At 57.1% G+C, this 57,671-nt stretch carries 55 protein-coding genes and 4 tRNA genes (2 of these 59 cut by a window edge); 45 read left to right on the top strand and 14 right to left on the bottom strand.

The window, feature by feature from the left end; genetic code table 11:
* Positions 1–1,315, bottom strand: partial view of a geranylgeranyl reductase family protein gene (locus tag U1140_RS03120; protein ID WP_369846000.1) — the 5' portion only. 92 nt of this gene lie to the left of the window's left edge; 1,315 of the gene's 1,407 nt are visible here — the first part of the coding sequence; the start codon lies at positions 1,313–1,315; its stop codon lies beyond the left edge, outside the window.
* A 110-nt stretch (positions 1,316–1,425) separates the two neighbouring features.
* On the opposite strand from U1140_RS03120, the gene U1140_RS03115 reads away from it, so the two are divergent.
* Positions 1,426–2,442 carry a polyprenyl synthetase family protein gene (locus U1140_RS03115; RefSeq protein ID WP_369845999.1) on the top strand — a complete coding sequence of 339 codons (1,017 nt, stop codon included), beginning with the start codon at positions 1,426–1,428 and terminating at the stop codon, positions 2,440–2,442.
* Between the two features lie 118 nt (positions 2,443–2,560).
* Positions 2,561–2,642 (top strand) — tRNA-Tyr (locus U1140_RS03110).
* Between the two features lie 241 nt (positions 2,643–2,883).
* Here U1140_RS03110 and U1140_RS03105 read toward each other — a convergent pair.
* Positions 2,884–3,960 (bottom strand): LysR family transcriptional regulator, encoded by a 1,077-nt coding sequence (locus tag U1140_RS03105; RefSeq protein WP_284594941.1) that lies wholly within the window; start codon positions 3,958–3,960, stop codon positions 2,884–2,886.
* Here U1140_RS03105 and U1140_RS03100 point away from each other — a divergent pair.
* From U1140_RS03100 to U1140_RS03010, 19 genes are all read left to right on the top strand, one after another.
* A complete protein-coding gene (locus tag U1140_RS03100; RefSeq protein WP_369845998.1) occupies positions 3,959–4,945 on the top strand; it encodes a TDT family transporter in 987 nt (328 codons plus the stop codon). The genes U1140_RS03105 and U1140_RS03100 overlap by 2 nt on opposite strands.
* A gap of 325 nt (positions 4,946–5,270) precedes the next feature.
* Positions 5,271–5,343: transfer RNA gene (locus U1140_RS03095), tRNA-Thr, on the top strand.
* Positions 5,344–5,386: 43 nt separating this feature from the next.
* Positions 5,387–5,458: transfer RNA gene (locus U1140_RS03090), tRNA-Met, on the top strand.
* A 120-nt stretch (positions 5,459–5,578) separates the two neighbouring features.
* Positions 5,579–5,654, top strand: a tRNA-Trp gene (locus U1140_RS03085).
* Positions 5,655–5,738: 84 nt separating this feature from the next.
* Complete coding sequence (gene secE, locus U1140_RS03080) at positions 5,739–6,071, top strand: preprotein translocase subunit SecE (RefSeq protein ID WP_369845997.1); 333 nt, start codon at positions 5,739–5,741, stop codon at positions 6,069–6,071.
* A gap of 117 nt (positions 6,072–6,188) precedes the next feature.
* Positions 6,189–7,217 carry a transcription termination/antitermination protein NusG gene (gene nusG / locus U1140_RS03075; RefSeq protein WP_369845996.1) on the top strand — a complete coding sequence of 343 codons (1,029 nt, stop codon included), beginning with the start codon at positions 6,189–6,191 and terminating at the stop codon, positions 7,215–7,217.
* Positions 7,218–7,493: 276 nt separating this feature from the next.
* Entirely contained in the window at positions 7,494–7,943 is a 450-nt protein-coding gene (gene rplK / locus U1140_RS03070) for a 50S ribosomal protein L11 (protein ID WP_369845995.1), read from the top strand.
* An 85-nt stretch (positions 7,944–8,028) separates the two neighbouring features.
* Entirely contained in the window at positions 8,029–8,739 is a 711-nt protein-coding gene (gene rplA, locus U1140_RS03065) for a 50S ribosomal protein L1 (protein WP_306516156.1), read from the top strand.
* 263 nt (positions 8,740–9,002) lie between these two features.
* Positions 9,003–9,494, top strand: a complete 492-nt coding sequence (locus U1140_RS03060) for a YbaN family protein (protein WP_369845994.1) — start codon at positions 9,003–9,005, stop codon at positions 9,492–9,494.
* A 66-nt stretch (positions 9,495–9,560) separates the two neighbouring features.
* Positions 9,561–11,141, top strand: coding sequence for a phytoene desaturase family protein (locus U1140_RS03055; RefSeq protein ID WP_369845993.1), 1,581 nt, complete (start codon positions 9,561–9,563; stop codon positions 11,139–11,141).
* 290 nt (positions 11,142–11,431) lie between these two features.
* Positions 11,432–11,953 (top strand): 50S ribosomal protein L10, encoded by a 522-nt coding sequence (rplJ, locus tag U1140_RS03050; protein WP_239211948.1) that lies wholly within the window; start codon positions 11,432–11,434, stop codon positions 11,951–11,953.
* A 132-nt stretch (positions 11,954–12,085) separates the two neighbouring features.
* Positions 12,086–12,472 carry a 50S ribosomal protein L7/L12 gene (gene rplL, locus U1140_RS03045; RefSeq protein ID WP_049148393.1) on the top strand — a complete coding sequence of 129 codons (387 nt, stop codon included), beginning with the start codon at positions 12,086–12,088 and terminating at the stop codon, positions 12,470–12,472.
* A 507-nt stretch (positions 12,473–12,979) separates the two neighbouring features.
* Entirely contained in the window at positions 12,980–13,522 is a 543-nt protein-coding gene (locus U1140_RS03040; protein ID WP_369845992.1) for a flavodoxin, read from the top strand.
* A 93-nt stretch (positions 13,523–13,615) separates the two neighbouring features.
* A complete protein-coding gene (pgfA, locus tag U1140_RS03035) occupies positions 13,616–14,620 on the top strand; it encodes a cell envelope lipid trafficking protein PgfA (RefSeq protein ID WP_369845991.1) in 1,005 nt (334 codons plus the stop codon).
* Between the two features lie 252 nt (positions 14,621–14,872).
* Positions 14,873–18,367: a DNA-directed RNA polymerase subunit beta gene (gene rpoB / locus U1140_RS03030; protein ID WP_369845990.1), complete on the top strand. Its 3,495-nt coding sequence runs from the start codon at positions 14,873–14,875 to the stop codon at positions 18,365–18,367.
* An 83-nt stretch (positions 18,368–18,450) separates the two neighbouring features.
* Positions 18,451–22,446 (top strand): DNA-directed RNA polymerase subunit beta', encoded by a 3,996-nt coding sequence (locus U1140_RS03025; RefSeq protein ID WP_369845989.1) that lies wholly within the window; start codon positions 18,451–18,453, stop codon positions 22,444–22,446.
* 325 nt (positions 22,447–22,771) lie between these two features.
* On the top strand, positions 22,772–23,410 hold the full coding sequence (locus U1140_RS03020) for an ECF transporter S component (protein WP_369845988.1): 639 nt from the start codon (positions 22,772–22,774) through the stop codon (positions 23,408–23,410).
* A gap of 11 nt (positions 23,411–23,421) precedes the next feature.
* Positions 23,422–24,843 carry an ABC transporter ATP-binding protein gene (locus U1140_RS03015; RefSeq protein WP_369845987.1) on the top strand — a complete coding sequence of 474 codons (1,422 nt, stop codon included), beginning with the start codon at positions 23,422–23,424 and terminating at the stop codon, positions 24,841–24,843.
* 37 nt (positions 24,844–24,880) lie between these two features.
* The gene (locus U1140_RS03010) at positions 24,881–25,651 is read left to right on the top strand and encodes an energy-coupling factor transporter transmembrane component T family protein (protein ID WP_369846050.1); all 771 of its coding nucleotides are present in this window, start codon (positions 24,881–24,883) and stop codon (positions 25,649–25,651) included.
* Here U1140_RS03010 and U1140_RS03005 read toward each other — a convergent pair.
* Positions 25,648–27,174, bottom strand: coding sequence for a polysaccharide deacetylase family protein (locus U1140_RS03005; RefSeq protein WP_369845986.1), 1,527 nt, complete (start codon positions 27,172–27,174; stop codon positions 25,648–25,650). The two genes, U1140_RS03010 and U1140_RS03005, sit on opposite strands and share 4 nt — an antisense overlap.
* 397 nt (positions 27,175–27,571) lie before the next feature.
* Here U1140_RS03005 and rpsL point away from each other — a divergent pair, with 397 nt between their 5' ends.
* The 5 genes from rpsL to U1140_RS02980 all read left to right on the top strand — a co-directional run bounded on the left by rpsL (position 27,572) and on the right by U1140_RS02980 (position 33,870).
* On the top strand, positions 27,572–27,940 hold the full coding sequence (rpsL, locus tag U1140_RS03000) for a 30S ribosomal protein S12 (RefSeq protein ID WP_018121319.1): 369 nt from the start codon (positions 27,572–27,574) through the stop codon (positions 27,938–27,940).
* A gap of 6 nt (positions 27,941–27,946) precedes the next feature.
* Positions 27,947–28,414, top strand: coding sequence for a 30S ribosomal protein S7 (gene rpsG / locus U1140_RS02995; RefSeq protein ID WP_369845985.1), 468 nt, complete (start codon positions 27,947–27,949; stop codon positions 28,412–28,414).
* A gap of 222 nt (positions 28,415–28,636) precedes the next feature.
* A complete protein-coding gene (gene fusA, locus U1140_RS02990; RefSeq protein ID WP_369845984.1) occupies positions 28,637–30,769 on the top strand; it encodes an elongation factor G in 2,133 nt (710 codons plus the stop codon).
* A 432-nt stretch (positions 30,770–31,201) separates the two neighbouring features.
* Entirely contained in the window at positions 31,202–32,392 is a 1,191-nt protein-coding gene (gene tuf, locus U1140_RS02985) for an elongation factor Tu (protein WP_369845983.1), read from the top strand.
* A 311-nt stretch (positions 32,393–32,703) separates the two neighbouring features.
* Positions 32,704–33,870, top strand: coding sequence for an LppP/LprE family lipoprotein (locus U1140_RS02980; RefSeq protein WP_369845982.1), 1,167 nt, complete (start codon positions 32,704–32,706; stop codon positions 33,868–33,870).
* Between the two features lie 16 nt (positions 33,871–33,886).
* Here the strand turns inward: U1140_RS02980 and U1140_RS02975 are convergent, their stop codons facing one another.
* From U1140_RS02975 to U1140_RS02945, 7 genes are all read right to left on the bottom strand, one after another.
* Entirely contained in the window at positions 33,887–35,173 is a 1,287-nt protein-coding gene (locus U1140_RS02975) for a cation:proton antiporter (RefSeq protein WP_369845981.1), read from the bottom strand.
* Between the two features lie 235 nt (positions 35,174–35,408).
* Entirely contained in the window at positions 35,409–35,972 is a 564-nt protein-coding gene (gene amaP, locus U1140_RS02970) for an alkaline shock response membrane anchor protein AmaP (protein ID WP_369845980.1), read from the bottom strand.
* On the bottom strand, positions 35,969–36,526 hold the full coding sequence (locus tag U1140_RS02965) for a DUF6286 domain-containing protein (protein WP_369845979.1): 558 nt from the start codon (positions 36,524–36,526) through the stop codon (positions 35,969–35,971). The genes amaP and U1140_RS02965 overlap by 4 nt, the downstream gene beginning before the upstream one ends.
* A complete protein-coding gene (locus tag U1140_RS02960) occupies positions 36,519–37,946 on the bottom strand; it encodes an Asp23/Gls24 family envelope stress response protein (protein ID WP_369845978.1) in 1,428 nt (475 codons plus the stop codon). The genes U1140_RS02965 and U1140_RS02960 overlap by 8 nt, the downstream gene beginning before the upstream one ends.
* A complete protein-coding gene (locus U1140_RS02955; protein WP_306516028.1) occupies positions 37,946–38,134 on the bottom strand; it encodes a hypothetical protein in 189 nt (62 codons plus the stop codon). Before U1140_RS02955 ends, U1140_RS02960 begins: the two co-directional genes overlap by 1 nt.
* Before the next feature lie 20 nt (positions 38,135–38,154).
* A complete protein-coding gene (locus tag U1140_RS02950; protein WP_369845977.1) occupies positions 38,155–38,496 on the bottom strand; it encodes an Asp23/Gls24 family envelope stress response protein in 342 nt (113 codons plus the stop codon).
* A gap of 2 nt (positions 38,497–38,498) precedes the next feature.
* Positions 38,499–38,975: an Asp23/Gls24 family envelope stress response protein gene (locus U1140_RS02945; RefSeq protein WP_369845976.1), complete on the bottom strand. Its 477-nt coding sequence runs from the start codon at positions 38,973–38,975 to the stop codon at positions 38,499–38,501.
* Between the two features lie 738 nt (positions 38,976–39,713).
* On the opposite strand from U1140_RS02945, the gene rpsJ reads away from it, so the two are divergent.
* From rpsJ to U1140_RS02885, 12 genes are all read left to right on the top strand, one after another.
* Positions 39,714–40,019, top strand: coding sequence for a 30S ribosomal protein S10 (gene rpsJ, locus U1140_RS02940; RefSeq protein WP_018121308.1), 306 nt, complete (start codon positions 39,714–39,716; stop codon positions 40,017–40,019).
* Positions 40,020–40,073: 54 nt separating this feature from the next.
* A complete protein-coding gene (gene rplC / locus U1140_RS02935; RefSeq protein ID WP_306516025.1) occupies positions 40,074–40,724 on the top strand; it encodes a 50S ribosomal protein L3 in 651 nt (216 codons plus the stop codon).
* A gap of 2 nt (positions 40,725–40,726) precedes the next feature.
* Positions 40,727–41,386: a 50S ribosomal protein L4 gene (gene rplD, locus U1140_RS02930; RefSeq protein ID WP_369845975.1), complete on the top strand. Its 660-nt coding sequence runs from the start codon at positions 40,727–40,729 to the stop codon at positions 41,384–41,386.
* 1 nt (position 41,387) lies between these two features.
* Positions 41,388–41,690, top strand: a complete 303-nt coding sequence (gene rplW / locus U1140_RS02925) for a 50S ribosomal protein L23 (protein WP_369845974.1) — start codon at positions 41,388–41,390, stop codon at positions 41,688–41,690.
* A gap of 24 nt (positions 41,691–41,714) precedes the next feature.
* A complete protein-coding gene (gene rplB, locus U1140_RS02920; RefSeq protein ID WP_369845973.1) occupies positions 41,715–42,551 on the top strand; it encodes a 50S ribosomal protein L2 in 837 nt (278 codons plus the stop codon).
* Positions 42,552–42,567: 16 nt separating this feature from the next.
* Positions 42,568–42,843: a 30S ribosomal protein S19 gene (gene rpsS / locus U1140_RS02915; protein ID WP_018121303.1), complete on the top strand. Its 276-nt coding sequence runs from the start codon at positions 42,568–42,570 to the stop codon at positions 42,841–42,843.
* A gap of 3 nt (positions 42,844–42,846) precedes the next feature.
* On the top strand, positions 42,847–43,209 hold the full coding sequence (gene rplV, locus U1140_RS02910; RefSeq protein WP_306516020.1) for a 50S ribosomal protein L22: 363 nt from the start codon (positions 42,847–42,849) through the stop codon (positions 43,207–43,209).
* Positions 43,210–43,947: a 30S ribosomal protein S3 gene (gene rpsC, locus U1140_RS02905; protein ID WP_306516019.1), complete on the top strand. Its 738-nt coding sequence runs from the start codon at positions 43,210–43,212 to the stop codon at positions 43,945–43,947. It begins immediately after the preceding gene.
* A 3-nt stretch (positions 43,948–43,950) separates the two neighbouring features.
* The gene (rplP, locus tag U1140_RS02900) at positions 43,951–44,367 is read left to right on the top strand and encodes a 50S ribosomal protein L16 (RefSeq protein ID WP_064834701.1); all 417 of its coding nucleotides are present in this window, start codon (positions 43,951–43,953) and stop codon (positions 44,365–44,367) included.
* A complete protein-coding gene (rpmC, locus tag U1140_RS02895; protein WP_021353222.1) occupies positions 44,367–44,597 on the top strand; it encodes a 50S ribosomal protein L29 in 231 nt (76 codons plus the stop codon). The genes rplP and rpmC overlap by 1 nt, the downstream gene beginning before the upstream one ends.
* 2 nt (positions 44,598–44,599) lie before the next feature.
* Positions 44,600–44,908 (top strand): 30S ribosomal protein S17, encoded by a 309-nt coding sequence (gene rpsQ / locus U1140_RS02890; RefSeq protein ID WP_021353223.1) that lies wholly within the window; start codon positions 44,600–44,602, stop codon positions 44,906–44,908.
* 200 nt (positions 44,909–45,108) lie between these two features.
* Positions 45,109–46,074 carry an iron-siderophore ABC transporter substrate-binding protein gene (locus U1140_RS02885; protein ID WP_369845972.1) on the top strand — a complete coding sequence of 322 codons (966 nt, stop codon included), beginning with the start codon at positions 45,109–45,111 and terminating at the stop codon, positions 46,072–46,074.
* 7 nt (positions 46,075–46,081) lie between these two features.
* Here the strand turns inward: U1140_RS02885 and U1140_RS02880 are convergent, their stop codons facing one another.
* From U1140_RS02880 to U1140_RS02870, 3 genes are all read right to left on the bottom strand, one after another.
* Positions 46,082–46,882, bottom strand: a complete 801-nt coding sequence (locus tag U1140_RS02880) for an ABC transporter ATP-binding protein (protein ID WP_369845971.1) — start codon at positions 46,880–46,882, stop codon at positions 46,082–46,084.
* A gap of 113 nt (positions 46,883–46,995) precedes the next feature.
* Positions 46,996–48,090: a FecCD family ABC transporter permease gene (locus tag U1140_RS02875; RefSeq protein ID WP_369845970.1), complete on the bottom strand. Its 1,095-nt coding sequence runs from the start codon at positions 48,088–48,090 to the stop codon at positions 46,996–46,998.
* A complete protein-coding gene (locus U1140_RS02870) occupies positions 48,087–49,109 on the bottom strand; it encodes a FecCD family ABC transporter permease (RefSeq protein WP_369845969.1) in 1,023 nt (340 codons plus the stop codon). The genes U1140_RS02875 and U1140_RS02870 overlap by 4 nt, the downstream gene beginning before the upstream one ends.
* A gap of 232 nt (positions 49,110–49,341) precedes the next feature.
* Between U1140_RS02870 and U1140_RS02865 the strand changes: the two genes are divergently transcribed.
* The 6 genes from U1140_RS02865 (at position 49,342) to rplE (ending at position 56,771) form a co-directional block, all read left to right on the top strand.
* On the top strand, positions 49,342–51,969 hold the full coding sequence (locus U1140_RS02865) for a glutamate--cysteine ligase (protein WP_369845968.1): 2,628 nt from the start codon (positions 49,342–49,344) through the stop codon (positions 51,967–51,969).
* A 26-nt stretch (positions 51,970–51,995) separates the two neighbouring features.
* Complete coding sequence (locus U1140_RS02860; RefSeq protein ID WP_369845967.1) at positions 51,996–53,918, top strand: S9 family peptidase; 1,923 nt, start codon at positions 51,996–51,998, stop codon at positions 53,916–53,918.
* Between the two features lie 15 nt (positions 53,919–53,933).
* Complete coding sequence (locus U1140_RS02855; RefSeq protein WP_369845966.1) at positions 53,934–55,193, top strand: amidohydrolase; 1,260 nt, start codon at positions 53,934–53,936, stop codon at positions 55,191–55,193.
* A gap of 333 nt (positions 55,194–55,526) precedes the next feature.
* Complete coding sequence (rplN, locus tag U1140_RS02850) at positions 55,527–55,898, top strand: 50S ribosomal protein L14 (RefSeq protein WP_018121291.1); 372 nt, start codon at positions 55,527–55,529, stop codon at positions 55,896–55,898.
* The gene (gene rplX, locus U1140_RS02845; protein ID WP_018121290.1) at positions 55,899–56,213 is read left to right on the top strand and encodes a 50S ribosomal protein L24; all 315 of its coding nucleotides are present in this window, start codon (positions 55,899–55,901) and stop codon (positions 56,211–56,213) included.
* A 3-nt stretch (positions 56,214–56,216) separates the two neighbouring features.
* The gene (gene rplE / locus U1140_RS02840; RefSeq protein WP_369845965.1) at positions 56,217–56,771 is read left to right on the top strand and encodes a 50S ribosomal protein L5; all 555 of its coding nucleotides are present in this window, start codon (positions 56,217–56,219) and stop codon (positions 56,769–56,771) included.
* 69 nt (positions 56,772–56,840) lie between these two features.
* On the opposite strand, the gene U1140_RS02835 is transcribed toward rplE, so the two are convergent.
* Entirely contained in the window at positions 56,841–57,041 is a 201-nt protein-coding gene (locus tag U1140_RS02835; protein WP_369845964.1) for a hypothetical protein, read from the bottom strand.
* A gap of 256 nt (positions 57,042–57,297) precedes the next feature.
* Between U1140_RS02835 and U1140_RS02830 the strand changes: the two genes are divergently transcribed.
* On the top strand, positions 57,298–57,671 hold the 5' portion of the coding sequence (locus U1140_RS02830) for a hypothetical protein (protein ID WP_369845963.1). Its footprint extends 124 nt past the window's final position; the window shows 374 of its 498 coding nt (coding positions 1–374); the start codon lies at positions 57,298–57,300; the stop codon falls past the right edge of the window.

The raw sequence follows: 57,671 nt of genomic DNA, 5'->3' as shown, positions 1-57,671 counted from the left end.
CTTCGTCGGTAACTAAGTTGCCCATCAACCGAGCAGCCGCTGGCATTAAATAGCGCGCCGCCGGGCCCCGCAACCCTAACGGGCCGAACACAGGCAAAAACTGCGGATAGGTCAAAAGCCGGGCCGCAGTGCGTGCCCACATGAACGCCTCACCGAAATGCGCCCGCAGAACTTCCGGCCACACCAAGGTGAGGTCCAGGCCTGTGAGCTGGTTTTTTCCTTCTAGGTCGCGACCTGCAGCAGATACGGGGTGAGCGCCCGCGCCACCGGGGCCTGCCCCCAACAGCCCGACTGCCAGTTCTGCGGTTTCCAACCCGTAGTCGATCCCCTCACCGTTGAGCGGATTCACGCATGCCGCCGCGTCGCCGATCAGCATCCAGTTTTTCCCAGCTACGTTCGACACGGCCCCACCCATCGGCAACAACGCCGAGGCGATGTCCTGCGGTTTCCCCAACTTCCAGGCTGTCTGCTGCTGCGAGGCATAAAATTCCAGCAGCTTTTTCGTGTTGATCGCCGCCGGCCGTTTGCTTGTCGAAAGCGCCCCGCATCCCAGGTTCACCGTCCCGTCGCCAAGCGGGAAAATCCACCCGTACCCAGGCTGCACGGTCCCGGCTTCGTCGATCAGCTCCACGTGCGAGTGCATCCACGGTTCAGCAGAATATGGCGAGCTGCAATACGACCGCGCGGCAATGCCGTAGACCTCGCTGCGGTGCCATTCGCGCCCTAGCTTCTTGCCAAACGTCGAACGCACCCCGTCGGCCACGATCGTCCACCGCGGCCGCAGCGTCACCTCGCTTGCCGACGGCCGCTGGTCGTTTGTTGGCTGTTGGCTGCCCAATGGTGCCGACTGCTGGCCACCGACCCGCCGCACGGTGATGTTTGTGATCGAATTGTTCTTGACGACGACATCAGCGCCCGAATACCCGGTCCATACCCGTGCGCCTGCTGCCGCGGCCTGCTGCAGCAGGTAGTGGTCAAGATCGCGCCGTGGCCAGGCCGTGCCCGTAGCTCCGAAATGTCCGTCTGGCCATGCGGCGGTCACTGATCCGCCAAAGCCGTGCAGCTGCAAGCCCCGGTTGCGGTAGCCCGGGTTCACCCCATCTAGAATCCCAAGCTCGCGCAGCTTCGCCATCGCACGCGGGGTAAGTCCGTCGCCGCAGGTTTTATCGCGGGGGAATGTTGCTTGGTCCACCACGATGACGTCCCATCCGGCGCGCGCGGCATAAATCGCAGCTGCAGCTCCGGATGGGCCACCGCCGATGACCGCAACATCGCAGGTCACATCGTTGGACGGGATTTCGTCGGCAAGCATCATGGCAATTATTGTTGCACGAGCCCGCCCCCGGAAGTGTTTTGCCCTGTTATGTCGACTACTGTTAGGACGGGAAATATGGGAACGAATGAGCGCAAGGATAAACCTCGGATATGACCACTGGCCGACACCAGTCAACTGGTTACACCCCCGCTGTGGATTTGGGGGATGAACAGCTCAATTCGCGCATCGCTGCCGGGATGGAAACGGTCGAAGACCTGCTGCGTTCGGAGCTTTCGCGCGGTGAGGATTTCATCACGGATAAGGTTTTGCACCTGACTAAGGCTGGAGGCAAGCGCTTCCGTCCGATGATGGCGCTGCTGGCGGCGGAATATGGTCCGCGCCCCGAGGCGGAAAATGTTTACAAAGCCGCTGGTGTCGTGGAGATTGTGCACTTGGCGACGCTGTATCACGACGACGTGATGGACGAAGCAGACCAGCGCCGCGGTGTGGAATCGGCGAACTCGCGGTGGAATAACTCGGTGGCGATTTTGTCCGGCGATATTTTGCTGGCGCATTCTTCGCGCATCATGTCCCAAATGGATAGCCTGACGGTTCGCCACTTCGGTGAGACTTTCCAGGAGTTGGTGACCGGGCAAATGCGCGAGACGCTCGGCGCCGGTGAATCGAACCCGGTAGAGCACTACCAGAAGGTGATTCAAGAAAAGACTGCGGTCTTGATTGCTTCTGCTGGTTACTTGGGCTCCTATCACGCGGGGGCGGATGAGCCGACGCAGCGTTCGTTGCAGACTATCGGTGGGGCGATCGGCATGATTTTCCAGATCGTCGACGATATTATCGACCTCTTCTCAGATCCGAAAGACTCAGGCAAGATTCCGGGTACCGATTTGCGCGAGGGCGTGTTCACGCTTCCGGTTCTGTATGCGTTAGAGGAAGATAGCGCAGCTGGCAGCGACTTGCGCTCGCTGCTGACTGGACCGCTGGAGGCTGAGGATGATGTGCAGCGTGCTATTGCACTGATTCGGGAGACGGAAGGACGTGCGAAAGCACTTGCCGACGTCCAAGCCCATTTGGATGTTGTGGACCGTGAGTTGGACAAGCTGCCGGATATTGCAGCGACGCGGGCCCTGCGCTTGCTTGCGGAATACACCATGCGCCGGGTGGGCTAGCTGGGTGCTTGCCGGCAATCGTGGCTGTTTTTTGGCTGTCGAAACCCTGCTTGTAGTGCTGATTTGTAGGTTTATTGGGGGTTTATAGTAGGCTAGGAAACCGCACCAAATGGTGCTTGCCAGGTTGCCCGAGCGGCCAAAGGGAGCGGACTGTAAATCCGCCGGCATTGCCTTCAGAAGTTCGAATCTTCTACCTGGCACAGTTCGAAACCCCACGCGAATTATCGCGTGGGGTTCTTTGCATGCGGGGGTCTGGGGTTAAGTAGGGGTTAAGTAGCAAAAAATGTGTCTGATCGGCGTGTCGCCAATTCCCTAGATCTGGCCTTTCCGGATACCGAATGAGTGTATGTATTCAACATCGATACCCTGGTCGTAGAAGGCTGGCTGACCAGATTACTGGCCAGTGGTGGAACTGGATGCATCCTAAGGCATAACTTGATTTCAGGTCGCATTTCTGTCCGTATAGTCCACAAGGAAGCGTAAAAACAGCCGTGCTGGGTCGGAGAGTCGGTTCTTCGAGCTCCACACCACCCGCAGCGGACGGTCGAAATTGACTCCAACCACCGGAACCTCGAGGTATTCCCCGGTGGCTAACTGCGATGATACCGCGCGTCTCGCGATCACCCCTGGTGCTCCTAGAGTGCCTATCCCGGTACGTTGTGCTCCTAGCGATCCAAACTCTCCTATCGGTGGGGCGAGACCTTCCAGAGCGTCTTCTACGACTTCTCGAGTGCCGCTTCCCTGCTCGCGCAGCACCAAAGGTGTGGATTGCAACTCCTCTTTCGTTATCGGAGCCGTCCCTGTCACTGGTATGGATGCTGAAGGCATATCCAGGTCATTGTGATTGTTTGATTTTGCCCAGGGGTGATGCGCGGGTGCAGCAACGATTAGCTCATCGTGCCCTATCACTCGCTGGTGTAGTTCATGGGCCACCCAGTTACCCTCAACTAGAGCTAGTTCCGCATCTCCCTGGATCACGTGACGTTGGGCCTCCCGACTGTTGAGCTGACGCATGTGCAGATGAGTCTGCGGGTGACGGCGTTGGAAGGCCGCTGCCCACCGGGGGTAGTCTATTTCCGCCACAGTATGAGAAACTACCAGCTTAAGACCCTCGGTTACAGCGTTGTTGGTGGCTGCTTTCAGACCATGCGCGCAATCGTTGAGTGCCCTTTCTAAGCCCTCAAGCACACGGATCACTTGGTGTCCCACTTTTGTCGTGGAACTGCCCGCGGCGCCACGCCAAAAAATACGTGTATTTAGGTGTTTTTCCAATTTGGCGACGCGTGTGCTGACCGTCTGTTGGGAAACATTGAGATATTTCGCAGCCTGATTCATTCCTCCGTGTCGGGCTACAGCGAGGACGACGTCAACCGTGAGGGCATCGGGAACGTAGCTTCGTCGAACGGAAGAGAACCGAGAGTCATCGCCATCTCGTGCGGGGTACATGCTTTCATTGTAACCCTGTACGGATTTTGTGCCCTCCCGTAAACGTTCATCAGTACATAGCCTGAAGCGCATGCTTAAAATTGAGAATAAAATGGAACTTCCGCCACTCGGACCTGGCTGGGCCGGAGCAGTAATGGGACTAGGGATCTCCTCGTCCCTCATTGAGACTCATCTCAGCCCCGTTGTGGGGCATCTCCCCGCGAAGATCATGATTGTTGCCGCAACTCTTCTCGCTCTGGCGCTCTCGATAGGCTTCATCAGGCACCGCAATCCGGGCTTTCGCCCCAATAACATGCCCGCGTGGGGCATGGTCTCTATGGGGATTTTAGCTTTAGGCAGCGCCTACTCGCTTATTTTTAATGCCTGGATGATTCATATTTTGTGTTGGGCAGCCGGAACGATCCTTGGTGTGATTACCTGCCTAAGGTATCTGCAGTTCCTTATTTTTGACCGTTCCGTCGCTCCTGCTTTTACCTTGGGGTTGCCCCTGGTTGCACCGATGGTTTCCGCAACCTCCTCGGCTCAGTTGGTGCCGCACGCGGGGGAGTGGGGGTCGCTGGTGCACGGCATTGGCGTAATGTGCTTTGCATTGGCATTGGCTACGGGAGTGCCGACATTCGCCTTCGTTTATTTGCGTACATTCCCCAATCTTCCCACCAGCTTTGCCGCCACTGCCTGGATTCCGCTGGGCCTTGTCGGCCAGTCCACAGCGAGTGCGCAGTTGATTGCCGGTGAGCAGTGGCACTTCCGGGCAATGATCTATGGAGTTGTGATGCTTAGTCTCGGGATTCCGTTGGCTGCTTATGCCATTGTCAAGCATTGGGGAGCAGTTCTTGGCGGCAGCCCAATGTCGTATAACCCCACGTGGTGGGCCAGCACTTTTCCGGTCGGCACCTGTTGTCTCGGTACGCATACCTTGTCGACGCAACCCGCAGCATTGGAGTGGGGTATGGGATGGATTGATATCGTCAGTGTCGGCCTGCTTGTTCTTCTTTTGCTCCACGTTACGTGGGCATCTTATGGGGCCGTCAGGATTACTGTGTTTAGCCGAGGATGATCCGGAAAGAATCTCGGTACTTCAGCAATGCTGGTCTCGACGTCGGTTAAAATTTGGTCACCTTTCAGCCCCCCCCCGCGCAACGTCGTAGGTTTCTAGTTCTGATACTGCCTGCAGTTGACCATAAGGCGGCCTATTGTCTGCGATCGTCACAAAACAATTACCTTTCGGTAATCGTAAATTGTTCAGTGGGGGGTATTATGCCGAAAAATCTATCCCAACCTGGTGATTTGTGTACTTGCATTCAATTGAGTTAGGCTGTGTGAGGCTTCAACGGAGCGCAACAAAGTAGATCGAAAGACTGCACAGTTGGTTTCGAGGCTGCGCCCCCTTAGCTCAGTCGGTAGAGCGTTTCCATGGTAAGGAAAAGGTCGACGGTTCGATTCCGTCAGGGGGCTCTGTTGCTGTTTAGGGTCGAACACCTTAAACGTTGCAACACCAGGCGGTGTAGCTCAGTGGTAGAGCATACGACTCATAATCGTTGTGTCGCGGGTTCAATTCCCGCCATCGCTACTGGGATTTTTCCCATAACCTCAAGCCTTGCACTGACCGGATTGCGGTCTGCTAAGGTGAAGGATGCTGTAAAGCTCGTTGCACCTTCGGGTGTAGCAGATCTGCTAAACAGCAACCTCTAGGGGCGTGGCGCAATTGGTAGCGCAACGGTCTCCAAAACCGTAGGTTGCAGGTTCGAGTCCTGTCGCCCCTGCCATAATTTTCATGAGGTCATTCACTGAGGCCATTCCAAGGCCGTTCGAGGGTATTGACCACTCGAGGACACTGAGGAGTCATTGACGTGAGTGAAGAGAACAACGCTGCCGGAGGTCCAGCTCGTCCAGTCGGTAAGCGTCAACGCTCCGGCGCCTCCACTACTTCTAGTGCTACCTACGAAGCTAAACGCGTCGTCAAGGTTGACAATTCCTCAGTTCGCGACGATAAGCCTGGCGGCGGCCCAGCCCGTTTCGTTCCGGAAGTTGTTTCGGAAATGGGTAAGGTCGTTTGGCCTACCGCAAAGCAGATGGTGCAGTACACCATTGTCGTTTTTGCGTTCCTCTTTGTTTTGACCGCACTCGTCTGGAGTATCGACACAGTCGCCAGCATGGGAGTTGAAGCCGTCCTTACCCCTTAGGTATAATCGCTTCATATCAGGTTGTGATCCCGCTTGTCCCTCGATGGATAAGCGGGATAATTTATGAGCGCAACCAGTCCACAACACCATTCACCCCAGGTACAAGGGAGCGCTACAGTGAGCGAAGATACCCAGAACAACGAAGATCAGCAGAACAGCAGCGACGTATTCGACGACGTCACCCCAGAGGTTGCCAAGGCCAGCGAAGCTGCCGAGCTGGCCGCAGAAGAAGACCGTGAATCGCTTGGCGACGGCTACGATGCCGACTCCACCGATTTCGCCAAAGATCACGAGGAAGCACTCAAAGCCGTGGGCGCCGACGAACCACAGTTGCCAGAAGAATCTGCTAGCGACGACGGGCAACAGTCGGGCGATACCGCGGCCACAGAAGACGGCACCGCGGCCGGTTCTGCAGCTAAGGCTGGTGCTGATGCAACTGGATCCGAGAATGCCGTCGACAATTCCGTTGACAATTCCGCCGAGGCAAACGAAGAGCTCGACGAGGATGCCGCTTACCGTCGCCGTCTGCGCGAATTCACCAGGGAACTGAAAAAGCAGCCTGGCCAGTGGTACATCATTCAGTGCTACTCCGGCTACGAGAACAAGGTGAAAACGAACCTGGATATGCGTATCCAGACTCTCGAGGTGGAAGACTCCATTTTCGACGTTGTTGTCCCGATCGAAAACGTCGTGGAGAGCAAAGACGGCAAGAAGAAGATCGTGAAAAAGAAGCTTCTTCCTGGCTACGTGCTGGTACGCATGGACATCAATGACCGCGCATGGTCGGTTGTTCGCGACACCCCTGGCGTGACGTCGTTCGTCGGTAACGAAGGTAACGCCACCGTCGTCAAGACCCGCGAGGTTGCCAAGTTCTTGCTGCCAAAGACCACCGAAGCGCGCGAAGAAAAGCCAGCGCAGGCAGAGCAAGAGCAGGTTGCTGCCCCACAGAAGCCTGCTGGCTCCGGTATCAATCACGACTACGAGGTAGGCGAGGCCGTCACCATTCTCTCTGGCGCTCTGGCGTCGGTTTCTGCGACGATTTCCGAGATCGATCCGGAAACCGGCAAGATGCAGGCTTTGGTTTCGATCTTCGGTCGTGAAACCCCAGTTGAACTCACTGCGGATCAGGTCGAGCGCATCATGTAGCTTGCGTGGCTGTCGGCGCGAACCTGAAGGCCTGCGTGAGTTTTGGGCAAGTGCCCGCAGTACAGTATGCTAGATCTTCGTGTGTGCGCAGCCGAGGGCACTTTTGTGTGACGCTATACCGTCCATAGTGTGGGGCTATGCAGCCCGCAATCCTTGTCTGTAGAGCACGCACCCAAGAACTACACATCCCCGGTTGCCGGTGAAGACCGGAATCCGGACAGCTGCACCGTTATTCATCGTGGCGGTGCACTGGCACCACGGAATTGAGGTAAAACGATGGCTCCAAAGAAGAAAAAGAAGCCAGCAGGCTTTATTAAGCTGCAGATCCAGGCTGGTCAGGCGAACCCTGCACCACCAGTCGGTCCTGCCCTGGGTGCCCACCAGGTCAACATCATGGAGTTCTGCAAGGCTTACAACGCTGCCACTGAAGACAAGCGCGGCGAAGTAATCCCGGTAGAAATCACTGTCTACGAAGACCGTTCCTTCGACTTCAAGCTGAAGACCCCACCTGCTGCCAAGCTGCTGCTCAAAGCCGCTGGCGTGCAGAAGGGCTCCGGCGTTCCACACATCGAGAAGGTCGGCACCGTTACCTGGGAACAGTGCAAGGAAATCGGCAAGACCAAGTTCGAAGACCTCAACGCTCGTGACGAGGAAAACGCTGCCCGCATCATCGCTGGTACCGCTCGTTCCATGGGTCTGAACGTCGACGGACACCCAGACGCTTAAGTCTGCACCGGCCACATTCCACCGTGGCAGAGCCAGCTCCGGCTCGCTGACCACGACAATCCCAACCTCATAAGGAATTGAGAAAATGAGCACCAAGTCTAAAGCTTTCAAAGAAGCAGCAACCAAGATCTCCCGCGAGCACCTTTACCGCCCACTAGAGGCAGTAAAGCTGGCCAAGGACACTTCCTCGAAGAACTTCGACGCCACCATCGACGTCGCTATGCGCTTGGGCGTTGACCCACGCAAGGCTGACCAGCTGGTTCGCGGCACCGTCTCTCTGCCAAACGGCACTGGTAAAGACGTTCGCGTTGCTGTTTTCGCTGCCGGCGAAAAGGCCACTGAAGCTGAGCAGGCTGGCGCCGACATCGTTGGCGTTGACGAACTGATCTCCCAGGTCACCGAAGGCAAGATCGATTTCGACGTCGCTATTGCTACCCCTGACCAGATGGCAAAGATCGGCCGTATCGCTCGCGTTCTGGGTCCACGTGGCCTGATGCCAAACCCAAAGACCGGTACTGTTACCAACGACGTCACCAAGGCCATCAAGGAAGTTAAGGGCGGTAAGATCTCCTTCCGCGTCGACAAGGCTTCCAACCTGCACGCTCTGATCGGTAAGGCATCCTTCACCGAGCAGGCTCTGGCTGAGAACTACGGCGCACTGTTGGATGAGGTCCTGCGTCTGAAGCCATCGGCTGCCAAGGGTGTTTACCTGAAGAAGATCACCGTTTCTTCCACCACGGGCCCAGGCGTTCCTGTTGACCCATCGGTACAGAAGAACTACACCGTAGAGGCCTAAGCAGAAAACTATCATTTCTACGGGCATAAGGCCGTTGGCCTGTGATCGTCGGAATGAGCATTTCTTTCACCCACCTTCACTCCCCGATATTCGGGGTAGCGGAGGTGGGTTTTTCGCGTACGCGTAGTGCTAGCGACAGCACTCTAGAATTTCCGGAATTGTCCGCGCTCTAACTAATTCTGCTTTGTCCGCGCGCTATCGAACTGTGTTTTATTAGGCTTGCCTGGATAAAGCCCCCGGACGTGCGTATCCTTGGTGGTGCTATGCGGTATCTATATTTGGCCTTGGGCCTGCTGTGCATAGGGCTCGGCGTGTTCGGCGCGGTGGTACCTTTGGTCCCAGCAACCCCGTTTGCGTTGCTGTCGTTTTTCTTTTTCACCCGTAGCTCGCGACGCTTGGAATACTATATTCTGCACCGCTCACCGCTGCGTAGCTACATTATTGATTTCTACTCTGGATCCTTAAGCCGCCGTCGGCGGATCTATATCATCGCCACCGCGTGGGCATCAATGGCGCTATCGACGTTACTGGTGGGCAAACTGTGGTTCGCTCTTATGATGGTGTGTATCGCGATTATCGCTGCCACCGTGATCTGGCGACGGGAACCCAAACCAGAAAAGGTCACCCGCTTTTGGCGTCGCTACGAAGAATCTGCGCGTTATTACTCGGCCCGCTCTGGCTCGTCGAGCTCTCGCTGCAGTCACGAATCCGAGAACGTAGAGGCCACGACCAAGACGGAACCGCGCAACGCCTAGGTTCCCAGATAGGGCGGGGACTAGACTTGACGGGGCCCAAACTTGACGGAGGCCTAGACTTATTACATGACCTCCGGTCCCGATCAGTTTCCGCGTGCACATGATTTTCCGTATGGCTTTTCGACAGCGCAGAAAGCGCTAGGTGGGGAGTCGACGCAGGCCTCCTCCGCGAATTTTCCCGAGCCGCGTCGCGTTGCGATCATCGGTGCGGGCCCGAATGGCCTGACCGCCGCCGCGATATTGGCCCAAGCGGGCTGCAGGGTGGAAATTTTTGAAGCGGCCGACGACATAGGGGGATCGGCACGCACTCATGCTGTTTTCGGACCGGGTAGTGCTGTCGATTTTGGTGCTGCTGCTCATCCATTTGGCGTTGTCAGCCCAGCATTTCGGCAGCTTGGCCTGGAGAACTACGGCTTGGAGTGGAAACACCCGGATTATCCGATGGCACATCCGCTTGTCGACGCTCCGGCGGCCATCCTGCACCGGGATCTTGCGACTACTGCTGCGCAATTTTCGGCCCACGATCGGCGCATGTGGCATCACCTGCACGCACCGCTAGCCAATGACGTCGACAAGCTCATCACTTCGGTGTTGCCGGTGAAGATGCGCCATCCGCTCGCGTTGGCACGGCTGGGCGTGCGTGGTGCATGGTCGGCGCGGGCGTTGAGCTCGCGCTTGCTTGCCGACGAATCAGCTCGCGCCTTGCTGGTTGGTTCGTCCCTGCACGCAATTCGTCCGCCTAGTCAGCCGGGCACCGCTGCGTTCGGTTTGTTGTTTAATACCCTGGGAATGACAAGCGGCTGGCCTGTTGTTGCAGGTGGAACCGGCCAGCTGTGCCAAGCGCTTGCGCGTGTGATTAAACAGCATGGTGGGCAGATTCATACTGGTAACACGATCTCAGACCTTTCGGTATTTGCAAACTTTCACGCCGTGATCAGCACCCAAACGCCACGGCAACTGCTGGCCTGGAAGGGGTTGCGGTTGTTCACGATGCGTGTGCGAGGTCTGCGGCGCTGGAAATACGGCACCGCGGTGCACAAGATCGACTATTTGCTTGACGGCCCAGTGAGGTGGGATGACCCGCGGGTCGCGGGTGCCGGGACCGTGCATGTTGGCGGATTAGTGGAAGAAATGCACCGTGCAGAAAAGCAAGCGGCGGCAGGGAAATTGCCTTCGCGCCCGTTCGTGATGGTCTGTCAGCAGCAGGCAGCAGATGACAAGCGATACGTCTATAGCAATGGCGCGGGTGTTGGTCCCGAACGCCATATTCTGTGGACGTATGCCCATGTCCCGCACGGTTATCAGGAAAAATACCCAGGAGAAGTCGCGGGTGCTGTGGAAGCGCAGATTGAACGTTTTGCACCGGGGTTTTCTGGGCAAATAATCGAGCGAAAACAGACCGCTCCGGCAGAGTTGGAGGCGGCAAATGCCAACCTCGTCGGCGGTGATATTGCTGGTGGTGCGATGAGCTTGGGGCAAATGCTGCGGCAACGCCACACTGTAGGCGCGCTGACGGCAAACCCAGCGGCGCCGGTGCTGCTGGCCAGCGGGGCAGTGTTGCCAGGGGCCGGGGTACACGGAATGGCAGGCTGGCGTGCAGCACAAACGCTTTTAAGAAAATTTGGCGGGAATCAAAATGCATGGTAGTGTTCCCCGTGAAGTTTGAACGGCTATATTGCCGTGCTCAAGTTTCACCGAAGACCGTCGGTTATCCGCTGCGCGGATCGAAGGTCAAAGCGCATCATAAGGTGTGGCTGAGACGACCTACGCAGGAGACACTTGTGCATCCCAACCTGGAAGGTTGTGTGCGCCCTGTGCTCTTGCACGGGGCTTTTTTGTTGTCGAAGTGCTAACCCGAAAGGGGATGGCAAAGACCGAGGACAGGGAAGTCTCGTGGTGACACCACTAGGATGTATCGAAAGGAGGCGTGAGTAACCATGGCAAACCCGAAGAATACTGCGGAGCTTGCAAAGCTGAAGAACAAGTTGGCCGAGGCTGATTCGGTTGTTCTGACCGAATACCGCGGTCTGACCGTTCCGCAGATTTCCGAGCTGCGTGACCAGCTGGGTTTCGATGTTGAATACTCCGTCGCCAAGAACACCCTTCTGAAGATTGCCGCTAACGACGCGGGAATCACTGACCTTGACGAATACTTCCAGGGCCCAACCGCTATCGCCTTCATCAAGGGCGAGGCTGTTGATGCCGCGAAGGTATTCAAGAAGTTCGGCTCCGAGCACGACGCACTCGTCGTCAAGGCCGGCTACATGGACGGCGGCGCACTGAACGCCGACCAAGTCAAGGCACTGGCTGACCTGGACAGCCGCGAGACCACTCTCGCGAAGCTGGCAGGCGCTATGAAGGGCAACTTGGCAAAGGCTGCAGCCGTGTTCAACGCACCTGCAACCAAGATGGCTCGCCTCGGCGCTGCTCTCGAAGAGAAGAAGCAGAACGAAGGCTAAAAACCACCAGGGGCTGGCCGTCGCACTTGCATAACAAATTGTGTTTGCCGACGACGCGCCGGAACCAACGACACATTGTGCACTGTTAAGCGCTAACGCGCAGAACACGCAACTATAGAAAGGAAGCCTGACATGGCTAAGCTCTCCAAGGACGAGCTCATTGAAGCGTTCAAGGAAATGACCCTGATCGAACTTTCCGACTTCGTTAAGGAATTCGAGGAAGTATTCGACGTTGAAGCTGCTGCTCCAGTAGCTGCCGCTGCTGCTCCAGCCGCTGGTGCTGGCGAGGGTGCCGCTGAAGAGAAGGACGAGTTCGACGTTGTCCTGACCGATGCTGGCGCTAAGAAGATCGGCGTTATTAAGGCTGTCCGCGAAATCGTTTCCGGCCTGGGCCTGAAGGAAGCCAAGGAACTCGTAGAGTCCGCTCCAAAGGCTATCATCGAGGGCGCTTCCAAGGACGACGCCGAGGCTGCAAAGACCAAGCTGGAAGAAGCAGGCGCTTCTGTCGAGCTGAAGTAGTCTTTACTACCTCACGCATTCCTCATTCCGTCGCGAGCCGGTAAAAGCTCGCACCATACGCTAACCCGCGGGTGTACCATTTCGGTGCCCCGCGGGTTTCGTTATGCGCAGGTTATGTGCGGGTTATGCGACAAACAAGGTTTGCTCTTGAGCTCGGTGTTGGGTTGGACCTGAGCGCGCTGCTGCGTGCGGTGTTGAGGCTGGCCCTCAGCTTGGTGCAGCACATGGCACAGAGCCTGGCGCAAAGCCCAAGCAGAGCCTGGTGCCGGGAAGCTCGCGTGAAGTATTGCGTGGAGAATTGCGTGACGAACAATCGGATTTATCACAATCCTACTTTCGAACGATATGTTCGCGTCCTAAGGAGTAATTTGGGGTTTATGGATGACGCTCATTGTGGCGCCCACTGTGAAGGCCCAGTGGCGCTCACTGTGAAAGCCCAGTGGCGCCCCCTGCAGCGCATCGTTGGCAGCTAATTTTCTTTGCAACCCCTAGGCCGAAAGGACTCCCATGACTAACCCCACGACCAGCACCCTGCTCGTATTTTTCTCCCGCACAGGCGAAAATCTTTGGAATGACGGCACCCGGGTCCTGGAGGTTGGCAACACCCACCGCCTCGCCAAGATGATCGCCGAACGCATCGACTGTGATAGCTACGAAATCACACCCGCCGAGGCTTATTCCGACGACTTCTCTACGGTCGATGCCGTTTCCGCTAAAGAATTGCGTAATGACGCCCGTCCAGCAATCGCCGGTGAGCTGCCGGACGTCGCCAAGTATGATCGCATTCTTGTCGGGTCTCCGGTGTGGCACGCTGAGCTGCCGATGATCATGCGGACCTTCTTCGAAGCCACCGACGGTCTGGCGGGCAAGGAGGTCTACCCATTCGTGACGTTCACCGGCGGATCGGGTGCGGCATTTTCCGTTGTGGAAGCTGCCTGCCCACAAGCCACTGTGCACCAGGGCTTGGGTGTACGCGGTGAAGACGTTGCAGACTCTGCCGAAGACGTCGACGCCTGGGTTGCGGTCGAATATCGCGGCGAAGATATCTAAGTCGTCGGCTGCTACGCACCGGACGGTCGGCGAACCTCCACGGCTGGCAGGAGGTCCCAGCCCTGGAAATGATGATGCGGTAAACTGCGATACATGCTGCCTGCCTCACGCGTTTTGTCTGCCATTGCGATCGGCATTGGTTTAGCGCTGCTGGTGGGCGCCGGGTTGGCCCCGCGTTATTTGCACATTGATTCGCGGCTCCCGTTGGATGTTGAGCACACTACATTCCGGCTTGTCGACGAAGAAACTGGTTACCAGCACCAACTGCACTGGGATCTCCTCGAACCAGCGGATGCGGAATCGGTGTCGGTCCGGGTGGGATCGTCGACTTTGCGGGAATCCGGGTCGGGCGAGCCTGCTGAGCTTGTCGACGCCGAGGTCTGGGCTTTTGATCTCGATCGCATCTCGGGGCAGGCGTTGAGTACTGCGCAGTTATCGCACACTTTGGTTACCCCCGCCGCGCATGTTGATATCGCCGGGCAATGGCTGAAATTCCCAGTCGATGCAGAAAAAACGAATTATGAAGTCTTTGATCCCACCCTGCGCGAATCAGCTCCCGCGGCGTTTCAGGAAGTCGTGACAGTCGACGGCGTCGAGTTGTACCGCTATCGGCAGGTGATTGAGCCGGTTAACGTCGCGACGAAATATGCGGACCAGCGCAACACCAAGCGTGAGGAAGTGCTTGCGCCAGAAGACCCAGCCCCAGAAGACCCAGCCCCAGAAGATCCAGCGGCAGAACCTGCCGAAGAAGACCAGTCTCCAGAACAACCCGCGATGGTTCCCGGGCGGCAGCTCTACCTGCACCACGCAGCTACCCGTGACTTTTTCGTGCACCCGCGCACCGGCATGATCGTAGACCTACACGAAAACATTGATGACTACTACGCCACCGGCGAAGGCGAGCGTGTGGAAGATGCCGTGGTATACCAGGCGCAATTGGCCGCAGAAGACGTCGACAAGCTCATCGTGCAAGCGGAATCGTTTGCCAATGCGGACACGGTGAACACGATTCGCTATATTGTGTTGGCAGTGGGGGCAGTGATCACGCTTGTGGCGCTGATTGGGGTGTTTGGCGGTTTCCGTCGGCGCAGCCATTAACGCTTGAGCGTTCTCAGAGCCATAGGGCAGGACTTTACAAAATAAGCAAATTGCAATAAACTGCTACGTTGCGCTGGATCCTGAGGGCAGGTGTGTATTTGAGCCTTGTTAATTTTCGTGAAAACGTTCACTTGACAAGGTGATTTTATGCTATCTGATCACGGGAATCCACAGCAATAAAAGATGCTAAAAAATACCAGCGGTTGTGGGGCAGTCACATGCCAGAGTGGCTGAATCTCGCTTCCGCGTGAGGTGCTGGAAGGACCCATCTTGGCAGTCTCCCGCCAGACCAGTTCAGTGGCTAATATTCCCGGAGCCCCGCAACGGTACTCGTTCGCGAAGATTGACGAACCGATCGCCGTCCCGGGGCTTTTAGACCTACAACGAGACTCTTATGATTGGCTCATTGGTACGCCGGAATGGCGTGAACGCGAACAAGAACGTCGCGGTGCCGATGCGCAGATTACCTCGGGGCTCGAGGATATCCTGAATGAGCTTTCGCCGATCGAGGATTACTCCGGCAACATGTCTCTTTCGTTGTCTGAACCACGTTTCGAGCCGGTGAAAAACACCGTCGACGAGGCGAAAGAAAAAGACATTAACTACTCCGCACCACTGTATGTGACTGCGGAATTCATTAATTCCGATACCCAGGAGATCAAGTCCCAGACTGTCTTCATTGGCGATTTCCCAATGATGACGGAAAAGGGCACGTTCATTGTGAACGGCACCGAGCGCGTGATTGTTTCCCAGCTCGTGCGTTCGCCTGGTGTCTACTTTGACCGCTCTATCGACAAGTCCACCGAGCGTCCGCTGCACGCCGTGAAGGTCATCCCGTCCCGCGGTGCGTGGCTGGAATTCGACGTCGACAAGCGCGATACCGTCGGCGTTCGTATTGACCGTAAACGTCGCCAGCCGGTGACTGTTTTGCTGAAGGCGTTGGGCTGGACAGAGGAAAAGATCCGGGAGCGTTTCGGCTTCTCGGAGCTGATGATGTCCACCTTGGAGGCCGACGGTGTTGCTAATACCGACGAGGCTTTGCTGGAGATTTACCGCAAGCAGCGTCCAGGCGAGCAGCCTACCCGGGATCTGGCACAGTCGCTGCTGGATAACTCCTTCTTTAACCCGAAGCGCTACGACCTCGCACGCGTTGGTCGCTACAAGATCAACCGCAAACTGGGTTTGGGCGGCGACCACGACGGTCTGATGACACTGACCGAAGAAGACATCGCTACCACCTTGGAATACTTGGTGCGTCTGCACACCGGCGAACGGGAGATGCAATCGCCGGACGGTCAGCACCTGATGCTGGATACCGACGATATCGACCACTTCGGTAACCGTCGTCTGCGCACCGTCGGTGAGCTGATCCAGAACCAGGTTCGCGTGGGTCTTTCCCGCATGGAGCGCGTCGTGCGCGAGCGCATGACCACCCAGGATGCAGAGTCGATCACCCCGACCTCGCTGATCAACGTTCGTCCGGTGTCTGCTTCGATTCGCGAGTTCTTTGGTACCTCCCAGCTCTCGCAGTTCATGGACCAGAACAACTCGCTGTCGGGGCTGACCCACAAGCGTCGTTTGTCCGCGCTGGGCCCAGGTGGTCTGTCGCGTGAGCGCGCCGGCATTGAGGTTCGTGACGTTCACCCTTCGCACTACGGCCGTATGTGTCCGATTGAAACTCCCGAAGGTCCAAACATTGGTCTGATCGGCTCGCTGGCGTCCTACGCCCGCGTGAACTCTTTCGGTTTCATCGAAACGCCATACCGCAAGGTCGTCGATGGTCGCGTCACCAACGAAGTCGAGTACCTGCCAGCGGATGCAGAAGATCGTTTCTCCATTGCGCAGGCTGAAGTCCCGACTTCTGAAGACGGCACCATCACCAGCGACCGTATCGAGGTTCGCCAGAAGGACGGCGATATCGCCGTGACCACTGCCGACGGTGTGGATTACGTCGACGTCTCTCCACGCCAGATGGTCTCGGTCGCTACCGCGATGATTCCGTTCTTGGAGCACGACGACGCTAACCGTGCACTGATGGGTGCCAACATGCAGCGCCAGGCGGTCCCTCTGGTCCGCTCCGAAGCGCCATACGTTGGTACCGGCATGGAATTGCGTGCTGCTTACGATGCCGGCGACGTCGTCATCACCCCGAAGGCTGGTGTCGTCGAAAACGTCTCGGCTGACCTGATCACCATCATGGATGATGATGGCATCCGCGATACCTACATGCTGCGCAAGTTCGAGCGCACTAACCAGGGCACCAACTACAACCAGACGCCACTGGTCAATATCGGTGACCGCGTCGAGGCTGGCCAGGTGCTTGCCGACGGCCCAGGTACCCACAACGGTGAAATGTCGCTGGGTCGCAACATGCTGGTTGCGTTCATGCCATGGGAAGGCCACAACTACGAGGACGCGATCATCCTGAATCAGTCCATCGTGGAAGACGATTCCCTGACCTCGGTGCACATTGAAGAGCACGAGATCGACGCCCGCGACACCAAGCTGGGTGCTGAAGAAATCACCCGCGAGATCCCGAACGTCTCTGAGGACGTTCTGCGCGACCTCGACGAGCGCGGCATCATCCGCATCGGTGCTGACGTGCGCCCAGGCGACATCCTGGTCGGTAAGGTCACCCCAAAGGGTGAAACCGAGCTGACCCCAGAAGAGCGCCTGCTGCGCGCCATCTTCGGTGAAAAGGCCCGCGAGGTTCGCGATACCTCGATGAAGGTTCCGCACGGTGAAACCGGCAAGGTCATCGGTGTGGCTCGCTTCTCCCGCGAAGACGACGACGACCTGTCGCCAGGCGTTAACGAGATGATTCGTGTCTACGTCGCACAGAAGCGCAAGATCCAGGACGGCGATAAGCTCGCCGGCCGCCACGGCAACAAGGGTGTGGTCGGCAAGATCCTGCCACCAGAAGACATGCCATTCATGGAAGACGGCACCCCGGTTGACGTCATCCTGAACACCCACGGTGTCCCACGTCGTATGAACATTGGTCAGGTTCTGGAAATCCACCTGGGCTGGCTGGCGCACGCCGGTTGGAAGGTTGATCCTAACGATCCACAGAACGAACAGCTGATCAAGACCCTGCCGAAGGAGCTTTACGACGTTCCTGCGCACTCGCTGACCGCCACCCCGGTCTTCGACGGCGCATCGAATGACGAGGTCTCCGGCCTGCTGGCTAACTCCCGCCCGAACCGCGATGGCGACGTCATGGTCGACCGCCACGGTAAGGCCCGGTTGTTCGATGGTCGCTCCGGTGAGCCATTCGAGCACCCAATTTCGGTCGGCTACATGTACATCCTGAAGCTGCACCACTTGATCGACGAGAAGATTCACGCTCGTTCGACTGGTCCTTATTCCATGATTACCCAGCAGCCACTGGGTGGTAAGGCACAGTTCGGTGGCCAGCGCTTCGGTGAGATGGAGGTGTGGGCAATGCAGGCATACGGTGCGGCCTACACCCTGCAGGAGCTTCTGACGATCAAGTCCGACGATGTGGTTGGACGTGTGAAGGTCTACGAGGCGATCGTGAAGGGCGACAATATCCCAGATCCGGGTATCCCAGAATCCTTCAAGGTCTTGCTCAAGGAGCTGCAGTCGCTGTGTCTGAACGTCGAAGTTCTTTCTTCCGACGGCACCCCGATGGAGCTGTCTGGCTCTGACGAGGACGACGAAGCTGGACCATCGCTGGGCATCAACCTGTCCCGCGATGAAGGTGCAGCTGCAGACCTCTCCTAAACGGCAAACCAACGCCGAAATACCTAGTAAGTCCTTAATAGTAATTGCAATCCCTCCTTCATCGGAGGGGAAAGGGCATTTACGTGTTTGACGTAAACCTCTTCGACGAACTCCGCATTGGTCTTGCCACTGCCGACGATATCCGCCGTTGGTCTAAAGGCGAGGTCAAGAAGCCGGAAACCATCAACTACCGCACCCTGAAGCCAGAGCGCGACGGCTTGTTCTGTGAGCGCATCTTCGGCCCAACCCGCGACTGGGAGTGTGCCTGCGGTAAATACAAGCGCGTGCGCTACAAGGGCATCATTTGTGAACGCTGTGGGGTCGAGGTCACCAAGTCTAAGGTTCGCCGTGAGCGCATGGGCCACATCGAGCTCGCTGCCCCGGTAACCCACATCTGGTACTTCAAGGGCGTACCATCCCGTCTGGGCTACCTGCTGGACTTGGCGCCGAAAGACCTCGAGCGCATCATCTACTTCGCGGCGAACATCATCACCTCGGTGGATGAGGAGGCTCGCCACAACGACCTTTCCACTCTGGAAGCAGAAATGCTGTTGGAAAAGAAGGACGTTGAGGACGACACCAACTCCGAGATCGCTGAGCGTGCGCAGAAGCTCGAGCAGGATCTCGCCGAGCTGGAAGAAGCCGGTGCCAAAGCCGACGCCCGTCGTAAAGTGCAAAACGCTGCAGAAAAGGAAATGCAGCACATGCGCGAGCGCGGTGAGCGCGAAGTAGACCGTCTGGACGAGATTTGGAACCACTTCGTGAAGCTGGCTCCAAAGCAGATGATCATCGACGAGACCATCTATGAAGAACTCGTCGACCGCTACGAGGATTACTTCACCGGCGGCATGGGTGCTGAGGCCATCCAGACTCTGATCCGGAACTTCGACCTGGAAGCCGAAGCGGAAGAGCTGCGCGGCATCATCAACGAGGGCAAGGGCCAGAAGAAGATGCGCGCCCTGAAGCGCCTGAAGGTCGTCGCTGCGTTCTTGAACTCCGGGAATGACCCTGCCGGCATGGTGCTGGATTCCATTCCAGTTATTCCGCCGGAACTGCGCCCAATGGTGCAGCTGGACGGCGGCCGTTTCGCAACCTCCGACTTGAACGACCTCTACCGTCGCGTCATCAACCGCAACAACCGTTTGAAGCGCATGCTGGATCTCGGTGCGCCGGAGATCATCGTCAACAACGAAAAACGCATGCTGCAGGAATCTGTAGACGCGCTGTTCGATAACGGTCGCCGTGGCCGCCCAGTTGCTGGTCCAGGTAACCGTCCGCTGAAGTCCCTGTCTGACCTGCTGAAGGGTAAGTCGGGTCGTTTCCGCCAGAACCTGCTGGGTAAGCGTGTGGACTACTCCGGCCGTTCGGTTATTATCGTCGGTCCGCAGCTGAAGCTGCACGAGTGTGGTCTGCCGAAGTTGATGGCGTTGGAGCTGTTCAAGCCATTCGTCATGAAGCGCCTGGTGGAAAATGACTACGCGCAGAACATCAAGTCCGCTAAGCGCATGGTGGAACGCCAACGCCCAGAGGTCTGGGACGTTCTGGAAGAAGCTATTTCCGAGCACCCAGTGCTGCTGAACCGTGCACCAACCCTGCACCGTCTGGGTATCCAGGCCTTCGAGCCGAAGCTGGTTGAGGGTAAGGCCATTCAGCTGCACCCGCTGGCCTGTGAGGCTTTCAACGCCGACTTCGACGGCGACCAGATGGCAGTCCACCTGCCATTGTCCGCCGAGGCCCAGGCCGAAGCTCGCGTGCTGATGCTGTCGTCGAACAACATTCTTTCGCCAGCATCCGGTAAGCCATTGGCGATGCCTCGTCTGGACATGGTCACCGGTCTGTACTTCCTGACTATGAACAAGCGGGCTGACGAGCAGGGCGGCGAAGGCCGTTACCAACCTGCCGACGACAACGGTCCGGCGCAGGGTGTCTACTCGTCGTACGCGGAAGCCATCATGGCTCGCGACCGTGGCGTGTTGGGTCTGCAGGCTCCGATCAAGGTGCGTATCTCGCACTTGCGTCCGACGCCCGAGATTGAGCAGGAGCAGTTCCCAGACGGTTGGCAGCGTGGCGACACCTGGCTCGCGGATACCACCTTGGGCCGCATCATGTTCAACGAGCTGCTGCCGTGGGATTACCCATACCTCGAAGGCGTCATGGTCCGTAAGGGCGGCGGCGAGGAGAAGGTCCTGCTTGGCGACGTCATCAACGACCTTGCCGTCAAGTACCCAATGATCTCTGTCGCGCAGACCCTGGACAAGATGAAAGATGCCGGGTTCTACTGGGCAACCCGTTCCGGTGTGACCATCACCATGCACGACGTTTTGGTCCTGCCAAACAAGACCGAGATTCTGGAATCCTACGAGGCCGAGGCCGAGCGCATCGAGCGCAAGTACTGGGAGCAGGGTGCGCTGACCGAGCGCGAGCGCTACGAGCGCCTGGTTGAGCTGTGGAAGGACGCCACCGACAAGGTTGGTTCGTCTGTCGAAGAGCTCTACCCAGACGACAACCCAATTCCGATGATCGTGAAGTCGGGTGCGGCCGGTAACATGCGCCAGATCTGGACGCTGGCCGGCATGAAGGGCATGGTTGTGAACTCGAAGGGTGACTACATCACCCGTCCGATCAAGACCTCCTTCCGTGAAGGTCTGTCGGTTCTCGAGTACTTCAACAACTCGCACGGTTCCCGTAAGGGTCTGGCCGATACCGCGCTGCGTACCGCAGACTCCGGTTACCTGACCCGTCGTCTGGTCGACGTCGCCCAGGACGTTATCGTCCGCGAGGAAGACTGTGGCACCCGCCAGGGCGTGCGTGTCCCAATCGGTGAGCAGATCACCGATGACACCTACGCGGTACACGAGCTGTGGGAGACCTCGGCATCCGGTCGCGTTGTGGCCACCGATGTTAAGGACGCCAACGGTGAGGTACTGGTTGCCGCCGGTGCCGACTTGACCGAGGAAAACACCAAGAAGCTTGTCGACGCAGGCATCACCGAGATCAAGGTTCGTTCGGTACTGACCTGTCAGACCCCGGCTGGTGTTTGCGCGAAGTGCTACGGCAAGTCCATGGCTTCCGGCAACCTGGTTGATATCGGCGAGGCCGTCGGTATTGTGGCTGCCCAGTCGATTGGTGAGCCTGGTACCCAGCTGACCATGCGTACCTTCCACCAGGGCGGTGTCGGTGGCGACATTACCGGTGGTCTGCCACGTGTCCAGGAGCTGTTCGAGGCCCGTAACCCGAAGAACCGCGCTCCAATCGCATCCGTTGCTGGCGAGATCTCCCTGTCTGATGAAGGAAACTTCTGGACACTGACGATCCACCCAGACGATGGATCCGACAACGTCGTCTACGAGAAGCTATCGAAGCGCCAGGGCCTGGCCCAGGTACGTCGTCCAATGGAATCCAACCCGGATGCCATGATCGAGCGTGCACTGCGCGACGGCGACCACGTCGAAGTCGGCGAGCGTTTGCTCCGCGGTGCCGCCGACCCGCACGATGTTCTGGAAGTACTGGGACGTCGTGGCGTCGAAAAGCACCTGATCGACGAAGTGCAGGCGGTGTACCGCACCCAGGGTGTGGCTATCCATGACAAGCACATCGAGATCATCATCCGCCAGATGCTGCGTCGCGGTACCGTCATCGATTCCGGTACCACCGCCTTGCTGCCGGGCAACCTCATCGACCTTTCCGAGGCGAAGCAGGTCAACGCGGCACAGGTTGCAGAAGGCGGCCAGCCTGCCGAGATGCGTTCCGAGATCATGGGTATCACCAAGGCTTCCTTGGCTACCGAATCCTGGTTGTCGGCCGCATCGTTCCAGGAGACCACCCGCGTGCTTACCGACGCTGCTATCAACAAGCGTTCGGATTCGTTGATTGGTCTGAAGGAAAACGTCATCATCGGTAAGCTCATCCCGGCTGGTACCGGTATCAACCGTTACCGCAACATCACCGTCAAGCCGACGGAGGCTGCTCGCAACGCGGCGTACTCCATCCCGACTTACGGCGATTCCATCTACGGCGACGACGGCTACAGTGACTTCACTGGCGCTTCCGTCCCATTGGATGAGACTTTCGAGCTATAACCGGCGGCTCGCTTCCTGCAGCAGGCGGCTAGTCGCCGCTAACAGGAGGCATGCCTCGCAGTGCTAGCGCATTGTTGGCCCTATCCCATTTCGGGGTAGGGCCTTTTTGCATGCTGCGGCTGTCTTGGATTCTAGGGGTCGGCCTGCTCAGCGCGCTCAGCGAATTGCCAAAATAGGTGATGCTGCCCATAAGCTCTTGGCAAAGTTTTTGCCAGGGTATAGCGTGTAACGGTCTTAACAAATAGAACTTGCGCGCAGCGTATCGGCACTAAAACAGTCGAATTCAGCTCAAGCTGCGCCAATTACACCGTAGAAAGGGCTAGGTATGTCCCAAAAAAATGCTGGCGGTTCCCCGGCTGCTGCCACCTCACCAGTACAGTCCAAGCGGAGCTTGCAGTGGCGGCCAATCGATATCGTCATCGTCGCCATCCTCGGTGTCGCTACCGGCTTCATCTTCGTGGTCTGGAACAACATTGGCTATGCCTGGTTCACCGCCATGGATAACCTGACCCCGGGCCTGGGCGGTTTGGCCGTCGGCATTTGGTTGCTTGGTGGCGTACTGGGTGGCCTGATCATCCGCAAACCTGGTGCGGCAATTTTCGTGGAAGTTTTCGCTGCCAGTGTCTCAGCTGCCCTCGGTTCGCAATGGGGGCCAGAAACTCTCTATTCGGGACTAGCGCAGGGCCTGGGTGCCGAGCTGATCTTCCTGTTGTTTGCTTACCGGAAGTTCAACCTGCTGGTCGCTATCTTGTCGGGCATCGGTGCCGGTGTGGGAGCCTGGACCTTGGAGCTATTCTTGTCGCCTAACCTCGCGAAGTCACTAGAATTCAACATTATCTACCTGGTCTGCGTCGCAATTTCCGGCGCTATCTTGGCTGGCATCGTCGGGTTTAGTCTGATGAAATCGCTCGCGAAAACGGGTGCACTCGACCGCTTCCCAGCCGGGCGGGAACACCGCGTATAAGCTCTAATCTGATGTCCGCTACAGCCGTCGAAATGTCGAATTACTCCTGGACCCATGCCGGGCGTAGCCGACCTGCACTAGATCGCGTCAACCTGCAGATTGCTGCGGGCGAGCGCGTGCTGATTTGTGGTAACTCGGGGTCGGGCAAATCCACCCTGGTCGCTGCCATAGCCGGTGTGCTCGGCGGGGAAGAAGAAGGCGACCAGGCAGGCAGCCTGGTGCTGCGAGATTCAACCGGGCGGCAAGAACCTGCGGGCGCAGCTATACCGGTGGGGTTGGTTCTCCAAGATCCTGATTCGCAGGTTATCGCCGCCCGCGTTGGTGATGATGTCGCGTTCGGTTGCGAAAACCTCGGGTTGCAACGCAGCGAGATTTGGCGCCGGGTGCGCGAGGCTCTGCCGCTGGTCGGTTTGGAATTGCCGCTGGATCATCCGACCGCGCACCTGTCGGGAGGCCAAAAACAGCGTCTGGCGCTGGCCGGCGTGATCGCCATGCGTCCGGGGATCATTATCCTCGATGAACCCACCGCAAACCTCGACCCGGCGGGCGCGCGAGATGTGGTGGAGGCGGTGGGTAACGTCGTCAAGCACACTGGTGCCACGCTGCTGGTCGTCGAACACAATTATGATGCGTGGCTGCCGTTGCTCGAGCGCGGCCTGGAGTTCGCGGATGGCGCGCTTGTCGACGACGCCCCAGCGCAAGAAATCGTGGCCCGGCGCCGGCTTTCCGGTTTGCCGCAGGCACGCCCAGAACTGGCTCAGCACACACCGGCCTTGGTTGCCGACCAGGTCATTGCCGTCGACCAACCAGCTCATCTGCCGGCGCGCAGTCTGCAGTTACCCGAACATGCCTCGACCGTGATTACTGGAGCGAACGGCGCGGGAAAAACCACGCTGTTGATGACGTTGGCGGGCCTACGCCCGCTTGCTTCCGGCAAAATCGAGCTCGCCGAATCTATTCGTTCCGGCCAGCGCGGGCCCATCGCCAAGTGGAAGTCACGCCAACTGGCGCAGCGCATCGGCTATGTGTTTCAGAACCCGGAACACCAGTTCGTTGCGCGTACCGTGCTCGAAGAACTACAAGTTGGGCCGAAGGTTATGGGCCTAAAGGTAGCCGATCAGCGTTATCAGGAGCTGCTGGAACGGCTCTCGCTCGCGCACCTTGCCTCGGCGAATCCGTTCACACTTTCTGGTGGCGAAAAACGCCGACTGTCGGTGGCCACGGCTCTGATTGCTGCCCCAAACCTCGTGCTTTTCGACGAACCTACCTTTGGCCAAGACCCCCACACTTTCGGGGAATTGGTCGCTATCGTGCGTGGGCTTGTCGACGACGGCGTCACCGTCGCCTCCGTGACCCACGATAAGCACTACCGCAGCGCGCTCGGGGATAACCATGTGGAATTGCTCCCCACGGGAGGTGAAGTTCGTGGCTAATACCCAGAGAACCGAAGCAGCGCAGGCCGCGGACCTGGTGCCATCTGGTGCGCCGCGAATTAATCCACTGACGCGCATTATCATCATGCTGTTGGTGACCACCCCGTTGCTGTTCAGCCTGGATTGGGTGAGTGCCTTGGTCTCATTGGCTATCACCATCGTCGTTGCCTTCGTCGGGGGAGTCGGGCTGAAAACTCTCGCGGCAACTCTTTGGCCGCTGCTGCTGATCGCACCTCTGTCGGGCATTTCGATGCTGCTCTATGGTGCCGAGGGCGGGGAAGTGTATTTCGAGTTCTGGCTGATGACCATCTCAGATAACTCGGTTGAGCTGGCGATAGCGATTATGATCCGCATCTTGGCCGTGGCCAGCCCGGTGATCTTGTTGGCGCGAAATATTGACCCGACTCGGCTGGGGGATTCGCTGGCGCAGATTTTGCATTTCCCGGATCGCTTCGTGATCGGCTCTGTGGCCGGGGTTCGTATGACCGGGCTGTTTAAAGACGACTGGGTGGCGATGAATCGAGCTCGCCGTGCCCGCGGTCTGGGAGATCGCGGCAAAATTGCGCATTTTTTCACCATGGCGTTTGGCCTGCTGGTGCTAGCTTTACGACGCGGCGGCAAGCTCGCCACTGCTATGGAGGCGCGTGGTTTTGGGCGCCAGCCGCTCTACGGTGAGCGCCGAACCTGGGCGCGTCCTGCGGCCTTGCGTGCCGCAGACTGGCAAGCACTGGGGTTAGCACTGGTGTGTGCAGCGATCCCGGTTGTCGTTGCGGTGCTCGTTGGCAGTTGGCGTTGGTTCGGTCTCTAACCGCCGTAGTAGTTTAGTCCTGGTTGCACACCGCCGAAAAGCTGTTCAGCAGTCACGAACTCATAGCCTTGGCTGCTTAAGGAATCCAAAATGCAGGGCATCGCATCGACGCTGGTTGCGTGCAGATCGTGCAGCAAAATCACGGCTCCGTCCGAGGCGTTGGTAACCGCACGATTGCAGACGAGTGCGGAGTCGCGGTCTTGCCAGTCGCGGGTATCGACCGACCAGATGATGTTGGCCATGCCAAACTCTGCGGCGGTGTTATTGACGGTTGGGTTCGTGGCCCCGTAGGGAGGGCGCAGCATAGTCGGCGTGTGGCCGCCGGTGGCATTGGCGATTGCTTGGTTGCCTTGCTGGAGTTCGTTGCGTACCCCGTCGGCTCCCAGCGTCGTCAAGTCTGGATGGTTATAGGTGTGATTACCGACGGCATGGCCCTCGTTTAGAGTTCGCGCGACGGTTGTCGGGCTCGCATCCACGCTCGAGCCGATGGTGAAGAACGTGGCTTTCGCGTTGTACTGCGCAAGAGTATCTAGCAACCGGTTAGTGTTCGCTGCGGGGCCGTCGTCGAAGGTCAACGCTACCCGCGGTGCTCCGGGGTTACGTGGTGCCTGCTGGGCCTGAACGGTTTGTGTCTGTTCGGTAGCGCTGCTAGTGCTGCCGGTTCCAAAGCCATCTCCCAGTACGCGCGTGGCCAGTGCGGAGTCTGGCTTGTGCTGCAATTCGTGCGGATCAATCGACAACTCGATTCTGCCGGCGGAATAAGCGCTGACGGTGCCGTCGTCGAAGTGGATGTCGAGGGATCGTCCGTCGTCGCCAAGCGCGAATCCATCCAAACTTTCCGCGGTCAGATCCTCGGGGAAAACCTCGGAAGCGTCGTAGTGGCTTCGTAGCTGCTCGCGGGCTTTCTCTGCGAATTCTTGCAGGCCAGCGTGGTCTGCAACAACGTCGCCGTTGGAATCGATAGCGCCGTCATATAGGTTTGCTACCCCGATCCGGGTGTCATCGTGTAGATCAAAACTGAGAACCCGGTGGTGGCGTTCGGGGGAGGCGCCTTGGGTATCGAACAGCGTGTTTAAAGCCAAAGTGAGAACGCCGTCGCCGCGGTAGACCAAGTTGTAGCTCACGCGCTCGCTGAACTTACCGTCGAATTGTGGGGTGGAATCTCGGGTGACCGAACGAAAGTGTTCGCGTAACTCGTCGACCTCAGTCTTAACCACCTTATTGATCTCCGGCCACTCTGTTTCTGGAATTTCCACATAGGAAGTGACGGTGTCGGTTTCTTCCTGGCTGACGACCGACGTGATGCCTTCGTAGCTCGTATTGGCGATATAGAAATTGTCTTCGGTCGGTGCTGGGGTAGCGCTTGCGCCTGGCGGCGTGCTGGTCGAGACGGCGGCATCAAAGCTGTTCGGAGAGCTGGCCTCATCAGCTAACGTGGTGCAGCCTGCGAGAACCAAAGCGAGTGATGAAACAGTGGCAAGCGCGACGTTATTGACGGTGCGATGACGACGAGAGGAAATCATACTTCCACATTAAATAACAGCCGTAACATGCGCACCAATGTGATGAAAGTGAGGGATGGTGCGCCTGCAGCGAGCAGTGATGAGCCTGCAGTGAGCAGTGGTGCGCGAAAAAACTGAAAGAATCTTAAACAGTGAAAGGCCTTAAACAGTGAGAGGTTCGACAATTGTAACTGCTCGCAGAACCTGCTAAGCTGCACTATGGTTCGTCTCGCCAGTGCGGTGGGATGAAAAGTCTGATCATCTTCTCGGCGCACAATCGCCTGTGGAGACGTTCTGGACGCGCGGAAGGGCCCCGGGAAAGAGCCCCGATTTTTGCGTGTTTGGATGCGTTTTCCATAACTGTATTCGCTGGCGTCACCGAGGTGAAGAAAACTCAACCGACAAGAAAGACTGGTTTATGCCAACTATTCAACAGCTGGTCCGCAAGGGCCGCCACGATAAGAAGTCGAAGGTGGCAACCGCTGCGCTGAAGGGTTCCCCACAGCGTCGTGGCGTGTGCACCCGCGTGTACACCACCACCCCAAAGAAGCCGAACTCCGCGTTGCGTAAGCTCGCTCGTGTTCGTCTGACCTCCGGTGTTGAGGTTTCGGCCTACATTCCAGGTGAGGGCCACAACTTGCAGGAGCACTCCATGGTTCTGGTTCGTGGTGGTCGTGTAAAGGACCTTCCAGGTATCCGCTACAAGATTGTTCGTGGTGCTCTTGACACCCAGGGTGTTAAGGACCGTAAGCAGGCTCGTTCCCGTTACGGCGCAAAGAAGGGGTAATAAACAATGCGTAAGAATCAAGCTCCAAAGCGTCCAGTTGTCAAGGATCCGGTTTACCAGTCCGAGCAGGTCTCCCAGCTGGTCAACAAAGTTCTGCTCGACGGCAAGAAGGCCACCGCAGAACGCATCGTCTACGGCGCACTTGACAAGTGCAAGGAAAAGACCGGCACCGACCCATTGGGTACCCTCGAGAAAGCTCTGGGCAACATCCGCCCAGACCTCGAAGTTCGTTCCCGCCGCGTCGGTGGTGCTACTTACCAGGTGCCAATGGAAGTTCGCCCAAGCCGTGCGAACACCCTGGCCCTGCGTTGGTTGGTCACCTTTACCCGTAAACGTCGTGAAAACACGATGATCGAGCGTCTGGCTAACGAGATCCTGGATGCTTCCAACGGTCTGGGTGCTTCCGTTAAGCGTCGCGAAGACACTCACAAGATGGCAGAAGCCAACCGCGCCTTCGCCCACTACCGCTGGTAACACGCTGTATATACCGTCGGCAGCCACCGCCTTAGTGGTGTGGCACGAGCCGGCGGAAACCAGCAGAATGACCCGCAACGCAACCGAATCGTCTGGAAGCTTTTCGGGTCTTTTGTTTAGCAGCTAATTCGCTGCCGAATAACTATTTTCGTGGCATGATCGCAGATAACGTGACAAGTGCACGAGAAAATACAGCAACGACTATTTTGATGGGGTAAAACTGTGGCACAAGAAGTGCTTAAGGATCTAAAAAAGGTTCGCAACATCGGCATCATGGCCCACATCGATGCTGGTAAAACCACCACCACCGAGCGTATTTTGTACTACACCGGTATTAACCGCAAGGTTGGTGAAACCCACGATGGTGGTTCGACCACCGACTGGATGGAGCAGGAAAAAGAGCGCGGAATCACCATTACTTCCGCAGCCGTGACCTGTTTCTGGGAAGGCAACCAGGTCAACATCATTGACACGCCGGGCCACGTTGACTTCACCGTTGAGGTCGAGCGTTCCCTGCGTGTTCTGGACGGCGCAGTTGCCGTGTTCGACGGCAAGGAAGGCGTAGAGCCGCAGTCAGAGCAGGTGTGGCGCCAGGCTGCGAAGTACGACGTTCCACGTATCTGCTTCGTTAACAAGATGGATAAGCTGGGTGCAGATTTCTACTACACCGTGCAGACCATTGTCGACCGTTTGGGCGCTAAGCCACTCGTTATGCAGCTGCCAATCGGCTTCGAGGATGACTTCGACGGTGTCGTCGACCTGCTGCAAATGAAGGCATACCTGTGGCCGGGCAAGGTTGAGGTCGGTGCTGAACCACAGCTTGTCGACATCCCAGAAGACATGCAGGAAAAGGCCGAAGAATACCGTGAGAAGCTGGTTGAAGCCGTAGCTGAGACCGACGAAGAACTCATGGAGAAATACTTCGGTGGTGAAGACATCTCGATCGACGAGCTGAAGGCGCAGATCCGCAAGCTGGTTGTTAACTCCGAGATCTACCCTGTTTACTGTGGTACCGCGTACCGCAACAAGGGTGTCCAGCCACTGTTGGATGCCGTCATCGACTTCCTGCCTAACCCAATGGACGTTGGCGAAGTTATTGGCCACGAAATGGGCAACGAAGAAGTTGAGATGCGTCGTAAGCCATCGGCTGACGAGCCTTTCTCTGGTTTGGCTTTCAAGATCGCCGCACACCCATTCTTCGGTCAGCTGACCTTCGTCCGTGTCTACTCCGGTCGCGTCGAGCCCGGCAACGAAGTCCTGAACTCGACCAAGGGCAAGAAGCAGCGCATTGGTAAGATCTTCCAGATGCACGCCAACAAGGAAAACCCTGTTGACGAGGCAGTAGCCGGTAACATCTACGCGATCATCGGCCTGAAAGACATCACTACCGGTGACACCATTTGTTCCAAGGATGAGCCGATCATCCTGGAATCCATGGATTTCCCAGATCCAGTTATCCAGGTTGCCATCGAGCCAAAGACCAAGGCCGACCAGGAGAAACTGTCGACCGCTATCCAGCGTCTTGCCGACGAAGACCCAACGTTCACCGTGAAGCTGGACGAAGAGTCCGGACAGACCGTCATCGGCGGTATGGGCGAGCTGCACTTGGACGTTCTGGTTGACCGTATGAAGCGCGAATTCAAGGTTGAGGCAAACATCGGTAACCCACAGGTTGCCTACCGCGAGACCATCCGCAAATCCGTTGCTTCTCTGGACTACACCCACAAGAAGCAGACCGGTGGTTCTGGTCAGTTCGCAAAGGTTATTGTCTCCATCGAGCCATATGCGCCAGATGAGAACGAATTGGAAGAGGGCGAGAGCCCACTGTACAAGTTCGAAAATGCCGTTACCGGTGGCCGTATTCCACGCGAATACATTCCATCCGTCGACGCCGGCATCCAGGACGCTATGCAGTACGGTTACCTTGCTGGTTACCCGTTGGTGAACATCAAGGCCACTCTTGAAGACGGTGCGTACCACGACGTCGACTCCTCCGAAATGGCCTTCAAGTTAGCCGGTTCGCAGGTGCTGAAAGAAGCCGTCGCCAAGGCAAAACCAGTTTTGCTTGAGCCGTTGATGGCCGTTGAAGTTGTTACCCCAGAAGAGTTCATGGGTGACGTCATCGGTGACATCAATGCTCGTCGTGGCCAGGTTGAATCCATGGATGACCGTTCCGGCGCTAAGGTTGTTAAAGCACGCGTACCACTGTCTTCCATGTTCGGATACGTTGGCGACCTGCGTTCGCGTACCCAGGGCCGTGCGAACTACACCATGGTCTTCGACTCCTACGGTGAAGTTCCACAGTCGGTAGCTGAAGAAGTTATCGCAGCGCGCACCGGCGGTTCGTCGAACTAAGCCGTTGCAAGTCGAAAGACGCTAGTCTGCGACTTTAAGGCGTACAGTTGGCGGTAGCTCGTGTGCTGGTTAAACACCCGCACGAGCTACTGTGCCCACAAAGCCAAGCTGACCGCCTGGGTTGCGGTCGTGCTGAGCCCAAAGCCATTTTCCCACTGGGATAACTCCACAAGCGTTGCTGCATGTGGGTGGGTTGAGCCGGCCGTTACCCGAAGACAACTGATCTAGGTGATATGGTGAGATAAAGCCGTTGATATGTATGAACGGTTTGATATATCTGTGCCATAATTCTAGGATCAGGTAACGGGCACACCTGTCAGACGTTGCCTGCCGCAAGCCTGCGGCGAGTCCGCAGGCGAATTAGTAGGCAAAATAAACAAACCACGTGGCTGCGAAGGTCGTAGCCACCGATAAAGTCCAGGAGGACATACAGTGGCAAAGGAGAAGTTCGAGCGTACGAAGCCGCATGTGAACATCGGCACTATCGGACACGTCGACCACGGCAAGACCACCACTACCGCAGCTATCACCAAGGTTCTGTCGGACAAGTACCCTGATGAAAACCAGGCATTCGCGTTCGACATGATCGACAAGGCTCCTGAGGAGAAGGAGCGCGGTATTACCATCAACATCTCCCACGTGGAGTACTCCACTCCTAAGCGCCACTACGCGCACGTGGACGCCCCAGGTCACGCTGACTACATCAAGAACATGATCACCGGTGCCGCTCAGATGGACGGCGCTATCTTGGTTGTTGCAGCTACCGACGGCCCAATGCCACAGACTCGTGAGCACGTTCTGCTGGCTCGCCAGGTTGGCGTTCCATACATCCTGGTTGCATTGAACAAGTGCGACATGGTTGACGACGAGGAAATCCTCGAGCTCGTCGAGATGGAAATCCGCGAACTGCTGGCTGACCAGGAATTCGACGAAGAAGCTCCAATCGTCCACATCTCCGCTGTCGGCGCCCTCGAAGGCGAAGAGAAGTGGGTTAACGCTATCGTTGACTTGATGGACGCTTGCGACGAGTCGATCCCAGATCCGGACCGCGCTACCGACAAGCCATTCCTGATGCCTATCGAGGACATCTTCACCATCACCGGCCGCGGTACCGTTGTTACCGGCCGTGTTGAGCGTGGTTCCCTGAAGGTCAACGAAGAAGTCGAGATCATCGGCATCAAGGAAAAGACCCAGAAGACCACCATCACCGGTATCGAAATGTTCCGCAAGATGCTGGACTACACCGAAGCCGGCGACAACGCTGGTCTGCTGCTTCGTGGTACCAAGCGCGAAGACGTCGAGCGTGGCCAGGTCATCGTTGCACCAGGTGCATACTCCACCCACAAGAAGTTCGAAGGCTCCGTTTACGTCCTGTCCAAGGACGAGGGCGGCCGCCACACCCCGTTCTTCGACAACTACCGTCCTCAGTTCTACTTCCGCACCACCGACGTTACCGGTGTTGTTTCCCTGCCTGAGGGCACCGAGATGGTCATGCCTGGCGACAACGTCGACATGTCCGTTGAACTGATCCAGCCAGTCGCTATGGACGAGGGCCTGCGCTTCGCTATCCGCGAAGGCTCCCGTACCGTTGGCGCCGGCGTCGTCAACAAGATCCTCGACTAATTCAGGATCTCGAGCGTCGCTGACGACAATTAGCGTGTTGTCAGCCGCTCTGAAAGCCACCACCGTTTTTTCGGCGGTGGCTTTTTTCGTTTTTGCAGTGTTTGATACCCGCCAACCGCACTACGCGCGCACGGATTTGGGGATGAGCATCCGTGTATGTTTCGCGTGGTCCCATTTCAACGCGTGGTTTTATTTCAAAGGGGGGCGGGGAAGCGTCCCCAGGTTGTCATTGGTTGATGCGTCGATAGCCTATAGTAGGTAGCACCGTGCGCTTATTGTTTTTCTGTTGATATAGCTAAGGAGTCCACCCGGTGGCTGATAGTAATTCCTGGGGTCGATCATCACGTCAGTACGATTGGGGTGAATCAAACTCGGAGGTAGCTGGTGCGGGTATGGACCGGTCTCACGGTCCAGGTTCTGCTGAGCAGGGACGTAATGCGTGGGGGCAAGGCGTTGCAGACAATGCTAATGACTCTTCGAAACAAGGGCAGTCGGATACTGGGGCCCACGAAACACAAGAGCCAGATCACTCTCATACGGAGGGCTACGGTTGGGAAAAGCAGGAAGAAGCCACCACTGGATGGGAAAGTTACCGTAAAGACAGTGCTGTACCCCGTGAAACTGAACAAGCGTATCCAGAAACGACTACTTTCCCGCCGGTCTCAGCTGGTAACCGTCCTGTAGCTCAAGAGTTTCCGACGCAGTACGCAGCACAATTCAACGCGTCGTCTTCTGACTATCCAACTAGTGCGGACCCTGCATCTGCTTTTAATCCGCCTGCGGCGGGTGTCGCCCCGAGAACGAAAGGGACCCCCGTTATTATCGCTGCGGTCGTTTTAGCCGTTGCATTAGTCGCCGGTGGCATTTCTTGGGCCGCGATCTCTGCACACCAGGACAGTAGTAACGCTGATAACGTCGCAGAGTCCGTCGATAATGACAAAAAGGTATCATCGGCGCCTCAGTCAGAAGCCGATGATGCCAAAGCTGAAGAACAAGAACGCGATGATCCTGAGGCGAAAGGCAGCGAGGATGAGCCGGAACAACAAGCCGAGCAGAAGACATTAGAAGCGCAAGCGTCGGCTGGCGAGCATTGCGGGCCGAATGACGCGGTAACTGCGTCAGAGATAGGCCTTTCCTACATAGAACCTTATCGCGGTAACAATTGGAGCGTAGTGGAAGATGGTTACGACCGGTGCGCCAGCTTGTCTTGGCAGTTGATCACCTTAGAACGAGCGACGGTGGCGTCACCTTATCACATCATGTTGTTCAATCACGGCAAGTTTTTGGGCACAGCGACATATGAGCCATATGGGTACCCGCGCATTAGTCGCGTGGACGACTATGAGATAGCTGTGACGTTTACTTGGCCTCGCGAAGGCGAAGGGAATGCGAACCCACAGGGTAGAACGAATGCCTGGTTCCGATGGGATGAAGCTCAGGGCAAGGTCGTTATGACAGGTGACGTCCCACCTTATTAAAAGCTGTCAATCGGATCTAGTTGGAGCCGTTTGCAGATTCATTGGCTGATTTATGTTCGACGGTTCTTGCTGTGTAGTTTCGCTTTTCTCCAACTAGATTCGCGAGAATCGGGAAAATTGCGACGGTAAGAGCCCCGCCCGCAACAAAAATCGAGGCGGTTTCTTGCCGCATAAGTTCCGAATCCACCGCCAACGTCGTAACTGCAACGATGATTGGCAGACCCGTCGCCGAATAGAAGCCAACTTGCAGACGTTCCCGGAACGATTTGATTTCCGAACCGGTATCGTCGGCATTTTCGCGAAGGAATACTGGTAGCCCGCGAGTGAAAAGAATCAAGGCCGGAATACCTAAAACTTTTCCAGGGTTGTTTGCGATGGTATCCCAATTAATCGCCATTCCGGACACGACGAAGAATACTGGGATCAGCATCGAATAGAAGACTACGTCTAGACGATGCTCGAGAGGCTCATGAAATTCGTCAGGGATGATGCGGTTGAGAATGATTCCCGCGGCGAACGCCCCTAACACGATATCCAGCTCAAAGACAGCTGCTACCGCCATTAATGTAGCTAAGATCAAAACGATTAAGCGCAGAATAGTCTGATTCGTGGAGCCTGCTCCAGATACGAATGCGCGCCCAATTCCTGGCACCGCGCGCACAATTGCCGACGGAGCGATTGCGACCAAGACCGCAATGCCAATGAACGCCACCATGACGAGCAATGTCGTCCAGGTTCCGTGCGTACCTAGTAGCAGTGCCATAGCGCTAATTGGTGCGATTTCGCCAATAGCACCGTGGATTAATACGGAGTTGCCCACCTTGGTCCCGGTGACTTTGTGTTGCTTCAGCATTGGCGTCAAAGTGCCCAAAGCAGTCGAAGTTAAAGCAAGCGCGACGACTATTGCCGCTGGGATGGTGCCGACGAGAAAATATGCGCCAACGCCACAGGCGACGGCACACATGGACCAGGTGGCTAACGCATTTTTTGCTTGTTTGGATCGCAACGACTGTAAATTAATTTCGAAGCCAGCGAGCAAAAATAGCGCACCGACGCCCAGTTCCTTGAGCATCCCGATGCCTTCTTCTTCCGCGGCTAGATCTAGCACCGATGGCCCGATTATCATGCCAAAAACCAGCAAGAGGGCAACTGCCGGTATCCGGTTGCGAAAGACATAAGCTACCAGTGGTGCGACCAAAGCTGCTGCCATAATCCATGCGAAAGAGACCAATGCATCGGTATATTCCGTGGCACCGGCTGTCAGCACAATAACGTCTGTGTTGTGAACCCCGTCGAGAGACATGACCTACAGCGTACCGGTTGCAGTCGGTACTGTGGCCGGACTTCTTAGCTTTCCTCTCGCACGGCACCGTGTGACTGTCTTTCGGCCATGCAGATGCTTGAATAGAAAAACCGCGTGTCCGGATTAGATCCAAACACGCGGTGGGTGACCAGCTACCAGTCGACTGTTGACCTCAAAGTCCAGTTGGCAGATCGTGGAAAATTGCCCGATCGAGCTTTAATGGGAAAATGATCCCCTAAACTGCCGGCTCGACCTTATTCAGGTGGAGACGATACACGGTGTCGATATCGACATCCTCAATCGCGTCGCGCAGATCAGCCTCGCTGGACTCGACCATGTCATTGAGCTTATTCAGGTCGACCTCAGGGCGCGCGTGGATTGTGAACTCGATCGTCGGACGCTTACGATCAATCGAAACTTTGTGCTTCGCAGAGGTGATGTCGCTGTCTGTTTCCAGCTGGGCCGTGACAGCTTGCGCCAGGTGGCCGATATGCATGGTGATATTACCGGCAGAATCAGACGCGCTCGAGTCAACGCGGGAAAAAGTGCGTCGTCGCAGGTTAATGATAATCAGCCACAAGCCAATAATTACCGAACCAATGAGCACGCCCCACAGAAGGTACTCGTACCAATCCTGCTCAGGTAACTGTTGCCAAGCCTGTGGATCGCGCCATAATGCTAGATCCTTCGCAAACTGCACATCGAAGTACACAAGCACAGGCCACAGGCCGAATATGATGAGCCCAATAGCGAGCAAGAAGAAGATGAAGCGGTCGATAAAAGCGGTTAGTTTGCTCATGATACGCCCTCCTGGGAGCTCTCACTTTCGACGTGAACTTCGATCCTCGGTTGCTCGTGCAAATACGACAACTTCGTCGTCAGGGCCTGTTCTACGCGTTCTGCCAGTGAAGAATCATTGGCATCACCTTCGACAACAACTTTCAGTTTTTTGCCCGCCAGTTTGGAATGAGCCGAGCGCGCGCCCGGAAGTTGTTGTGCGGTAGCCGAGCTGATGCGAGCGATATCGACAGGTCGCATCCATACCGGTGCATCACTCTTAATCGCACGGTGTGTACGTGCACGCGGCTTAAAAGCCCCAATGAGCAACAACACGCCTACTGCGATCGCCCCGACCCCAGCCCATACGATCCACTCCGGAAGCTCATCCTGACCGAAGAATTCAGTGATTGGCGTAATCCAACTTTGCTGATCTTGGTTTGGAAGAACCACAAAGATCTCGCGAGTGACCACACCGGCAAGCGCTAACAACAGCACGCCCAGAATGACAGCCAGTGTTCGTGCGATCGGCGAAGCCTTCGGCTCTTGGCCATGAAATTCTTGATTCTTAGCCACGTGAACCACCTCTTATCTCTCGGAGCACCTCACGCGGATCCTTCCGGTAAATCTCGCGTAACGGCTGCGGTTGTGGGACCGTCACTGAGCGGAATGGGTGGTCCATCGGCGCATACGGCTTGCGTAATTGCTGTTTCATCGGCGTGCGAACCTTGCGCAGCTTGCGCTGTTTTGGCACACCGGGGCTACGCGGATGACCCAGGCTAGCGATCTCGACGTCGCGCAATGCCCGAGACTTCGGCGCAGCTACCTTGCGAAGCTTCTTCCGCCGAACGTCGACCGGACGAAGCTTACGCTGCTTTGGTGCCTGTACATCGCGAACCCGTGGCTTGCGTGCAGCGATCTCGCGCAATTTGCGCTCCGGTGGAAGACTTACTGACTTCGGTTCGAAAGAGCGGGCATCGACGTCGACAAGCCTTTGCGGTTCGGGAACCACAACCTCACGCAGTGGTTGCTGCTGCGGAATACCCACGGGAACGTCTGGAAGCTCGCCGACGGTAACCTCACGTAGCGCCACGGGTGCAGGAACGTCAACCTGGCGCAGAGGCTGCTGTTTTGGAGCCTCGGCCGGGTTAAGCTTCTGCTGTGGAGGTGTCTGCGGCTTGAATGGTTTCAATGGTTTCGGAGCCCGTACCTTGCGTGTCACAGCCAATTCATTGACCGTAACTTCACGTAGTGGTGTCGGTTCCGGAACTTTGACCGCAACTGGTTCTTGAGGTTCCGCAACAGAGATAACGCCAAGTGGTTTTGGCCATGGCGTTTCTACCTTGTGCTGAACTGCAAGATTTCGCGATTTCACCTCGCTGAGTTCCTGGACCCGCGGAGTAGTGGTGATCTCTCGTAGCGGAGTTTCTTCCGCCACTTCGATATCACGCAACGGCGCGGAATCAGCAACTTCGATCGCGCGCAGGGTTTCAGTCTTAGAATCCACCTGCGGTGAAATTACTTGGATCTCGCCAATGCTGACTGGTCGTGGGCTAAAGGCCGGCCGTGCTGCAACGTCGTCGCGGCTGATGCGATGCTTCGATGGCACAGCTTCGCCGATTGTGACGTTGACACGGGTGGCCTCATAACCCATGTAGGTATCCAGTGCTTCAGCTATAGCCTGGCGGACCTCGGCAGCTACCCGCACGGCAGGTGAGGGCCAAACAACCGCGATAACTGCATCGACGGAAGCCTTGTGCCCTTCTTGATCCAGACGGATATCGAAACGAGGGTAGTTGCGGGAAAGCAAGCCCCCATCGATGTCCGTGGTTCCCGGAACCTGATAAATCGCGCGCTCGACGACGTGTTCCGCAACCCGGGTCTTATAACTTGTGGTACCTGCAGCCTGCGACGAGCTTGCGTGTTCGTCGTTGTGGCTCAGTTCGGTGCTCGCAAATGATTCCGTGGTGGCCGCAGGTTTATCCTGCTTTTCCATTAGCCCTGACCTTTGCCTGAAGAGAAGATGTTCGTCAGATCAATGCGGCCATCGAAGTGTGCGCCGATGGCGGCGCCAATCAGTGCAAACGGAATTGCCCAGAGGGAATACCATCCGGTGATATAGATCAGCAGCAAAATACCAATGCCGACCAGTGCACCAATCAATGTGTAACTCATGTTGTTCATGAAACCCGTCCTCAAAAGTCTTACTGCTGGGTAGATGTGGAGCTATCGGTGGCATCAGAAAAGATCACGTCCACGCGGCCAAGTTCGATGGAGCAAGCTTGCTGAGCAACATCGCGAATATCAGATGCGAGGTCATGCAGATTCACACCCGCTGCGTAGTCAACGGTGATGTGAATTTCGATGTGTAGTTCACCTGCACCAAGTACTCGGCGTAGGCCAGAAATGCGTTCACCGGGGTAGAGCAAGGCAACTTCGCCGAAACGGCCTGCATGCAGGCCGGCTACCCCGTGAACATCTTTAACGTTGGATGCGATCGATTTCGCATCCGCCACCTCAAGCTGGGGTGCTTGAGTCGCGGCCATGTTTAGCGATCCTGGCCAGACGAGATAGCGGTCTGCTCGTCTTCGTCTTCTTCTTCCTCGTCGCCAGGCAGCTTGACGTCATGCACGTTGACGTCCACGCCGGAAACGTTCAGACCGGTCATGCGCTCGACAGCGGAGATAACGTTACGACGGATTGCGTCGGCCAGTTCGTGGATTGCGACACCATACTCAGCGGTGATCGCAACCTCGACGGAAGCGGTACCTTCTTCAACCTCAACGGAAACGCCCTGCTTGACGTCTTCTGCGCCAAAGGTCTGGCGGATGGAGCCCATGACACGCTGCGAAGTGGAACCCAGGGAAGCAACACCCGATACCTCGCGGGTAGCCAAGCCCGCGATCTTGCCGACTACACCGTCATCAATGGTGGTGGTGCCGTGCTCGGTCTCCAGGTTGCTGTTGACCTTACGAGCAGGAGTGTTGTCAGAAGACTGGTTCTGGTTTTGTTTTTGGTCGGCCATTGTGGCGCCTACCTTTCTGCTGTCTCATGGTGAGAATATGAGACCCCGGTGGCTGGTTAGCCGTTGCGGTGCGCAAGGTGAGAAACCCAAGCGCACCCGGGGTTGTTCTGATTTTGCCAAGCGGCAGGCCAGTGAATTGTGTGGACCGCCTTGCTTGGCTGTTTTCATCTTACGGAAAAACTATTCAAAGCGCGCGGGGGTGGTGGTGTAGATCACCCCTGTCGGCTTAGAAATTGGATATGCATTCACTGAGGGTGCTGGGGTTGAAGAATAACGTTTGACGTGTTTAAATGGCTAGGTTGCTTAGACAGGGTGTAGTCCGCCTAGATCTACGGCGAAAGCCGTTCTAGCCAGATGCACTGTGGCTAAGCAATCATGACACCTTCGTCGTGCATGGCTCCTAAAAAACTCTCAAAACATCAGGGGTCGCAACAAATGCGCAGAAGGACTGCCAATCGGGCTAGGTTCGTCGCTAAAGACTGGGCACCCCGAGCGGTAGTACCGGAGAAGGGGCATAGCAAGTAAACAGCGGCAGTACACAGTCAGGTTCCACCGCGACTGTCTTGGCTAGACGCAGGATATTTGCGTGTCTGGCCGGACCCGGTGCGTGTCAGAAAAGACCGAATACTGGCGTTGCTTTGCATTCAGCTAGCCCTGGAGGCGGACAACGTTGAAGAGAAATCGAAAAGCGAGCTTTCGTCTAAACCACGAGGAAAGCAAGCGAGGAAGAGGATAATCGTGGCGGGACAAAAAATCCGCATTAGGCTCAAGGCCTACGATCATGAGGCAATTGACGTCTCGGCAAAGAAGATTGTCGAGACCGTCACGCGCACCGGAGCCCGTGTTGTTGGGCCTGTGCCACTGCCGACTGAAAAGAACGTCTATGCCGTTATCGGTTCTCCACACAAGTACACCGATTCGCGTGAACACTTCGAAATGCGCACTCACAAGCGCTTGATCGACATTCTCGACCCGACGCCAAAGACCGTTGACGCATTGATGCGCATCGATCTTCCGGCCAGCGTTGATGTCAACATTCAGTAATCGCGAAGCGAAAACTACGTACAACTGTCTAAAACTGTCAGTGGAGAACAAATAATGAGCGAAAAAGAGATCAAGGGCATTCTGGGCACCAAGCTCGGCATGACTCAGGTCTTCGACGAAAACAACCGGGTTGTTCCGGTTACCGTCGTCGAAGCTGGTCCTTGCGTGGTTACCCAGATCCGCACCAAAGAAAAGGACGGCTACACAGCCATCCAGATCGCCTTCGGCGAGATCGACCCACGTAAAACTGCAAAGCCACAGGCTGGCCACTTCAAGAAGGCTGGCGTTACCCCCCGCCGCCACGTAGCGGAAATCCGTATGGATGACACCTCCGCATACGAGGTTGGTCAAGAAGTGACCGTCGACATCTTCGAGGGTGTTAACCTCGTCGACGTCACCGGCATCACTAAAGGTAAGGGCTACGCCGGCGCCATGAAGCGCCACGGCTTCGCTGGCCAAGGTGCATCGCACGGTAACCAGGCTGCACACCGTCGTGTCGGTGGCATTGGTGGTGCTGCTACGCCAGGTCGCGTTTTCAAAGGCAAGCGCATGGCCGGCCGCATGGGTCGTGACCGCGTCACCACCCAAAACCTGAAGATTCAGAAGATCGACGCCGAATCCAACTTGTTGCTCATCAAGGGTGCCATCCCGGGTGTCAACAAGGGCGTCGTTACCGTTAAGACTGCTGTGAAGGGTGGTGCATAAGCATGAGTAACCTCACGCTAGATGTACAGACCGCTGAAGGCTCCACCAACGGCACCGTCGACTTGCCAGCTGAAATTTTTGACGTGACTACCTCGGTTGCCACCATGCACCAGGTCGTTACCGCTCAGCTTGCTGCCGGCCGTTCCGGTACCCACAAGGTGAAAACCCGCGGTGAAGTCCGTGGTGGTGGCCGAAAACCATTCCGTCAAAAGGGAACCGGTCGCGCTCGTCAGGGCTCGATCCGTGCTCCTCACTACACCGGTGGTGGCATCGTGCATGGTCCAGTTCCACGCGACTACGCACAGCGCACCCCAAAGAAAATGATCAAGGCCGCTTTGTTTGGCGCCCTGTCGGACCGTGCTCGCAACGGCCGCATTCACGTCATCGACGAATTGGTGCCTGGTCAAGAGCCTTCCACCAAGAAGGCTAAGGCGTTCTTGGAGCGCGTTTCGACGAACAAGAAGATCCTGTTGGTCATCAACGGCGAGGATCTGAACGCACAGCGTAGCGCCAACAACCTGCCAAACGTCCACATCTTGGACTCTGGCCAGCTCAACACCTACGACGTGCTGAACTCCGACGACGTCGTATTTTCAGCTGCAGCCCTGCATACCTTCATTAACCGCGGAGCAGAAGTCGCCGCTGCAGGGGAGGAAAACTAACATGGCTAAAATCGTAGACCCACGCGATATCATCATCGCTCCGATTGTTTCCGAAAAGTCCTACGGCCTGATGGAACAGAACACTTATGCGTTCAACGTCGCCAAGGACTCCAACAAGAACCAGATCAAAAATGCCGTTGAAGAAATTTTCGGCGTAAAGGTTGCATCCGTCAACACTCTGAACCGCGAGGGAAAGCGTAAGCGCACCCGGACCGGTTTCGGTCGTCGGAAAGCCACCAAGCGCGCCTATGTAACTCTTCGCGAGGGCAGCGACTCCATCGATATCTTCGGCTCTAACGCCTAAGACTTCGGAAGGTAAGGAAGAATTATGGCTATTCGTAAATACAAGCCGACAACTCCGGGTCGCCGCGCGAGCTCCGTTTCCGACTTTCAGGAAATCACCCGTTCCACCCCGGAAAAGTCGCTACTGCGTCCACTGCACAAGACCGGTGGCCGTAACGTACACGGACACATCACCGCTCGGCACATCGGTGGCGGCCACAAGCGTCGTTACCGCCTGATCGATTTCCGTCGCAACGATAAAGATGGCATTCCAGCCAAAGTTGCGCACATCGAATACGATCCAAACCGCACTGCAAACATCGCTTTGCTGCACTACGCCGACGGCGAAAAGCGCTACATCATCGCCCCTAAGGGCCTGAAGCAGCACACCGTTGTGGAATCCGGCGCGGATGCAGACATTAAGGTTGGCAACAACCTTCCACTGCGTAACATCCCAACCGGTACCACGATCCACGCCGTAGAGCTGAAGCCGGGCGCAGGTGCCAAACTGGCACGTTCCGCCGGCTCCTCGGTTCAGCTGTTGGGTAAAGAAGGCAAATACGCCATCCTGCGTATGCCTTCCTCGGAAATCCGTCGCGTAGACATCCGTTGTCGCGCTACCGTCGGTGCCGTTGGTAACGCTGAGCAGATGAACATCCGCTGGGGTAAGGCTGGACGTATGCGCTGGAAGGGCGTTCGTCCTACCGTCCGTGGTGTTGTCATGAACCCGATCGACCACCCACACGGTGGTGGTGAAGGTAAGTCTTCCGGTGGTCGCCACCCAGTGTCCCCATGGGGCAAGAAGGAAGGTCGTACCCGGAACCCGAACCGCTATTCCAACAACATGATCGTGCGCCGTCGTCGCCCGAACAAGAAACGCTAAGAGGAGGTAACACGCTATGCCACGCAGCCTAAAGAAAGGCCCGTTCGTCGATGAGCACCTCCTCAACAAGGTGGACGCTCAGAACGAAAAGGGCACCAAGCAGGTCATCAAAACCTGGTCCCGCCGTTCCACCATCCTGCCGGACTTCATCGGGCACACCTTCGCGGTGCACGATGGCCGCAAGCACGTTCCCGTATTCGTGGAAGACTCTATGGTCGGCCACAAACTCGGCGAATTTGCTCCTACCAAGACCTTCAAGGGTCACGTCAAAGAAGATAAGAAGAGGCGATAAGCGATGAGTGACGTTATCACCAGCGCATCCGCCACTGCTCGGTACGTGCGTGTAACCCCAATGAAGGCACGTCGCGTCATCGACCTGGTGCGCGGAAAGTCAGTTTCTGAAGCCCTAGCTATCCTGAAGTACGCCCCACAGGCTGCAGCGAAGCCAGTAGCCAAGGTTGTTGCCTCGGCTGCCGCCAACGCTGAAAACAACTTCGGTCTGAACCCAAGCACCTTGGTTATCTCGGAGGCTTATGCCAACGAGGGTCCAACCATGCGTCGTTTCCAACCGCGTGCTCAGGGTCGTGCGTTCATGATCCGTAAGCGCACCAGCCACATCACTGTGGTAGTCGAAAGCCAGGAAGAAGGTGCCAAGTAAATGGGTAACAAGATCCATCCACACGGCCTACGTTTGGGTATTACCGCTAACTGGAATACCCACTGGTTTGCTGACAAAGACTACGCAGACTACGTGGCCGAAGACATCAAGATCCGTAACTTCCTGTCCAAGGGACTGGATCGTGCAGGAATCGCCGACGTCGTCATCGAGCGTACTCGTGACCGCGTCCGCGTAGACATCCACACCGCTCGTCCGGGCATCGTCATCGGTCGTCGTGGTGCGGAAGCTGACCGCATCCGTCGCGAGCTGGAAAAGCTCACCGGAAAAATGGTCGCGCTGAACATCCTGGAAGTTAAGCAGGTCGACGCTAACGCCACCCTGGTCGCTCAGTCCATTGCTGAGCAGTTGGTCAACCGTGTTGCATTCCGCCGCGCTATGCGCAAGGCAATCCAGTCTGCAATGCGTCAACCACAGGTCAAGGGCATCAAGGTCATGTGCTCCGGCCGTCTGGCTGGTGCTGACATGTCCCGCGTTGAGCGTTACCACGAAGGTCGCGTCCCACTGCACACCCTGCGTGCAGAAATTGACTACGGCACCGCCGAAGCCCACACCACCTTTGGCCGCATCGGCATCAAAGTGTGGATCTACAAGGGCGACGTCGTCGGCGGCGTACGGGAATCCGAACTGAACGCACCATCCGAGCGTCGTGGCCGGGGCGATCGTCGTCCTCGCCGTGGTGGCCAGCGCCGCCAGCGCGCTCAGCAGAAGAAGGACTAAAGCATGCTTATTCCTAAGCGCGTGAAATTCCGTCGCCAGCACCGCCCAAACCGTAGCGGTGTCTCGAAGGGCGGAAACCGCATCAACTTCGGTGACTACGCAATCCAGGCCCTTGAGCCTGCCTACGTCACCAACCGCCAGATCGAGTCCGCACGTATTGCCATCAACCGCCACGTCAAGCGTGGAGGTAAAGTGTGGATCAACATCTTCCCGGACCGTCCACTGACGCAAAAGCCACTCGGTGTACGTATGGGTTCCGGTAAGGGACCTGTCGAAAAGTGGGTAGCCAACGTTAAGCCGGGCCGCGTACTTTTCGAAATGTCGTACCCGAACGAAGCAGTCGCTATTGAGGCTCTGCGTCGTGCCAGCCAAAAGCTGCCATGCAAGGTCCGCATCATCAAGAAGGAGGACCAGCTCTAATGGCAACCGGTACCCCTGCATCCGAGTTCCGCGAGCTCGACGAAAAAGAGCTCAAGCAGCGTCTGAGTGACGCTAAGGAAGAACTATTCAACCTGCGTTTCCAACTGGCAACCGGTCAGCTGACGAACAACCGTCGCATCGGCGTCGTCAAGCGCGACATTGCCCGCGTGTACACCGTGCTTCGGGAACGTGAGTTGGGTATGACCGAAACTCCAGGAGCTGAGGCATAACTATGAGTGAGGCAACTGTGACAGATTCCACCAAGGGCCCTACCCCGAAGAAAGAAAAGGAAAAGGGCGCCCGCAAGGTTCGGATCGGCTACGTCGTATCTGACAAAATGCAAAAGACCATTGTCGTTGAGCTCGAAGACCGTAAGCAGCACGCGCTGTACGGCAAGATTATGCGCTCGAACAGCAAGGTTAAGGCTCACGACGAAGACGAGATCGCCGGCATTGGCGACCGCGTCCGCATTGTCGAGACCCGTCCGCTGTCGAAAGACAAGCACTACCGTCTCGCAGAGATCGTCGAGAAGGCTAAGTAGTCCTACGGACAAGACTTATACCTGTCGACGGCGACACTCGCTAGAGACATTTGGTTGTTAAACGTTTAACGACCAGGCAGAACACCCCGCATCGGTCCGCCCGTGCGGGGTTTCTTTTTAACTTAGGGCATCCATATCATGATAGGCTTATCTGAGTTGACTTCAGCTGATTTTAGCGAAATACGACGAAAGGTGAATGGATGTTCCGTCGGTTTAACATCAAAACCGCAGTAACCGCGAGCCTGGCTGGCTTTGCATTGCTCGCTGCAGGATGCTCGAGCTCGCAAGACTCTGCCGACAGCGCAGATAGCTCCGCCGAAAAGATGGCGGCCACCTCGGAAGAACGCATTGCGGCAGTCGGCTTGGGTGATGCCGATACGGTCTTGGCTCTCGGCGAGACGCCAGTCGCGATTGCCCCGTGGGCAGGCTTCAATGAGGGCGTAGGACCCTGGTCGGAAGATCTACTGGGCGACGCTGACCCTGCCCTGATCCGCGATACTTCCGCCGGCTTCGATCAACAGCACATCGAGGCGATAGCAGCGACTGACCCCACGAAGATCCTCGCGGTCAACCACTCAATTGACGACGAAACCAAGAAGAAATTCGAAACCATTGCGCCGACCACGCTGCACTCCGCAGAAGATAGCGATTGGCAGATCCCGTGGGAAAAGCAAGTAGAAACCATCGCCAAGGCATTGGATAAAGAAGACGAAGGCCAAAAGCTTATCGACGAGACGAATGCTGCCTTCGAGAAATTCCGGGAGGACCACCCAGAACTGCAGGGCAAAACTGCGGCCATTGCATTGCCATCTGACAACCAGCTGAGCCTGTACACCTCTGGTGATGGGCGCGGACAGTTCATCGAAGACCTTGGCTTCGTCATTCCGGAGGAGCTGCAAGAAACCGACGGCGAGTTCTACCGGACCATCGCGGCTGAAAATTTCAGCGAATATAACCAGGTCGACTACCTGTTCATCGTGGACTGGGAGGGTGCAGCCGACAAGATTAAGTCCCTGGAGGCATTCCAAAACATCGATGCCGTGAAAAACGGCAACGTCTTTTACTTCGATGACCTCACGGGTACCGCAATGTCCTTGCCAAACCCTCGCACCATCCCGTATTCCATCGAAAAATTCACCGAAAAACTCAGCGATACCTCTAAGTAATCCCCGACTAGCGGGGCTTTCGGGGGTCCAACGGGCACACGGATGGCGTGCCCGTCACGGGGTCGGGGACCACCATCGCCGCTAAACCATAGACGTCTTCGACCAATTCGGCGTCCAATACTTCACCGGGAGCTCCGGTGGTCACGATCTCGCCCTTTTTCATCACGATCAAATGATCGGCATACCGTGCTGCCTGATTTAGATCGTGCAATACCGCGACGATGGTTTTTCCTTTTTCGTGGAAATCGCGCATGAGCTCCATCAATTCGTACTGGTGCGCAATATCCAGAAACGTAGTTGGCTCGTCCAGCAACATGATCGGAGTTTGCTGCGCCAACAGCATCGCAATCCACACGCGCTGGCGCTGCCCACCGGATAATTCAGCAACCAATTTCCCGGAGATATCTTCCAAACGAGTCGCAGCCAGTGCTTCGGCGACAGCCTGCTCATCCTTCTTGCTCCACTGGTGAAACAGGCTCTGGTAGGGCGCGCGCCCCCGCGCAATCAAATCAGCCACCCGAATGCCATCTGGCGAACTAGACGACTGCGGCAACAGCCCCAGCTGCCGCGCGACCTGCTTAGCGGGCAAGCTTGCGATGGCTTTGCCATCAAGAAGCACCTCACCTTGCGATGGGGTGAGTACCCGCGAAAATGCGCGCAGCAAGGTGGATTTGCCACAACCATTCGGGCCGATGATCGCGGTGAAGGAATTATCCGGGATCTCGACGCTGATATCGCGGGAAATGGTGGCGGTGTCATAACCGACGGTGGCATTGACGACGCGGAGACGTGGAGCAGTAGAGTTCATCGTTATCGCTTCTCGGTGTAGGGGAGTATCTGTGGGGGAGTTCGTGTGGGTTTGTGGGTGGACAGCAAGGTGTGAGCCGAGCTGGATCCTAAGCCGAGGTGGATCCTGCTCTGTCAACCGGTGCCGTAATGCCGCTTTGATTCGCGTATCAGTAGCCACAACATGTATATGCCGCCGATGACGACGGTGATCAAGCCGACCGGAATTTGCCGGTAGAACGTGGCAATAATCAACGACAATACGTGCGCCCCGGTTAACAACACCGTGCCCATAGCGGCGGCGCCGAGGAGAGAAACCCCAGCGGTGTGCATTAATCGGCGCGCGATTTGCGGTGCGACCAACGCAATAAACGAAATTGGCCCGGCAGCTGCTGTCACGAGCGCAGTGGTAGCAACCCCCACGACGATCAGCAGCAGGCGCGCACGGTTGACTTCGAAGCCTTGCGTCGTCGCGGCGTCGTCGCCAAGCTCTAAGTGCCGGAGCGGGCGCGAGAGTATTGCAGCCCCGATGATGACGATTACCCCGAGCACCAGCGTGGGCAGCAGGCCTTGCCAGGTCACTTTCGTGATGGATCCGGCTGCCCAAAAACCAACTTGCATGCCTTCTTCCACATCGGCGCGGGTGATGAGGTAAGAATTCAGCGAGGTCAGCATGGCGGAGATACCAATGCCGACGATGATCAGCCGGAACCCCTGCACGCCTTTGCGCCAGGCCAAGACGTAGACCACCAAGGCGGTGACGATGCCACCGATAATGGAGGCTGCGGCTATCGACCAAAAACTACTCGTGCCGATGACCAGCATCGTGATGACGACGGCGGTATACGCACCGGCATCGAAACCGATGATGTCCGGCGAGCCGAGCGGGTTGCGGGTCAGCGATTGGAAAATTGCCCCGCCGATGCCAAGTAGCGCACCGAAGGCGACGGCGGCCACGGCGATGGGTAAACGCCATTCGCGCACGATGGTGGTATCGAAACCATCGCCGCCGCTGAACAAGGCGGCGATTACTTCGCCCAAATCCAGTGGATATTCGCCGAGAGTGATGGCCGCGATCGCCCCGATCACAGCTAGGGCAAGCAAGCCCAGTGCGGTCAGCAGCAGGCGGGTGGGGAAGTGCAGTGAGACCCACCTGGTGCGTACGGCGATTCTGCGGTAGCCAGGGTCCACCGGCGCAGGTGCTTGTGCATCGTGTGACTGGGTATTCATAGTCCACTCGCTTTCCGACGGCGCACCAGCATGATCAGCACCGGTGCGCCAACTACTGCAGTGATAATGCCGACTTCAATTTCTCCAGGACGCGCGATGATGCGGCCGATGACGTCGGAAGCCAACACCAGCACAGGTGCTGCCAGCGCTGAATAAATGATGATCCAGCGCTGATCCGGGCCGACTATCCACCGCACGACGTGCGGAACCATCAGGCCGACGAAGGCCAGCCCTCCCGTCAGCGCGGTGGCGCCACCTGCCAGCAGCGTGACCGCGATGATGCCCAGCACGCGGGTACGCACGATTTTGGTGCCGAGTGAAGCAGCGAGGTCGTCGCCAAGCGCAATCGAATTCAGTGACGACGAAATCGCCAGCGCGAGAACCAATCCTGCCGCGAGGAATGGTGCGACGAGAGCGGTATCAGCGAGGTCAGCGCGGGCAACAGACCCCAAGCTCCAGTTGCGGATGGCTTGGAAAGTGTCGGGGTCGATCAGGGTAAGAAACTGTGTGATTCCAGAAAGCACCGCTGCCAAAGCCACACCGGCTAGCACCAACGTCGCGGGGTTTGCCTTGCCGCTTGCGCCTAACGATGCGCCAGAGCCGATGAAATAAACCACCACGGTGGTGATCGCTGCCCCCAGGAAGGCGAACCAAATATACCCGCTGATGCTGGTCAACCCGAAAAACCCGACGCCTAAGGTGACTGCGAATCCGGCACCGGCATTGACTCCGAGGATGCCGGGATCGGCCAGTGGGTTGCGTGTTAACGCCTGAATGAGAGCACCCGCCACGCCGAAGGCCGCCCCGGTTACGATGGCGACGACGGTACGGGGGATGCGCAGGGTCCAGACGATGATGGCGGCTTCGGAGTTATCGCGGGCGAGCAGGCCATTCCAGACTTCATCCCAGGGCAGTGGGTTAGCACCGAGCGCGATGCTGAAGCAGATCATCGCCACGATGGCGGCGAGTATCGCCAGCATGCCCAGCGTTCGGCGAGCAAAAAGTGCAGGTGCCTGCATGAACCTTCCTTCGTTTTCAGCAGGCCGGAGAGCTTTTGACCGTCGAGACCTGCCACCGAACTGTCTTCAACTTGGACAGCCTACCCTCTCATTAATAAATTAGCCATGCCTAGGCTATTGACTCGCTTCAGATATACAGTATCGCGAATCTGTGCTGTATCCTGCTCCTTTTTGGGGGTAGGTGTCTTCCGCGCAATCGCAATGTGGGGTAGATCTCGCTACGCTGTGATTTATGACAACTCCAGCATCTAGCTCAGCTTCCCTGCGCGATCGCCTCAAGCTCGGAGTGGAAGAAGAATTTCAAATCGTCGACCGCACCACGCGTGCGCTTGTGCCTGCCGCTGACTCTGTGCTGGAAGGTCTCGACAGCAAGCACTATGTCGCGGAGCTGCAAACCTCGTCGGTCGAGGTCAACAGCGATGTATTCGCGGACCTGTCGGGTCTGAGCGACGATCTCGTCTACCACCGATCCGTGCTGAATAAAGCAGGTGAGCGCAATGATCTCGCCGTGGTCGCCGCCGGCACCGTGCCCCTGGTGAACCTGAGCGACCTGCAAATCACCGATACCCCGCGGTTTAATGAGATGCAGGCTGACTATGAATTGCTGGCCCGTGAACAACTGATCTGCGGTACCCAGATCCACATCGATATCCCGCACCGCGAAACCGCCATCCAGGTCGCCCGTCGGGTCGCTCCGTATCTCGGATATTTCCTTGCTCTTTCTGCCAGCTCGCCGTTTATGTCAAACGGCAGCGACTCCGGCTATGCCTCCAACCGCACCCTGATCTGGTCGCGCTGGCCGACCACCGGCCCGTGCCCGCCGGTGAAATCCGCGCGTGAATACGACAAGTTGATCGCAGACATGATCTCCACCCGCGTGATCTCCGATCCGGGCATGATCTATTACGACGTCCGCCCGGCCGCGAACCAGCCGACCTTGGAGCTGCGCATCTGCGATTCTTGCCCTTCGGTCGACCGCATCATGCTCATCGCGGGCCTGTACCGCGCGCTGGTTGCGCGCATTCTCGACGACATCCGCCTCGGCTTCCCGGAACCAGAAATCCCGATCACCTTGTCGGCAGCTGCGCGTTGGCGTGCCGCCCGCTTCGGCATGGAAGGGGATCTCGCTGACCTGGAGACCATGGAAACCCTGCCTGCTGCCGAAGCGATTCGCCGCTTGGTCAACAGTTTGCGCCCACAGCTGGAAGAACTCGGTGATTACGAGCTGATTGACGAGCTCGCAGGGCGCGCGCTGCACCTGGGTTCGTCGTCGTACCGACAGCGCCAGGCATACCGGCGCCATGGCAGGCTTGCCGACGTCGTCGACTCGCTGATCGCCGAAACCGCCGGCGAGCACCTGCCGGTGTCAAACCGTGCTAGCGGGGGCGCCGACACCCGCTTCGAGGCGCCGTTTTTCGGCTACGATCTCGCGAACTTGGCGACGGGTTCACAAGCCTACGACGAGGCAATTACCCCGGAATCCACCGTGCGCGAGACGTATACGGAGATCGTCGACGAGATTAAACGCTTGGGCTCTATTGCCCTGCGCGAGCGCCACATTGCCATCGAGCACGACGAAAAAGTCGCTGGCATCGTGTTCCGCCCGTCCTATTCCGAGCAAACCCAGCCACTGCCGGTGGACCTCACCCCGCGCCTGTTGCCGCGCGCGGAATACGACGAGCTATCGAAGGGCATGGAACAGCGCGCCCTGGCGCTGAACTATTTCCTGCACGATATCTACACCGACGCGCAGATTATTCACGACGGGGTAGTACCGCCGGCGCTGCTTGATCGCACCCCGGGCTTCCGCTCCTATGGCCGCGCGCCCGCCTGGCAACGCGTGCGCGCACATATCTGCGGTTCGGATCTGGTCTGCACCGGTGATAACGAGTGGGTCATCCTGGAAGATAACCTGCGTGCACCATCCGGCGTTGCCTATTCCACCGCGATTCGTTCGCTGACCACCCGCCACTTGCGCGAGCTTTACCAGAAATACGACGTGTTGCCCGGCGACGATGCCGGCGCCGCCCTGCGCGAGACCATGCGCGCGGCAGCCCCACCACATATCGCCGATGCGGAACCATCGATGGCGATTTTGACCGGTGGCTCCAAAGAATCCGCCTACTTCGAACACCGCAGCCTGGCGAATATGGCGGGTGTTCCGCTGCTGCGCACCCGCCACCTGCAGATCCGCGATGACCGCGTTTATGCCACCGTTGACGGCCAAGAGACTGCCATCGACGTACTCTATGTGCGCATCGACGAAGAACTCTTGCTGTCTTCTACCGGACGTGATGGCACGCAATTGCGCGAGGGTCTGTTGTCCGCGCTGGAAGCCGGAAACCTGGCGATCATCAACGCGATGGGTAACGGCGCCGGCGATGACAAGGCAATTTATTCGCTGGTTCCAGAGATGATCGAGTATTACCTGGGTGAAAAACCAGTGCTCAACCAGATCCCGACCTACCTGTGTGCCGAACGCGATCAGCACGAGCACGTATTAGCCAACCTGGATTCCCTCGTCATCAAACCGATCGACGGCTACGGCGGGTCCGGCGTGCTGATCGGGCCTTTCGCCACCGAGGTCGAGCTGGAACAGCGTCGCCAAGAGCTGCTGGTGCAACCGGAGCGCTTCATCGCCCAGGAAATCGTGGGCTTGTCGACGCACCCGACCTTCAACGGTGCCGATTTCCAACCCCAGCACGTGGATCTGCGTGCCTTCGTGCACGTGCGTGACGACGGCGAGCGGCTCACGGCCTACACGCAACCGAATCTGCTTACCCGCGTCGCGCCACCGGGATCGATGATCGTGAATTCTTCGCGTGGTGGAGGATCGAAAGACACCTGGGTGGTGCAGTGACAACGCACGATGGGATACTAGACGCCGTGACGAAACACACGGCCATAGAGCCAAACGCAGCAGAATCCACCGTGCAACGGCAGTTTTACGCCACCTCGGCGCCCAGCTTGTCGCACACCGGGCGCCATATCGCTTATCTCTATGATGACGGCTCCGGGTATACCGCTGCCTACCAGCGGGTAGTGCCCCAGGTCGGCCAGGACCCTCTCCCGCCGCGCCCGGTCACTTTGCCTATCGAAGGACCGGTGACCGCGGTGCAGTATTCCCCAGATGGGAAGTACCTGGCCCTGCAGGTTTCGCCGTTTGCCCGCGGCCGTAACGAGGTCTGGGTGGTGGCTAACGATCCGGACGACGAACGCGCCTGGCGAGTTTCGCTGGATACCGACATAGATGCCGAGTTGGTGGGCTGGAAAGACGACTGCGTGACGCTTACCGCGCTCACCGAGACCGCACACGGTGCTGACTATGATTCCATCACCCGCGCGGTCCACCCGGAAACCGGAGCCAGCGACATCCTCGATGAGCAGCACAATGCGGTGCTGCTCGATGCCGTTGGGCCATCGGATAGCGGTGCGGTGCTGTTGCGCTGTGGTAATCGCGGGCAGCGCTATGCCGTGTTGCGGTACGGCGGGCGCGACTATGAGCTGTTGCTGCGCGCGCACGATACCTCGACGGAGGGCGGGCAGTTCATCATGGCACAGACACACTTCGGCGCGCCGGGCGAGCCTTCGCGTCTGACGGTGGTGCTGCAAACCGAATACGGTGCCGAGGCGATGCGATTGTTGCAGGTCACTTTGGATATCGCAGCCGATGGTAACACGCACCAAATCACTACCGCCGAGCTGGCTGCCCGCAGTGATAACGAGGTTGATGACTTCGCGATTTCCTACGACGGCAAAGTCGTCGCGGTGGCGTGGAACAACCATGGATACAGCGATGTGGAAGTTATATCTGTCGCCACTGGCACCGGCAGGTCGCTCAATATTCCGCATTCGACAGTGGCCAGCACACCGAGTCTGTCTGCCGACGGCAGCCAACTGGCCTTAACCGTGGAATCCAGCGATTTCGCGCCGCACATTCTGCTATGCAATACGGTTTCTGGTCGTTGTGTGCCGCTGGATCCGCGCGGACCGGATCAGATCGCGACCACGCTTCCGCAGCGCCACACCTTCCACGCCCGCGATGGGTTGCCGCTGGACGGTTGGTGGTATCCGCCGATCAACACCTCCGATGAGCTTGTCGACGACGACACCGCCCAGGCGCAGGATGCGGAACCGCGCGGGGTGATCTTGTGGTTCCATGGTGGCCCGGAATGGGAATCGCGGCCAACTTTTCAGCATATTTTCCCGATTCTGCGCCACGCCGGCTTTGGCGTACTCGCGCCGAACGTGCGCGGCTCGACTGGCCACGGTCGGGTCTTTAACCACCTGGATGACGTCGACAAGCGCTTTGATTCCTGGACGGATATGCAAGATTGCGCCCACTATGCCCGTGCACATCTGCCGGGCGGGCAGCACCTGATCATGTCGGGGCGTTCGTACGGCGGTTATCTCACGCACGTTGCCGTGGCGAAATACCCGGGGCTTTTCGACGCCGCGATCGCGGTCTGCGGCATGAGCGATTTGGGCACGTTTTTTGAGACCACGGAACCGTGGATGGCGCAGCGTTCGTACACGAAATACGGTCAACCCGGTGTCGATGATGATTTGCTCTCGCGCTTGAGTCCGGTGCGGCATGTTGCTGGTGCGACTACCCCGTTGTTGTGCGTGCACGGCGCGGAAGACAACAACGTCTCGCCGCAAGAATCGCGCCAGATGGTCGAGGCTTTGACCGAGCTCGGCGTGGATTCTGAGTTGTTGCTTCTCGAAGGCGAAGGCCACGAAATTTCTACCTGGGCCGGAAATATCGCTTTGGCGGAAGCGATGATCGACTGGATCGACACTCACTAGAAAGACAAGAATTCCGTGAACGATAGCAATACCACCGAGGCCACCGGCGTCACCGGCGAAGTAGCAAAACGTGTAAGCCTCGATGCCTTGACAGCGAGCCAGTGGAAAGACATTGAACAATCCGTCATTGCTTGGCGACGTCATCTGCACGAAAACCCCGAACTTTCCTTCCAAGAGCACGAAACCACGGACTATATCCGTGCAGAACTAGAAGCACTGGGTTATACGCCAACGCTGTTTCGCGATACCGGCCTGTACCTGGATATTGCTGAAACCAGCTCGGAGCACCCACAGCGGCTGGCGATCCGCGCGGATATTGATGCGTTACCGATTGCAGAAAATACCGGGCTGGATTTTTCCTCTACCAAAGAAAACGTCGCGCACGCCTGTGGCCATGATGGGCACACGGCAATCGTGATGGGTGTGGCGAAGGCGCTCAAGCTCCTGGCAGATACCGGTGAAGTTGCGCTCGCCCCAGTGCGGTTGCTGTTCCAACCAGCCGAAGAGACCGTGCCAGGTGGGGCGAAAACCATCATCGAACAGGATTGTCTTGCCGACGTGGGGCGCATCATGGCAGTGCACCTGGATCCGAACAAGAAAGTCGGTGAGCTGGGTACTCGCACCGGCCCGATTACCTCGTCGAACGCGATGTTGCACTTGCGAATCAACGGCGATGGTGGGCATTCTGCGCGCCCGCACATGACACAAGATGTCATTCATGCGATGGCGGTGGTGATTACCGGGGTGAATGCTGCGCTGGACCGGCGCCTGGATGCCCGTGATGCCACCGTGTTGACCTGGGGCCGTGTCGAAGGCGGGGTCGCCGGCAATGCGATCCCCGGTTCGGTAGAGTTGCAAGGTACTTTGCGTAGCGCCTCCGTGGAAGTCTGGGCGCAGGCTGAAGAGTTGGTGCGCGAGATCATCGGCGGTTTGTTGGCGGCCTATGGCATCGACTGGGAACTGGAATGGGTACAAGGCGTGCCGCCGGTGGATAATGACGGCAAAACCAATACCGCCTTCAACCATGCGGCGGCAGCGTTGGAGGGCGAGCTGGATATTGTCGGCACACCCCAGTCCAGCGGCGGGGAGGATTTTGCGTGGTATCTGCGCCACGTTCCAGGTGCGATGGCGCGGTTGGGTACGTGGGACGGAATCGGGGAGAAGCAGGATCTACACCAACCGGATTTTTGCCCGGATGAACGCGCGTTCATTCTGGGAACCAAGTTGTTTACCGCTGCTGCGCTTGAGTGGCACCCGGCTAATCATGAACGCTAACCGTTGGTGGGGCGTGCTGGCGCAGAACTGAGAAGCGTAGAACTGAGAAACGCAGAGCTGACAAGTGCAGTTCTGTATAGCAGAGCGCTGGGGAAAACAGCCGCGAACTGAGTTGAACAATCATCCCAGGCTGTGGTTGAATAGCAGGGTTGCCGATGCAGGTCGGCGGATTTGTGATGCGTTTCCGAATCGCAGCCGTCGAGACCCTTCGACCGTCACTGATTATTTTCTGTGGCGTGTTCGTCGACAAGCATCAGGTAGCTGCAAGAACAAGACCGAGTGCGATCAGGACGGAAATCTTTTCGCACATAAATCCAGGTCAGGAGACCAACTGTGATTCAACAAGAATCGCGCCTGAAGGTCGCCGATAACTCCGGTGCACGAGAAATCCTCGTCATCCGAGCTCTCGGTGGATCCGTGCGACGCTTCGCAGGCATTGGTGACATCGTCGTCGCTACTGTCAAAGAAGCTGTCCCAGGCGGAAACGTGAAAGAGGGTGACGTCGTTCGCGCCGTCATCGTTCGCGCAAAGAAGGAAACCCGTCGTCCAGACGGTTCCTACATTGCTTTCGACGAAAACGCTGCTGTCATTCTTCGTTCCAACGATAATGACCCACGCGGTACCCGTATCTTCGGGCCTGTCGCTCGTGAGCTGCGTGAGAAGAAGTTCATGAAGATTGTTTCTCTCGCACCGGAGGTGATCTAGGTGAAGGTACACAAGGGCGATATGGTCCAGGTCATTTCGGGCCCAGATAAGGGCGCGCAAGGCAAGGTCATCGAGGCATACCCAAAGACCAACAAGGTTTTGGTTGAGGGTGTCAACCGCATCAAGAAGCACGTTGCGAACTCGGCTCCAGAGCGTGGCGCTGAGTCTGGCGGAATCGTTACCCAGGAAGCACCAATCCACGTTTCCAACGTCGCGGTGCTCGATTCTGACGGTAACCCAACTCGCGTTGGCTACCGCTTTGACGAGAACGGCAAGAAAGTCCGCATTGCTCGTCGCAACGGGAAGGATATTTAAGGCATGAGCGACAACTACACTCCACGTCTGAAAACCCGTTACCGCGACGAAATCAAGAACAAGCTGAACGACGAGTTCTCTTACGACAACGTCATGGAGATTCCTGGCGTTACCAAGATTGTTGTCAACATGGGTGTTGGCGACGCTGCGCGTGACTCCAAGCTGATCAACGGCGCCGTAGAAGACCTGACCCTGATCACTGGTCAGAAGCCACAGCTGCGTCGTGCAAAGAAGTCCATCGCGAACTTCAAGTTGCGTGAAGGCATGCCAATCGGTGTGCGCGTGACCCTGCGCGGCGACCGTATGTGGGAGTTCTTGGACCGTCTGCTGACGATCGCACTGCCACGTATTCGTGACTTCCGCGGCCTGTCTGATCAGCAGTTCGATGGTCACGGTAACTACACCTTCGGCTTATCCGAGCAGACCATGTTCTACGAGATCGACATTGACAAGGTTGATCGTCCACGTGGTATGGACATCACCGTCGTCACTAGCGCTACCAACGATGACGAAGGTCGCGCACTGCTTCGTGAGCTGGGATTCCCATTTAAGAAGTAGTTTTGCAGGACTGAATAAGTCTGTTTTTAGAGCTCTAGCCCCTCCGGGAAGCAACCGGAGGGGCTAGAGTTATTTGTTGGTGTCCTTTGCTTGTTTTCTTCTTGGGGAGAAATACCATGCAGCTAGAAAAGCGATGAGGCTGGGGATGAGGGCAAGGATAAATTCATAATCATCTCGTATGAAGTACAACAACCAGTGATAAAGACCGAACAACAGCAAGATTATAGAACGGATCCAATCACCGCGCCGTTTTTTATCTTTTGTCGCCACAGTACGCTCCTTTGTGGATAATGTGCGGTAGGCGGCATAACTATGACTATATTTGAAAAATACGCCCAATACAGGTAATTGAAACTTAATTTTCCCTCTAGCGAGTTTTTATGAGAATCCTGCCGCTATCCGGCGTGAAAGAGGTGAGTGAACATGTTCTGTAATGCGCAAAGTTGGTCACCTGCGGGTTTTGCTAGAATAGCTACAATCGCTATTTAGATTGGTGATGCACGAAACCTACAAGGAGCCATTAACTATGTCCACAATCCCAAGCATTCTTCTCCGCGCTATCCCAGGTGCCCTCATCGCGGATTCTGGCATATCCAAGTTGGGTATGGATGCAGAATCCTCGAAAGGTCTACAGGACTTTGCTGCTACGGGCATTCCGCAGGTCAAGGAACTGCCTTCCGATAAGTTTGGCACTATCATCGGTGCTTCCGAAGTCGCTGTCGGTGGCGCGCTGTTGGCGCCATTCATCTCCAACCGCCTTGCAGGTCTTGCGCTGACCACCTTTGGCGCAGGTCTGTTGAGCATTTACTTCCGTAACGACGATATGACCCGCGAGGATGGCATCCGCCCATCTCAAGATGGCATGTCTATCGCGAAGGATTCCATGATGGTTGCGATTGG

Source organism: Corynebacterium drakensteinense, assembly GCF_041224285.1.
Taxonomy (GTDB): Bacteria; Actinomycetota; Actinomycetes; order Mycobacteriales; family Mycobacteriaceae; genus Corynebacterium.
The sequence above is the reverse complement of the archived record's forward strand: the minus strand, read 5'-3'. Positions and strand labels throughout refer to the sequence as shown.

What these genes read in the sequence shown, in the direction of transcription:
- U1140_RS03115 (WP_369845999.1), top strand. Translation starts at nt 1,426, where the DNA reads ATGACCACTGGCCGACACCAGTCAACTGGTTACACCCCCGCTGTGGAT.
- U1140_RS03100 (WP_369845998.1), top strand. Translation starts at nt 3,959, where the DNA reads ATGCTTAAAATTGAGAATAAAATGGAACTTCCGCCACTCGGACCTGGC.
- U1140_RS03105 (WP_284594941.1), bottom strand. Translation starts at nt 3,960, where the DNA reads ATGCGCTTCAGGCTATGTACTGATGAACGTTTACGGGAGGGCACAAAA.
- rplK (WP_369845995.1), top strand. Translation starts at nt 7,494, where the DNA reads ATGGCTCCAAAGAAGAAAAAGAAGCCAGCAGGCTTTATTAAGCTGCAG.
- rplA (WP_306516156.1), top strand. Translation starts at nt 8,029, where the DNA reads ATGAGCACCAAGTCTAAAGCTTTCAAAGAAGCAGCAACCAAGATCTCC.
- U1140_RS03060 (WP_369845994.1), top strand. Translation starts at nt 9,003, where the DNA reads ATGCGGTATCTATATTTGGCCTTGGGCCTGCTGTGCATAGGGCTCGGC.
- U1140_RS03055 (WP_369845993.1), top strand. Translation starts at nt 9,561, where the DNA reads ATGACCTCCGGTCCCGATCAGTTTCCGCGTGCACATGATTTTCCGTAT.
- rplJ (WP_239211948.1), top strand. Translation starts at nt 11,432, where the DNA reads ATGGCAAACCCGAAGAATACTGCGGAGCTTGCAAAGCTGAAGAACAAG.
- rplL (WP_049148393.1), top strand. Translation starts at nt 12,086, where the DNA reads ATGGCTAAGCTCTCCAAGGACGAGCTCATTGAAGCGTTCAAGGAAATG.
- U1140_RS03040 (WP_369845992.1), top strand. Translation starts at nt 12,980, where the DNA reads ATGACTAACCCCACGACCAGCACCCTGCTCGTATTTTTCTCCCGCACA.
- pgfA (WP_369845991.1), top strand. Translation starts at nt 13,616, where the DNA reads ATGCTGCCTGCCTCACGCGTTTTGTCTGCCATTGCGATCGGCATTGGT.
- U1140_RS03020 (WP_369845988.1), top strand. Translation starts at nt 22,772, where the DNA reads ATGTCCCAAAAAAATGCTGGCGGTTCCCCGGCTGCTGCCACCTCACCA.
- U1140_RS03015 (WP_369845987.1), top strand. Translation starts at nt 23,422, where the DNA reads ATGTCCGCTACAGCCGTCGAAATGTCGAATTACTCCTGGACCCATGCC.
- U1140_RS03005 (WP_369845986.1), bottom strand. Translation starts at nt 27,174, where the DNA reads ATGATTTCCTCTCGTCGTCATCGCACCGTCAATAACGTCGCGCTTGCC.
- rpsL (WP_018121319.1), top strand. Translation starts at nt 27,572, where the DNA reads ATGCCAACTATTCAACAGCTGGTCCGCAAGGGCCGCCACGATAAGAAG.
- rpsG (WP_369845985.1), top strand. Translation starts at nt 27,947, where the DNA reads ATGCGTAAGAATCAAGCTCCAAAGCGTCCAGTTGTCAAGGATCCGGTT.
- U1140_RS02975 (WP_369845981.1), bottom strand. Translation starts at nt 35,173, where the DNA reads ATGTCTCTCGACGGGGTTCACAACACAGACGTTATTGTGCTGACAGCC.
- amaP (WP_369845980.1), bottom strand. Translation starts at nt 35,972, where the DNA reads ATGAGCAAACTAACCGCTTTTATCGACCGCTTCATCTTCTTCTTGCTC.
- U1140_RS02960 (WP_369845978.1), bottom strand. Translation starts at nt 37,946, where the DNA reads ATGGAAAAGCAGGATAAACCTGCGGCCACCACGGAATCATTTGCGAGC.
- U1140_RS02955 (WP_306516028.1), bottom strand. Translation starts at nt 38,134, where the DNA reads ATGAACAACATGAGTTACACATTGATTGGTGCACTGGTCGGCATTGGT.
- U1140_RS02950 (WP_369845977.1), bottom strand. Translation starts at nt 38,496, where the DNA reads ATGGCCGCGACTCAAGCACCCCAGCTTGAGGTGGCGGATGCGAAATCG.
- U1140_RS02945 (WP_369845976.1), bottom strand. Translation starts at nt 38,975, where the DNA reads ATGGCCGACCAAAAACAAAACCAGAACCAGTCTTCTGACAACACTCCT.
- rplC (WP_306516025.1), top strand. Translation starts at nt 40,074, where the DNA reads ATGAGCGAAAAAGAGATCAAGGGCATTCTGGGCACCAAGCTCGGCATG.
- rplD (WP_369845975.1), top strand. Translation starts at nt 40,727, where the DNA reads ATGAGTAACCTCACGCTAGATGTACAGACCGCTGAAGGCTCCACCAAC.
- rplW (WP_369845974.1), top strand. Translation starts at nt 41,388, where the DNA reads ATGGCTAAAATCGTAGACCCACGCGATATCATCATCGCTCCGATTGTT.
- rplB (WP_369845973.1), top strand. Translation starts at nt 41,715, where the DNA reads ATGGCTATTCGTAAATACAAGCCGACAACTCCGGGTCGCCGCGCGAGC.
- rpsS (WP_018121303.1), top strand. Translation starts at nt 42,568, where the DNA reads ATGCCACGCAGCCTAAAGAAAGGCCCGTTCGTCGATGAGCACCTCCTC.
- rplV (WP_306516020.1), top strand. Translation starts at nt 42,847, where the DNA reads ATGAGTGACGTTATCACCAGCGCATCCGCCACTGCTCGGTACGTGCGT.
- rpsC (WP_306516019.1), top strand. Translation starts at nt 43,210, where the DNA reads ATGGGTAACAAGATCCATCCACACGGCCTACGTTTGGGTATTACCGCT.
- rplP (WP_064834701.1), top strand. Translation starts at nt 43,951, where the DNA reads ATGCTTATTCCTAAGCGCGTGAAATTCCGTCGCCAGCACCGCCCAAAC.
- rpmC (WP_021353222.1), top strand. Translation starts at nt 44,367, where the DNA reads ATGGCAACCGGTACCCCTGCATCCGAGTTCCGCGAGCTCGACGAAAAA.
- rpsQ (WP_021353223.1), top strand. Translation starts at nt 44,600, where the DNA reads ATGAGTGAGGCAACTGTGACAGATTCCACCAAGGGCCCTACCCCGAAG.
- U1140_RS02885 (WP_369845972.1), top strand. Translation starts at nt 45,109, where the DNA reads ATGTTCCGTCGGTTTAACATCAAAACCGCAGTAACCGCGAGCCTGGCT.
- U1140_RS02880 (WP_369845971.1), bottom strand. Translation starts at nt 46,882, where the DNA reads ATGAACTCTACTGCTCCACGTCTCCGCGTCGTCAATGCCACCGTCGGT.
- U1140_RS02875 (WP_369845970.1), bottom strand. Translation starts at nt 48,090, where the DNA reads ATGAATACCCAGTCACACGATGCACAAGCACCTGCGCCGGTGGACCCT.
- U1140_RS02870 (WP_369845969.1), bottom strand. Translation starts at nt 49,109, where the DNA reads ATGCAGGCACCTGCACTTTTTGCTCGCCGAACGCTGGGCATGCTGGCG.
- U1140_RS02865 (WP_369845968.1), top strand. Translation starts at nt 49,342, where the DNA reads ATGACAACTCCAGCATCTAGCTCAGCTTCCCTGCGCGATCGCCTCAAG.
- rplE (WP_369845965.1), top strand. Translation starts at nt 56,217, where the DNA reads ATGAGCGACAACTACACTCCACGTCTGAAAACCCGTTACCGCGACGAA.